This window comes from Nocardia higoensis, from assembly GCF_015477835.1.
Lineage (GTDB): Bacteria > Actinomycetota > Actinomycetes > Mycobacteriales > Mycobacteriaceae > Nocardia > Nocardia higoensis_A.
The window spans coordinates 803001-859668 of sequence record NZ_JADLQN010000002.1 but is presented as its reverse complement, the minus strand read 5'-3'; the positions used below and the strand labels follow the sequence as shown (position 1 = coordinate 859668).

The following is a 56668-nucleotide window of genomic DNA, read 5'->3' as shown; positions in this document are numbered from 1 at the left end:
GGTGACCAGGCCGCCCTGCAACGCGTCGAGCACCACGGTGGAGTCGTCGAAGGGGTTGTAGATGACGAACCAGCTCAGCCCCATCATGGCCATCACCCCCGCGGCGGTGACCTGACCGGCGAACTTGGTGAGCGCGTCCAGACCCCAGCGATCGTCGACGATGCCGACCACCACGATCAGTGTGGCCGCGACCAGCACCGCCGGGACGTCCGGGGCGTAGTCGAAACCTCGTCGCAGCGCGGGCAACTGGTGTGCGAACAGCACAGCCGCGACGACGCCGGTGTACATGCCGACGCCGCCCATCCGCGGGATCGGCTCCAGGTGCACATCGCGGGCGCGCGGAACGGCGATGGCGCCGAAGCCGATCGCCAGCACCCGCACGCCACCGGTGGCCAGGAAGGTCACGGTCGCGGAGACGAGCAGGACCAGGACGAGCTCGCGGAGCGGAACCACCGAGCCGGCGCCGGAGAACGCCAGGATCACGCCGGACACCGTCCGATCACGGGTGTGCTCACGCGCCTCACCGGGCCGCTGGGCTGGTCAGTTCGTCCGGTGACATGCCGAGCACTTCGGCGATCTCGGTGATCGCGACCGCGCCCTCGCGCAGCACTCTCGGCTGGTCGGCGGTCAGGTCGACGATGGTGGAGGCCACCGCGTGCGCGGCTGGTCCGCCGTCGAGGTAGACAGACACCAGACTGCCGAGCTGTTCACGCGCCTCGGCCACGGTGGTGGCGGGCGGCTGACCGGAGACATTGGCGCTGGAGACCGCGAGCGGGCCGACCTCGCGCAGCAGATCCAGCGCGACGGGATGCAACGGCATCCGCAGCATCACCGTGCCGCGGGTGTCACCGAGATCCCAGGCCAGCGAAGGTGCCTGTTGCACAACGAGACTCAGGCCGCCGGGCCAGAACGCCCGGATCAGTTCCCTGGCCTGCGGGCGCACCGAGAACACCAGCCCGTCGATCGTGTTCCACGACCCGACCAGCACCGGTACCGGCATGTCGCGACCGCGCCGCTTGGCGGCGAGCAGTTCGGCGACAGCGGTCGAGTCGAAAGCGTCCGCGGCCAGGCCGTACAGGGTGTCGGTGGGCATCACCACGAGTCGCCCGGACTTCAGGGCGCTGGTGGCCGCGGTCAGTCCGGCAGCGCGCGAATCGGGATCCGCGCAGTCGTAGACGGTACTCACGGCCCCCATCCTGTCACGCGGCGTGGTGAAGACCCGTATCAGGCCGCCCCTCACGAATGCCGAAAGTCCGGCGGCAGGTGCCGCACTTCCCGATCGCCGCCGACAGGCGCTGTGCTCTTGCCGCTGACGACAGGCTCATGCGGTGTGCCGTCATGACGGGACGGACACCGGCCCGCCGGTCAGGCCGGATCGCCCGGCGTCGTCCTGCGCGCCACGACGAAACGCGGCCTGCCCGCGAGGTCGGGGTGCTCGACGACGTCGGTGAACGCACCGCTGTCGCTCAGCAGCGCGGCCAGGGCCGAGCCGTTGGTGTCGTCGTGCTCGATGCCGGTGGCGCCGCCCGGCCGCAGCAGGCGGATCAGCGTCGGCAGCATCGCGCGGACCACGTCGAGGCCGTCCGAGCCGCCGAAGAGCGCGCGATGCGGGTCGTGATCGGCGACCTCGGGCTCGAGTTCGGCGCCGTCGGGGATGTAGGGCGGATTCGCGAGCACCAGGTCGACGCGGCCGTTCAGCTCGGTGAGCAGGTCCGGATCGGTGACATCGTCGGCGTGCAGGACGATCGGGGTGTCGCCGTCGGCGATCCGGGCGTCGGCATTGCGCCGGGCCCAGGTCAGGGCCTCGGGATCGATCTCGACGGCGTGTACCTCGGCGTCCGGCCTGGCGTGCGCGACGGCCAGGGCCAGCGCGCCCGAGCCGGTGCACAGGTCGACCACGATCGGCTGATGATCGTGCGGTAGCGACTCCAGGTGGGCCAGCGCCCACGCGAACAGCAGCTCGGTCTCCGGGCGCGGCACGAACACCCCCGGCCCGACGGCGAGCTCGATCTCCCCCATCACCGCGACGCCGGTCAGATGCTGCAACGGCTCGCGGCGCACCCGGCGGTCGACGAGTTCGTGGAAGCGCTCGAGCACGCTCGCCTCGACCATCGGCACCAACGCCAGGCGCGGACGCTCGACGCCCAGCAGATGCGCGGCCAGCAGTTCGGCGTCCGCGCGGGGGCTGGCCACCCCCGCCGAGCGCAGTTTCTCCGACGCGGATTCGATGACCGGGCGCAACGCTGTTCTGCTCACGCTCCCACTGTGCCCGAAGTCGGGCACGCACCGGCGCGGGACGACGGAAACGAGGTCACTCGGCGGCCATGCGCGCTTCGCGGTCGGCCTTGCCGAGCGCGTCGAGGAGGGCATCGAGGTCACCGTCGAGCACCGCGTCGAGGTTGTGCGACTTGTAGCCGATGCGGTGATCGGTGATCCGGTTCTCCGGGAAGTTGTAGGTGCGGATGCGCTCGGAGCGGTCCACGGTGCGTACCTGCACGGCGCGTCCGGCCGCGGCCTCCTGCTCGGCCTGCTCCTCGGCCAGCGCCTGCAACCGCGCCGCGAGGACCTGCATCGCACGGGCCTTGTTCTGCAGCTGGGAACGCTCGTTCTGGCAGGTCACCACGATGCCGGTGGGCAGATGGGTGATGCGCACCGCCGAATCGGTGGTGTTGACGCCCTGACCGCCCTTGCCGGAGGACCGGTAGACATCGATGCGCAGGTCCGTGTCGTCGATCTGCACCTGCGCCACCTCGTCGGGCTCGGGGTAGATCAGCACGCCCGCGGCCGAGGTATGGATGCGTCCCTGCGACTCGGTGACCGGCACGCGCTGCACCCGGTGCACGCCGCCCTCGAACTTGAATCGCGACCACACGCCGTCGCGCGCGGCATCGCGGCTCTTGATCGACAGCGTCGCTTCCTTGTATCCGCCCAGGTCGGAGATGGTGGCGTCGAGCACCTCGACCCGCCAGCCGCGCTGCTCGGCATAGCGGATGTACATCCGGGCCAGATCCGCGGCGAACAGCGCGGATTCCTCACCGCCCTCGCCGGACTTCACCTCGAGCACCACGTCGTCGCCGTCGTGCGGGTCGCGCGGGGCCAGCAGATCGGCCAGCGCCTGCTCGAATTCCTCGACCTGACGTTCCAGCTCGGGCACCTCGGCCGCGAAGGAGGGGTCGTCAACGGCGAGTTCCCTGGCCGCGCTCAGATCGTCCTTGGCGGACTCGAGCTTGCGGTAGGTGGCCATCACCGGCGCGAGTTCGGCGAATCGCTTACCGACCCGGCGGGCAGCCGACGGGTCGTTGTGCAGCGCCGGATCGGCCAGCTGGGTCTCCAGACCCGCGTGCTCGGCCAGGATGTCGTCGATCGCGGACGGCTGCGTCATGCTGCTTCCTCTTCCTCGGATTCGGGCCGTGCGGACAGGGGCCCTGATGGGGGTGGGAGAAAAACACCGACGCCCGGGCCTGCGAGGCAGGACCGGGCGTCGGCGAGGAAGCTACTTGGCGTCGTCGGCCTTCTTGCCGGCGCGCTTGCCGTAGCGGGCCTCGAAGCGGGCCACGCGACCGCCGGTGTCCAGGATCTTCTGCTTGCCGGTGTAGAACGGATGGCACTGCGAGCAGACCTCGACGGTGATCTGTCCGGACTGCTTGGTGCTGCGAGTCTGGAAGGTGTTGCCACAACCGCAGACGACAGTGGTGTCGACGTAGGTCGGGTGGATTCCGGCCTTCATGGGTGTCCTCTCGATATTGGCCGCCGGGTCGCCCATGATCGTGTTCGATCGGGACGTGAACCGGGACCGACTAGGCGGGATTGTCCGCGAAATGCGGCGGACGCACGGCGGTCCAGTATGCCAGAACCGTCGTCACCCTCCCAAAACACCCCTCGCAAGCACCTTGTTCCCGAGTTCGGGCGACTACCGCCCGTTCACCGGCGTCCGTTGAGAAACGCACGGATTGTCGGCTGCGGAGAGGGTCGACATGTCGCATATCGCACCGAACAGCATGAGCAGGGGTATCGAGCCGACTCCGAGGAGCGCGTACACGATGTTTCCGGTCGCGAGTCCTGTCGAGCCGCTGTACAAGCCGGTCGAACCCCCGTCGATCGTGGCCGAGCCGGTCGACGGTGCGGGCTCGAGGGTGCCGACCGACGTCAGGGCAGGCGGTTCAGCGGCCGCGATTCCGGTGGTGCCCGCCGTGGCGGAGATCAGGGTGGCGCCGGCGAGTGTGGCGACGGCGAGCCGGACGGTAGTACGCATGGTCGTTCTCCCGTAGTTCTGAAATGAATACGTTTCACACTCTAGGGTCGCGAACACCGCGGTTCGGCGTAACCGAAAAACGAGAGGGCCCCGAATTCTCGGGGCCCTCTCGGTTGTTGCCGGTCCGGCAGGACTACTCGTCCAGCGCGCCCGGCGCGGTCTTGCTGACCTGCATCAGGAACTCGAGGTTGTTCTTCGACTTCTTGAGGCGGTCGATCAGCAGGTCGATCGCCTGATGCGAGTCCAAGCCGGAGAGCACACGGCGCAGCTTGTGCAGCACCGCGGCTTCGTCGGGGTTGAGCAGCAGCTCGTCCTTGCGGGTGCCGGACGGGTTGACGTCCACCGCGGGGAACACGCGCCGTTCGGCGATCTTGCGGTCGAGCTTGAGCTCGGCGTTGCCGGTGCCCTTGAACTCCTCGAAGATCACCGTGTCACCGGTCGAACCGGTCTCCACCATCGCGGTGGCGATGATCGTCAGCGAGCCGCCGTTCTCGATATTGCGCGCCGCGCCGAGGAACCGCTTGGGCGGGTACAGCGCGGTCGAGTCGACACCACCGGAGAGGATGCGGCCGGAGGCGGGCGAGGAGTTGTTGTACGCGCGCCCCAGTCGGGTGATCGAGTCCAGCAGCACCACAACGTCTTTGCCCATTTCGACCAGGCGCTTGGCCCGCTCGATGGCCAGCTCGGCGACCGAGGTGTGATCGCTCGGCGGACGGTCGAAGGTGGAGGCGATGACCTCACCCTTCACCGAACGCTGCATATCGGTGACCTCTTCGGGACGTTCGTCGACCAGCACCACCATCAGGTAGCACTCGGGGTTGTTGGTCGCGATCGCGTTGGCGATGTCCTGCAGGATCGTGGTCTTACCGGCCTTCGGCGGAGACACGATCAGCGCGCGCTGCCCCTTGCCGATCGGCATGATCAGGTCGATCACGCGGGTGGTCAGCTTGTTGGGCTGGGTTTCCAGCCGCAGTCGCTGATTCGGGTACAGCGGGGTCAGCTTGCCGAACTCCGGACGGCGCTTGGCCGCCTCGACGTCGCCGCCGTTGACGGTGTCCAGCCGCACCAGCGGATCGAACTTCTGACGCTGGCTGCCCTGCTCGCCGTCGCGGGGGGCGCGCACCGCACCGGTGATCGCGTCACCGCGGCGCAGACCGTTCTTGCGGACCAGGTTCATCGACACGTAGACGTCGTTGGGCCCGGCCAGGTAGCCCGAGGTGCGCACGAAGGCGTAGTTGTCCAGCACGTCGAGGATGCCCGCGACCGGCTGCAGCACATCGTCCTCGCGGATCTCGAGCTCACGGCTCTCACCGCCGCCGCCTTCGCGTTCGCGCCCACGACGACGCTCGCGGAACCGGCGTCCACGCCGTCCACGACCACTTTCGTCGTCCTCTCCGCCACGCGCGTCGCTGCGACCGCCGCCCTGCTGACCGCGGTCACCTTGCTGGCGGTCACCTTGCTGGCGATCACCCTGCTGGCGATCACCCTGCTGACGGTCACTCTGCTGACGGTCACCTTGCTGGCGATCGCGCCTGCGCTCGCCGGAATCGCCGTCGGACTTCGACTCCTGCGCCTCGGCAGTGTCCGCGCCGGATCGGCCCTGTTCACGACCACGCCGCTGACGGCCACGACCACGCTGCCCCGGCTCTCGACCGGAGTCCTCGCCACCCTCGGTGGAGGTCTGGGCTTCTCCCGCGGCAGAGTCGGACTGCGCGGCGGGCGCCTGCGTCGAGGCGGCGGCCTGCGCGCTCGGCGCGGCGTCCTCGGCCTCGGCGGCGGCCTTCACCTCGGCGGCCTTCACCTCGGCGGTCTTCACCTCGGCAGCCTTGCGGTCGGCGGCCTTGTCCTCGGCGCCCTTCGTTTCGGCGGCGGGCTTGTCGGTGGACTTGCCCTTCGCCGGAGCCTGTACGTCGAGAGTGGTCTGCTCGGCCTTCGCCTCGGAGCGAGCCGGCTTGTCGGACTTGGCGGCCTTGCCTGCCTGATTCTCTTTGATGGCGGCGATCAGATCGCCCTTGCGCATCCCGGAGGTGCCTCGGATCCCGAGCTCTCCGGCGAGGGCGCGCAACTGCGGCAACAACATCCCAGTCAGCCCCGATCGTGCGACGTCGGTATGTTCGCTCATCTTCGAAATCTGTCCGGATTCACTTTCGCGGCCGCCCGAGGAACTTGGGTTGGAATCCACCCCGGGTGTCGCGAGCAGGTCCGTATCTGTCACGGAAATCCTTTCCTTCCCTCGAATGCCGTGTGCTGAGTCGAGGGGTTCGTCCGCAGTCCGGGCACTGTGCCGGACTCGGTGTTGCCGTATCGCCTGCTCCGCCGGACCGGAGGCTTCGCCACCGGTGGTGAAAGGTGGGAGAGATCATTCCAGTTGCACAGCTACGCAGTACCCCCATGGCCTGGAGGCTCGAGCCTGGAGCCTGCTGGAGCGATTGCCCTGATGAAGCACCGGCGTCTGATGCGCACGATGTACGGACCTGCCCAGGATAGCTGGATTCGGTGAAACTCGGCAAGACGGACTCGCCGTCAGCTCACCCGGACCCCGTCGGCCAGTCCCGGCTCGATCACCCGCAGCCCCTCGGCCACCGCGAGATCCCTGAGTTCGGCCGGAAAGTCGCTGGTCGCGAGGGCCAGGACGGTGGGTCCCGCACCCGAGACGGTGGCCGGGATCCCCGCCGCGCGCAGCCGCTCGATCCACCGGGTCGTCACCGGCAGCGCGGGGGCACGCTGGGACTGGTGCAGCCGGTCCACGGTGGCGGGCATCAGCAGTTCCGGCCGGGAGGTCAGGGCCACCACGGCCAGCGCGGCCCGGCTGACATTGAACGCGGCGTCGCCGTGCGGCACCGTGTCCGGCAGCAGGCCGCGGGTGTGCGCGGTGGAGGAACGCACCTCGGGAATGAGCACCACCGGACGCAGCGCCGGATGCGGGTCCAGCCGCACGGCCCGGTACACCCGGCCGTGGTCGGGCACCTCCACCCCCACCTCGGCCGAGGTCTCGGTCCAGGAGACGACGATGCCGCCGAGGACGCTGGCCGCCGCGTTGTCCGGGTGCCCCTCGAATTCCGAGGCCAGCTGCACCAGTTGGTCGGCGCCCGCGGCCAGATCGGGATCGAGGCGGGCGGCGAGCCCGGAGCCCGCGGCCAGTCCCCCGACCACTGCCGAGGCCGACGACCCCAGACCGCGCGAATGCGGAATCACGTTGCGGCACACCACGTCGAGACCGTCGGCCCAGACACCCGCGTGCTCGAGTCCGCGCTCGATGGCACGCACCACCAGATGCGTCGGCCCCCACGGCACGTCGTCGGCGCCCTCGCCCTCGACCCGGATGTTCAGCCCGGAATCGGTGGTGCGAACCTCGATTTCGTCGTAGATGCCCAAAGCCATTCCCAGCGAATCGAATCCGGGACCGAGGTTGGCGCTCGAGGCGGGCACCCGCGCGGTCACGGTGAGACCGGCGGGCAGCGTCCGTGTCATCGTCTGGGGTTCGCGCGATTTCAACTCAGGCCAGCTCGAGACGGGCGGCCACAGCCACCGGATCCACCGCGATCGCCTCGACCTGCGGCATGCCCAGCAGCGCGGTGTCGGGGTCCTTGAGACCGTTGCCGGTGACCGTACAGACCACGGTCAGGCCGGGCTCGAGCCAGCCCTCCTTGCGCGCGGCGAGCAGGCCGGCGACCGAAGCCGCCGAGGCGGGCTCGACGAACACGCCCTCCTTGGCCGCGACCAGGCGGTAGGCCTCGAGGATTTCCTCGTCGGTGGCCGCGCGGAACGCGCCGCCGGACTCCTCCTTGGCGGCGACCGCGCCGTTCCACGAGGCGGGCGCGCCGATGCGGATGGCCGTGGCGATCGTCTCGGGATCCTTGACCGGTGCGCCGTAGACCAGCGGCGCGGCCCCGGCGGCCTGCACACCGAGCATGCGCGGCAGCGAACCGGTGACGCCGTCGGCGTAGTACTCGCGGTAGCCGCGCCAGTACGCGGTGATGTTGCCCGCGTTGCCGACCGGCAGCGCGTGCACGTCGGGCGCCTTGCCGAGCACATCGCAGATCTCGAAGGACGCGGTTTTCTGTCCCTCGATGCGCGCCGGGTTCACCGAGTTCACCAGACCGATGGAGGGGAACTCCGAGGTGACCTTGCGGGCCAGCTCCAGACAGTCGTCGAAGTTGCCCTCGACCTGGATGATCTGCGCGCCGAGCATGACGGCCTGGGCCAGTTTGCCCATCGCGATCTTGCCCTGCGGGATCAGCACCGCGCAGGTCATGCCCGCCCGGGTGGCGTAGGCCGCGGCCGAGGCCGAGGTGTTGCCGGTGGACGCGCACAGCACCGCCTTCTGACCGCGGTACTTGGCGTCGGTCATGGCCATGGTCATGCCGCGGTCCTTGAACGACCCGGTCGGATTGGCGCCCTCGACCTTGAGGTAGACCTCGCACCCGGTCAGCTCGGACAGGTACGGCGCGGGCACCAACGGGGTGCCGCCCTCGAACAGGGTGACCGGCTCCCAGTCGGCCGCCCCCTCGAGCCGGTCACGGTAGGCGGCGATCAGACCCGGCCAGCGGGAATGCACGCCTGCCTGCGGGGCGACGCCTGCGGTACTCATTCTTCGGTGCCTTCCAGTCTCAGGACACTTGTCACGGATGTGACGGACTCCATCTCCGCGAGAGCGGCGACGGTGTCCGCGAGCGCCGATTCCACGGCGTGGTGGGTCACGACGACCAGCCGAGCGCCCTCGCCGTGTCCTTCCTGGCGGACCGTCGAGATGCTGACCTCGTGTTTGGCGAATTCCCCCGCCACCTTGGCCAGCACACCGGGACGGTCCTCGACCTGCAGGTTCACGTGATAGCGGGTGGGTGTGTCGCCGATCGGCGCGATCGGTAGCTCAGCATAAACCGATTCGCCCGGGGCGCGGCCACCGAAGAACTTGTTGCGGGCGGCCATCACCAGGTCGCCGAGGACCGCCGAGGCCGTCGGCGCGCCACCGGCGCCCTGACCGTAGAACATCAGCCTGCCCGCGTTCTCGGCCTCCACGACCACGGCATTGAAGGCGCCGGTCACCGCGGCCAGCGGATGCTTGCGCGGGATCAGCGCCGGGTAGACCCGCACCGATACACGCTCCTTGCCGCCTTCGGCGGGGGTGGGCTCGCCCGGTCCGGCGGGGACTCGCTCGCAGATTGCCAGCAGCTTGACCGTGCAGTTCAGCGCGGACGCGGTCTCGAGATCCTCCGCGCTGATCCTGGAGATGCCCTCGCGGTAGACGTCGGCGGCGGTGACGCGGGTGTGGAAGGCCAGCGAGGCCAGGATGGCGGCCTTGGCGGCGGCGTCGTATCCCTCGACATCGGCGGTCGGATCGGCTTCGGCGTATCCCAAGCGGGTGGCCTCGGCGAGGGTGGCGGAGTAGTCCGCGCCGGTCTCGTCCATCGCCGAGAGGATGAAGTTGGTGGTGCCGTTGACGATGCCGACCACCCGGTTGACCCGGTCGCCGGACAGCGACTGGATGAGCGGGCGCACCACCGGGATCGCGCCCGCCACCGCGGCCTCGAAGTACAGGTCGGCGCGGTTGCGTTCGGCGGCGGCGGCGAGTTCGCCGGTGTAGTCGGCCAGCAGCGCCTTGTTGGCGGTCACCACCGACTTGCCGGAGTTCAGCGCCGACAGGATCAGCGCGCGCGCCGGGTTGATCCCGCCGACGACCTCGACCACCAGGTCGACGTCGTCACGCGCGACCAGCGCCTCGGCGTCGGTGGTCAGTAGTTCGGCGGGGATGCCGCGGTCCTTGCCGAGATCGCGCACCGCGACCCCGCGCAGGATCACCGGGGCGCCGACACGGGCGCGCAGGTCATCGGCGTGCTCGCGCAGGATGCGCACGACCTCGGTGCCGACGTTGCCCATACCGAGCACCGCGACTCCGATCGGGCGATCGGTCCCCCAGGCGCCGTTGTTGGCCGCTTCGGTCATCACTCAACCTCCAGACTCAGCAGATCCGCCACCGTCTCCCGGCGCAGCACCAGCCGGGCCCTGCCGTCGCGCACGGCGACGACCGCCGGGCGCGTCAGCTGGTTGTACCGGCTGGACATGGAATAGCAGTACGCGCCGGTGGCTGCCACCGCGATCAGATCGCCGGGCCCCACGTCGGCGGGCATCCAGGTGTCACGGATGACGATATCGCCGCTCTCGCAGTGCTTTCCGACCACGCGCGCCACCACGGCGGGCGCGTCCGAGGCCCGCGAGACCAGCCGGCAGTCGTATTCGGCCTGGTAGAGCGCCGGACGGATGTTGTCGCTCATGCCGCCGTCGACGCTGATGTAGCGCCTGCGCACCCCGCCGTCGAGTGAGACGTCCTTGATGGTGCCGACCTCGTAGAGCGTGACCGTGCCCGGGCCCGCGATGGCGCGCCCCGGCTCCACCGCGATGGTGGGCTCGGGCAGCCCCGCGCGGGCGGCTTCCTCGGCGACGACCCGCCGCAGGTTGGCCGCGAACTCCGCCAGCGGCGGCGGATCGTCGTCGGGCAGGTAGGCGATGCCGAGGCCGCCGCCGAGGTCCAGGGTCGAGATCTGGGCGGTGCGCTCGGCGCCGAATTTGTCGACGGCCTCACGCAGCAGGCCCAGAATGCGCCGGGCGGCGATCTCGAAGCCGTCGATCTCGAAGATCTGCGAGCCGATGTGCGAGTGCAGGCCGACCAGACGCAGATTGTCCGCCTCGAAGACCCGGGCCAGTGCCTCCATCGCGTCGCCACCCGCGATGGAGAAGCCGAACTTCTGATCCTCGTGCGCGGTCGAGATGTATTCGTGGGTATGGGCTTCCACGCCGACCGTGATCCGCACCAGCACGTCCTGCACCACACCGGCGCGGCGCGCGACCGCGTCGAGGCGCTCGATCTCGATCATCGAATCGATGACGACATGCCCGACCCCGGCGGCCACCGCCGCTTCCAGCTCGGCGACGGACTTGTTGTTGCCGTGCAGAGTGATTCGCTCGGCGGGGAAACCGGCGTGCACGGCCACCGCCAGCTCGCCGCCGGAGGCCACATCCAGCGACAGTCCCTCTTCGTCGATCCAGCGCGCGATCGCACCGCACAGGAAGGCCTTGGAGGCGTAGTGCACTCGGGCGCTGGGGCCGAAGGCGCGGGCCATGTCGCGGCAGCGGGACCGGAAATCGTCCTCGTCGATCACGAACAGCGGCGTGCCGAACTCCTGGGCCAGCTCGCGGACCGGCACACCGGCCAGGCGCACTTCGTCGGTGTCGTCGCGCGCGGCGTTGCGCGGCCAGACGTTCGCGGGCAGGTCGATCAGCGCGCGCGGATCGGACGGCCGCATCGGCAGGGTCGGGGCGTGCGGAAGGCGGGTCGACTCGCTTGCCGCGCCACCGCTGAGTTCGGCGTGCCGGGGACCGGCGGGGTGCACGCCCATCACATCTGCTCCGGCGCGCTCACGCCGAGCAGGGCCAGGCCGTTGGCCAGCACCTGCCGGGTGGCGTTGACCAGCACCAGCCGGGCGGCGTTGAGCGGCGAGACCGGCTCGTCGCCCAGAGGCAGTACGCGCAGCTTGGAGTTGGTCTGGAACCGGTGGTAGGCACCCGCCAGTTCTTCCAGGTAGCGGGCCACCCGGTGGGGTTCGCGCAGGCTCGCCGCGCTCGACACCACCCGCGGGTACTCGCCGATCGTGCGGATCAGCTCGCCTTCCTCGTCGGCGGTGAGCTGGGACAGATCCGGGGCCACGCTCGCGTAGTCGAAGGCGGCGGCATTGCGACCGATCGAGGCGGTCCTGGCGTGCGCGTACTGCACGTAGTAGACCGGGTTCTCGTTCTTCTGGCTGGTCCACAGGTTCAGGTCGATGTCGACGCTGGAGTTCACCGACCAGCGCACCAGCGCGTAGCGCGCGGCGTCCACGCCGATGGCGTCGACCAGGTCGTCGAGGGTGACCACGGTGCCCGCGCGCTTGCTCATCCGCACGGCCTGGCCGTCGCGCACCAGGTTCACCATCTGGCCGATGAGCACCTCGACGGTGGCCGGGTCGTCGCCGAACGCGGCGGCGGCGGCCTTCAACCGGCCGATGTAGCCGTGGTGGTCGGCGCCGAGCATGTAGATGCACAGATCGAAACCGCGCTTGCGCTTGTTCTGGAAGTAGGCGATGTCACCGGCGATGTAGGCGGCGTTGCCGTCGCTCTTGATGACCACGCGGTCTTGGTCGTCGCCGTACTCGGAGCTGGCGATCCACCACGCGCCGTCCTTCTGGTACAGGTCGCCGGAGGACTTGAGCTGCTCGACGGCGGCCTCGACAGCGCCGGAGGCGAACAGCGAGGATTCGTTGAAATAGACGTCGAAGTCGGTGCCGAACTCGTGCAGCGTCTGCTTGATGTGGGTGAACATCAGCTCCACGCCCTCGGCGCGGAACAACTCGTGCCGGGCGGCCTCGGGCAGGTTCGGCGCGTCCGGATGCGCCGCCACGATCTGGTCGGCGATCTCGCCGATGTACGCGCCCGCGTAGCCGTTCTCGGGGGTCGGCTGCCCGGTGGCGGCGGCCACCAAGGAGGCGGCGAACCGGTCGATCTGCGCGCCGTGGTCGTTGAAGTAGTACTCCCTGGTGACCTCGGCGCCCTGGGCGAGCAGCACCCGGCCCAGCGCGTCGCCGACGGCGGCCCAGCGGGTGCCGCCCAGATGCACCGGACCGGTCGGGTTCGCCGAGACGAATTCCAGATTGATCTTGCGCCCGGACAGCGCTTCGGAGGTGCCGTAGGCCGCGCCCGCGCCCAGCACCCGCTCGAGCACGGTGCCTTGCGCCGCGGCCGCCAGGCGAATGTTGAGGAAGCCGGGGCCGGCGACTTCGGCGGAGGTCACGCCGTCGGCGGCGGTCAGCGCGTCGGCCAGCCAGCCGGCCAGGTCGCGCGGATTCGTTCCCGCCTTCTTCGCCACTTTCATCGCCAGATTCGTGGCATAGTCGCCGTGTTCGGGGTTACGCGGACGCTCCACAGTGACCTCGTCGGGCAGCACGGTGGGGTCGAGCCCACGTTCGACGAGCACCTTCGCCGCAGTGGCGTGAAGGAGATCTGCAAGGTCAGCTGGAGTCACGAGTCTCTATCCTATGGTCTGGGCAGGTGAACACCTTCGGGCGGGCACCGCCGCCGACCTTCCGGCCGAACCACACGGTTCATCACAGCGAGAGAGCACACGAGCGATGCCGAGTAGCAAGAGCGCCTCGAAGTCGGCCAAGGCCGTGCGAGCCGCGGGCAAGACTTCTTCGTCCCGTACTCCGGGCGGTGGTAAGGGCGGCCTTCCGGGGAACCGTCAGATCCCGTGGATGGCGGTCGGTGCGGCGGCGGTAATCATCGCATTGATCGGTGCGCTGGCCTACAGCCTGGTGCCCAAGTACCGCGAGCAGGCCGAGCTGGCGAAGTTCACACCCAGCACCGAGCAGCAGGATCCGTCGCTGGGGATCGACGGCGTGGTCACCGTCGACTACAGCAAGACGACCGGTAAGCATGTGCAGCCCACCGAGCGCGTGGGCTACGACCAGAAGCCGCCCTTCGGCGGGTCGCACGACTCCGAGTGGGCCGACTGCAGCGGCACGGTCTACAGCCAGGCCATGCGCAACGAGAACGCCGTGCACTCCCTCGAGCACGGCGCGGTGTGGATCGCCTACGACCCGGACAAGGTCGACAACGCCGCCATCGACACCCTGGAGAGCAAGGTCGACGGCAAGGCCTACACGTTCATGTCGCCGTACCCGGATCTGGATGCGCCGATCGTGCTGCAGTCCTGGGGCCATCAGCTGAAGCTGGACAGCGCCGACGATCCGCGTGTCAACCAGTTCATCACCGCGCTGCGACAGAACCCCTACACCCATCCCGAGGTCGGCGGTTCCTGCTCCAACCCGATGTTCGACCGCGACAACCCCACCCCGTTCGACCCGACCCCGCCGGGACCCGACGCCAAGGCTGTCGACGGCTCCGACGTCGCCACCGACCCGACCGCGGGCGCTCCCGGCGGCATGATCCCCGGCGTGCCGAGCCTGCCGGGCATGCCCGGTCTGCCCGCCGGGCAGCTGCCCGCCCAGCCGCTGCCCGGCGAATGAACGCCCGCGACGACATGAGCGATCCCGCCGCGGAGACGACCGACCCCACAACGCCCGGCACCGCAACGTCCGACTCCGGGCGGGAGGCTCCCGTCCGGGCCGGGGAAGGCAGCGGGCAGCGCCGACCCGGCACCGCGACGCTCGTCCTCGGGGCCGTCGCCGCGATTCTGCTCGGCGTGGTGATCGGCGTGGTGATCCGGCTGCCGCTCGACGGCCGTGCCGAGCCGGACCCGTCCGCCGTCGACATCGGCTTCCTGCAGGACATGTCCGCCCACCACAACCAAGCCGTGGAGATGGCGGGCATCGCGCTCACCCGCTCCACCGATACCGAGGTGCGCACCCTCGCCTACGACATCCTCACCACGCAGGCGAACCAGATCGGCCGCATGCAGGGCTGGCTGCAGATGTGGAACGAGCCCGCGCAGACCGTCGAGGGCCACATGGGCTGGATGACCGGCGGCGGCGGCCACCAGCACGGCGCGAGCGAGCCCACCGGCCCGGTCGACACCATGCCGGGCATGGCCTCGCGCGAGGACCTCGACGCCCTGCGCCGCGCCTCCTCCCCCGCACTCGACACCCTGTTCCTGAGCCTGATGCTGCGCCATCACCAGGGCGGCATCCCGATGCTCGAGTACGCGGGCGAGCACGCCGCCACCACCGCCGTGCGTACGTTCTCGGCGGGCATGGCCGCCAGTCAGGCCGCCGAATCCCGACTGCTCACCGACATGCTCACCGCACGCGGCGGCACGCCGCTTCCCCTCGGATAACTGCGCCTGCCCCTCAACTGGCCCGCCGGAGCATCGTTTTGGTGTCGCGGCGGGCCATGCGCTACGCTTGGCCCGCCCGATCGAGCGGTCTCACCGCCCGGATCGGTTTCTATCCCGCCCTCGTAGCTCAGGGGATAGAGCGTCTGCCTCCGGAGCAGAAGGCCGCAGGTTCGAATCCTGCCGAGGGCACAGACCATGAAAGAGCCCGATCGACGTCCGTCGATCGGGCTCTTTCATCTCGATGTGAGTGCGGAACCACCGACAGAGCCCGATCGGGGAGGAATCCTCGATCGGGCTCTGCCGAGGGCGCACCGGCAGCGTTGAGCGAGCGGCGGGAATCGAACCCGCGTAGACGGCTTTGCAGACCGTTGCCTGAACCTCTCAGCCACGCCCGCACGGCCTGTACAGACTGCCCGGCGGCGGGGCGGCGGGGCGAGAGTTACGGTCACCCTGATTCCAATGCTCGACGGCGATTCGTGCGAATCGGGCATACCGAGTACCGCGGAATCGCCGCCGGCGGCGGCCGACGTGCGATGATCGAACGCATGTCTGCGCCACGTCCGCTTCCGCTCGATCCGATCGAGGAGGCCCGCCGTCAGTGGGTCGACCACGGCTGGGGCGAAGCCGCCGACGGAATGGCTGTGGTGACCTCGCTGGTGCGCGCGCAGCAGATCGTGATGGCCCGGGTCGACGAGGCGCTCAAGCCCACCGGGCTGACCTTCTCGCGCTACGAGCTGTTGCGGCTGTTGAGCTTCACCAGGACGGGGGCGCTGCCGATGGCCAAGGCCAGCGCGCGGTTGCAGGTACATCCCACCAGCGTCACCAACACCGTGGACCGGCTGGAGGCGGCCGGATTGGTCACGCGCGTCCCGCATCCCAGCGACCGCCGGGCCACCCTCATCGAAATCACCGACGCCGGAAGGAAATCCGTGGCGGTCGCGACGGAGGAACTCAACGCCAAGGTCTTCGCGCACCCCGGGCTGGCGCCGGACCGGCTGGGCACGCTGCTGCAACTGCTGGCCGAATTCCGGCACGCCGCCGGTGACTTCGACACCGACGGTTCCCCGGTGCGCTGGGCGGGCGCTTCGACGCCGGACGCCGGCTGATCGACGGGCTGATCGGGCACCCGGACGTTCGTCTTGGCACTCGGCCGGAAAAGGGCCACCATTGACGCCATGGTGCTGGTCTTGGGGGTTTCCGCGGGCGCGGGTGGCGCGCGGGCGATCCTCACCCATTCCGACCAGCCGCACCTGCCGCCGATCGATTCCTGCGCGGTCGATCGCCGTCCCGGCGCCGAGGTCGACGAGGCGGTCTTCGAGGTCATCCGGCTGATGAGTGTGTCGGCGCACAACCGCGACGAGCTGATCGCCAGCACCGCGGTGACCTGTCGTTGCGCCGAGCACGCCGAAGCCATCCGGCGCGCGGCGGGCAGGCGCAGGCTCACCATCGTCGACGAACCGCTGGCCCAGGTGCGCTACCTGCGCTTCACCGGGCGGCTGCCGGAATCGGGTTCGGTCGTCATCTACGACCTGGGCAGTTCGGGCCTGACCCTCACCCAGGTCGACACCCGTGTCGAAGCCGTCCTGGCCGTCGATCACAGCAGCACCCCCGGCGGCGACGACTACGACGCCCTGCTGCGCAACCGGCTCGCCCACGCCGGGGTGCGTGCCGACCGTGCCGCCGCCCGCCGCCACCGCGAAGAACTCAGCACCGCCCGGGTGGTCACCGCCATCGATCCCGGATCCGGCGAGCGCGCCGTGCTCACCCACAGCGATCTCGCCGAACTGCTCGCCGACGGGGTGCGCCGGTCGGCGACCGCGGTCGAGCGGCTGATCGAGCGGACCGGCACACGACCGGAAGCGCTGGTGCTGGTCGGCGGCTGCGCGCGCAGTCCGATCGTGTGCGAGGAACTCGCGGAAGTGATCGATCTGCCGATCGTCTACAGCCCTGAGCCCGAGCACGTCTCGGCGCGGGGGGCGGTGCTGCTGGCCGCCGAACGCCCGTCCGGCGACGTGCACATGCCGCGCCTGCGCACCGATCCGGCGACCCCCGCGGGCGCAGGCTCCGGCAGCGCGCGCGGAGTCCGACGCTGGAAGCTGATCACCGCCGCCGTGGTGACCCTCGTGCTCGGCGCGACGGTCGCCGGGCTGCTGGCGTTCGGCCGGGACACCCACCGCACCCCGGACACCGGCTCGACCCCGACTCTGATCATTCCGCTGACGGTCGAGTCAGCACCCGCGAATCCCTCGGCGGCCAACTGAGTCGGGCGTGCGCGTGGCTAGCATGGGCGGCGGACCGATCGACCGCTCGACCCCGGGGGAACCTCACGTGTCGTACACGACCGCGCGAACGATGTACACCACCGCCAGTGCCGTATTGCGCGCGCATCGCGGACTGCGTTCGTTTCCGGTCACCTCGGCGTCGGTCGGGCTCGGCTTCACCGGCGTGGCCTTCGCCGCCCTGTTCTTCACCGGCCTCGGCGTCGCCTCCCCCATCCCGTACCCGACGGTCTTCGTGGTGTACCTGCTGTGCGTGACGATGACGGTCGTGGGCAACGCGGGCCTGATCACCCAGGCCGACAATGTGCTGCGCGGCAGTTGGGCCGACCCGAAGGCCGGTCGGCGCGCGGGCCGGTCCCGCTTCTTCGCGCTGCTGCCCTGGGCACTGGCGGTCGCGACCGTGCTGCCGGTGTTGCGGTTGTTCGAGCGCACCGCCCGCGAGCCCGGTGTGCCGGGGCCGAACCGGGCCACCCCGTGGTCGGATGTCGTCTACCTGGTGCTGCCGATGATCGTGCTGGAACGTCGTGGTCCGATCGACGCGGTACGCGCCGCCAGGGAGTGCCACACGCGGGTCTGGGGTCCCGGCGTCGCGGGCACCACCCGCCTGGGCACTCTCGGCTACATCCTGGTCCTGGTGGGCGGCCTGCTGAGCATGCTGATCGGCACCGTCCTCGGCGCACTGGCCGACGAGCTCGTCGGCGGCGTGCTGCTCTCGACGGTCGGATGCTGGCTGGGTCTCGGCGTCTTCATCACCGTGCTGGCCTTCTACTCCGCCGCCAACACCGTCTACTCGGCCGCGCTGTACCGCTACGCCGTGGACGGCCGCACTCCCCCGGCGTTCGCGGGCACGGACCTCGCCCGCGCATTCCACAACGGGGACTTTCCCGCCGACCATTACGACGGCTACCGGTAGTCCGGGCAGCGGCGCGTGTGCCCGGCCCGTGCCTGGCCGCCCGCGCCATGCGGGATCGCCGTGCGGGTCGTCAGCGCGCGTGCCTGGCCACTCCGCATCCGCGAGCCGGCCGGTGGTTCCCGCGCGGTGGCCCGCACCACGGCACCGGGTACACCGACCGGAAAGGGCAACGGCCCACGCGCTGGGGAGCGCGTGGGCCGTTGCGGTGGAGCGGCAGGTCAGCGGTTGCCGAACTGGGCGGGCCGCTTCTCCACGAAGGCCGCCATGCCTTCCTTCTGGTCCTCGATCGCGAACAGCGAGTGGAAGACCCGGCGCTCGAAACGCAGTCCCTCGGACAGAGTGGTCTCGAAGGAGCGGTTGACCGCCTCCTTGGCGATCATGGTCACCGGCACCGACATCGAGGCGATGGTCTCGGCGACCTGCTGGGCGGTGTCGAGCAATTCGGCGGCGGGCACGATGCGCGAGACCAGCCCGGCCCGCTCGGCTTCCTCGGCGTCCATATTGCGGCCGGTCAGCACCAGGTCCATGGCCTTGGCCTTGCCGACAGCCCTGGTCAGGCGCTGCGAGCCGCCGATGCCGGGGATGACGCCGAGCTTGATCTCGGGCTGGCCGAACTTGGCGGTGTCGGCGGCCAGCAGGATGTCGCAGATCATCGCCAGCTCACAGCCACCGCCGAGGGCGTAGCCCGCCACGGCCGCGATGGTGGGCTTGCGGAAGTTCGCCAGCCGCTCCCAGCGCGCGAAGTAGTCGTCCATGAACATGTCCATGTACGTCTTGGGCTGCATTTCCTTGATGTCGGCGCCCGCGGCGAAGGCCCGCTCGGAACCGGTGATGACGACCGCGCCGATCTCGTCGTCACGCTCGAGTTCGTCGAGGGCGGCGATGATGTCGTCGAGCACCTGCGCGTTGAGGGCGTTGAGCGCCTTGGGACGGTTCAGCGTGATCCAGCCGACCGCGCCCTTGCCTGCGCTGTTGGGCCTGCGCTCCAGCAGAATCGTCTCGAAGTCGGTCACTTGTCACCCTCTTGCTCGGAACGGTTGCGGACATCGGTGACGATAGCCGAGAAGTCACGATGGCCATCGGTCTGGTTGAACCGGGCGTAGATCTCGGCGGCGAGCGCGCCGAGCTGTCCGTCGACGCCGTTGTCGCGCAACGCGTTGGCGGCCAGACCCAGGTCCTTGGTCATCAGGGCGGTGGCGAAGCCGGGCTTGTAGTCGTTGTTGGCCGGGCTGGCCGGAACCGGACCGGGCACCGGGCAGTAGCTGGTCAGCGCCCAGCTCTGGCCCGAGGCGGTGGAGACCACGTCGAAGAAGGACTGGTGGCTCAGACCCAGCTTCTCGCCCAGCACCAGTGCCTCCGACAGCGCCACCATCGAGATGCCCAGCAGCATGTTGTTGCAGATCTTGGCGGCCTGGCCGACGCCCGCGCCACCGCAGTGCACGACCTTGCCGCCCATCACCTCGAGCACCGGCAGCGCGGCCGCGAAGTCCGCTTCCTGCCCGCCGACCATGAAGGTGAGCGTGCCCGCGGCCGCACCGGCGACACCGCCGGAGACCGGGGCGTCGACCGCACGGTGACCGGCCGCGACGGCCTGCTCCGCGGCGGCCTTGGCGTCGGCGACGTCGATGGTCGAGCAGTCGATGAACAGCGTGCCCGGGTCGGCGGCGGGCAGCAGGTCGGCGTAGACGTCGAGCACCAGCTTGCCGTTGGGCAGCATGGTGATGACGATCTCCCGGCCCGCGGCGGCCTCGGGTGCGGTGGCCACGACCGTCGCGCCGTCGGTGCGGGCCTGTTCCTGCGCGGCCGGGCTCGGGTCGAAGGCGACCACGTCGTAGCCCGCCTTCACCAGGTTGGCGGCCATCGGCCCGCCCATGTTCCCCAGGCCGAGGAATCCGATCTTGTTGCTCACTGCTGTGCCTCCGGGGTCACCAGACCCAGTTCCTTGTCACCGAGTTCGACGAAGTAGGCCGCGACCTGCGCGTCGCTGACATCGGCCAGGGTCGCCGGGTTCCATTGCGGGTTGCGGTCCTTGTCGATCACCTGCGCGCGGATGCCCTCGACCAGATCGTGGGAGCCGAGCGAGGCGATGGACACGCGGTATTCCTCGTTCAGCACCGCCTCCAGGCTGGTCAGCTCGCGCGCGGCGCGCAGCGAACGCAGCGTGACCTTCAGCGCGACCGGCGATTTCGCCAGGATCTCGGCCGCCGCCGCCCTGGCCTCCGGCGCGTCGGCGGTCTCCAGGCGGGACACGATCTCCTCGACGGTGCTCGCGCCGTAGCAGGCGTCGATCCAGTCGCGCCCGGCGGCCAGGCCGGATTCCGGTGCGGCCGTGGCGAACTTGGCGATCGCGATGTCGGCGGGCTCGGCGCGCAGGGTGTCCAGCAGCGGCGGGATGTTCTCCGAGCTGACGAAGTAGTCGGCGAAGCCGGTGGCGATGGCGTCGCCCGCGGTCATCCGGGCGGTGGTCAGCGCCACGTGCGTGCCGATCTCCCCCGGTGCGCGCGAGAGCAGGTAGGTGCCGCCCACGTCGGGGACGAAACCGATGCCGACCTCGGGCATACCGATCTTGGAGCGCTCGGTGACGATGCGGTGGCTGCCGTGCCCGGACAGGCCGACGCCGCCGCCCATCACGATGCCGTCCATGACCACGACATACGGCTTGGGGTAGCTGCCGATGAGCGCGTTGAGGATGTACTCGTCGCGCCAGAACACGCCGGTCGGCGAGTCGGCGTTCGCGCCGCCGGACTTCGCGTCGGCGTGGATGGCGACGATGTCGCCGCCCGCGCACAGGCCGCGCTCGCCCGCGCCGGTGACGACGACGGTGCGCACCTCCTCGTCGTCGGCCCAGGACCGCAGCGCGTCGGTGATGGCCAGGGCCATCGGATGATTGAGCGCGTTGATGGCCTTGGGCCGGTTGAGCGTGATCGAGCCGACGCCGTCACGCTTGTCGATGAGAACTTCAGGTTCGGTGGTCATGCTGCTCCTACGACCGAGCGGGCGACGACCACCCGCATGATCTCGTTGGTGCCCTCGAGGATCTGGTGCACGCGCAGATCCCGGACGATCTTCTCCAAGCCGTATTCGGCCAAGTAACCGTAACCGCCGTGCATTTGCAGGGCCTTGTTGGCGACCTCGAAGCCCACGTCGGTGGCGAAGCGCTTCGCCATCGCGCACAGCTCCACCTTGTCGGGGGCGTCGGCGTCCAGGGCGGCCGCGGCCCGCCACAGCAGGGTCCTGGCCGCTTCCAGCTCGGTGCGCATATCCGCCAGTTCGAACTGCAGGGCCTGGTTGCGCACCAGCGGCTTGCCGAACGCCTGCCGCTCGGTGAGGTACGGAACGGTCTTGTCCAGCGCGGCTTGCGCGCCACCCATCGAGCAGGCGGCGATGTTCAGCCGTCCGCCGTTGAGCCCGTTCATCGCGATGCGGAAGCCGTCGCCTTCTTCGCCGAGGCGATTGGCGACCGGCACCCGCGCGTCCTCCAGGATGACCTGCCGGGTCGGCTGGGCGTTCCAGCCCATCTTCTTCTCGTTGGGCCCGACCGACAGCCCGGGGGTGTCGGCCGGGATGATCAGCGCCGAGATGCCGCGCGCGCCGTCTTCGCCGGTGCGCACCATCATCACGTACACGTCGTTGGCGCCCGCGCCGGAGATGAACTGCTTGGCGCCGTTGAGGATGTAGTCCGCACCGTCGCGCACGGCCTTGGTGCTCAGCGCCGCCGCGTCCGAGCCGACCCCCGGCTCGGTCAGCGCGTAGCTGCCGAGCAGTTCCATCGAGGTCAGCCCGGGCAGCCAGTGGGCGCGCTGCTCCCGCGTGCCGTAGGCGTCGATCATCCACGTCGCCATGTTGTGGATGGAGATGTAGGCGGCGACCGCCGGGCAGCCGGTGGACAGCTGCTCGAAGATGCGGACCGCGTCGAGCCTGCGCAGGCCCGAGCCGCCGAACTCCTCACCGACGTAGATGCCGCCGAGCCCGAGCGGCCCGGCCTTGCGCAGCACGTCGACCGGGAAGTGCTTCTTCTCGTCCCATTCCAGCGCGTTCGGCGCAAGGAACTCGTCGGCGAATTCGCGCGCGGTGTCGCGGATCGCCCGTTCGTCCTCGTCGAGTGTGAACATCGCGGCTGTCAGTCCATCGTCGGGATGACGAAGGCGTTGCTCTCCTTGAGCCCGGAGGGCCAGCGCTGCGTCACCGTCTTGGTCTTGGTGTAGAAGCGGATCGAGTCGGGACCGTGCTGGTTCAGGTCGCCGAAGCCCGAGCGCTTCCAGCCGCCGAAGGTGTAGTACGCGATCGGGACCGGAATCGGGACGTTGATGCCGACCATGCCGACCTGCACGCGGGCGGCGAAATCGCGGGCGGTGTCGCCGTCGCGGGTGAAGATGGCCACGCCGTTGCCGTACTCGTGTTCGTTGGCCAGGCGCAGGCCTTCTTCGTAGTCCGCGGCGCGCACGACCGCCACCACGGGGCCGAAGATCTCTTCCTTGTAGATACGCATCTCCGGGGTGACCTTGTCGAACAGGGTGGCGCCGACGAAGTAGCCGTTCTCGCCGCCCTCGACGGTCAGGCCGCGGCCGTCGACGACGAGCTCGGCGCCCTCGTCGATGCCGATCTGGACGTAGTTGTTCACCCGGTCCACGCCGTCCTTGCCGACCAGCGGGCCGAAGTCGGCGCCGAGGTCGTCGGAGCGGCCGACATTGAGCTTGTGCACGCGCTCGGTCAGCTTGGCGACCAGGCGATCGGCGGTCTCCTCACCGACCGGGACGGCCACCGAGATGGCCATGCAGCGCTCACCGGCCGAGCCGTAGCCCGCGCCGATCAGCTGGTCGGCGACATCGTCGAGGTCGGCGTCGGGCATGACGATGGCGTGGTTCTTGGCGCCGCCGAAGCACTGCGCGCGCTTGCCGTTGGCGGTGGCGGTCTCGTAGATGTACTGCGCGATCGGGGTGGAGCCGACGAAGCCGACGGCCTTGATCCGCGGGTCGTGCAGCAGCGTGTCGACGGCTTCCTTGTCACCGTTGACCACGTTGAACACCCCCGGCGGCAGACCGGCCTCGAGGAACAGCTCGGCCAGGCGCAGCGGCACCGAGGGGTCGCGCTCGGAGGGCTTGAGCACGAACGCGTTGCCGGTGGCCAGCGCCGGACCGGCCTTCCACAGCGGGATCATGGCCGGGAAGTTGAACGGGGTGATGCCCGCGACGACGCCGAGCGGCTGACGCATCGAGTAGACGTCGATGCCGGTGCCCGCGCTCTCGCTGTATTCGCCCTTGAGCAGGTGCGGGATGCCGACGGCGAACTCGATGACCTCGAGGCCGCGCTGGATGTCGCCCTTGGCGTCGGGGATGGTCTTGCCGTGCTCGCTGGACAGCAGCGCCGCGAGGCTGTCCATCTCGTCCTGCACCAGGGTCAGGAACTTCATCAGGACGCGGGCGCGCTTCTGTGGATTGAACGCGGCCCAGACCTTTTGCGCCTCTTCGGCGTTGGCGATGACGGCCTCGACCTCGGACTTGCTCGCCAGCGGCACCCGAGCCTGCACCTCGCCGATGTTCGGGTCGTAGACGTCACCGAACTTGCCCGAGGTGCCGGCGACGTGCTGTCCGCCGATGAAATGCGTGAGTTCCCGAACCATGACAGTCCTTCTTGTTTGTCGTCGCAGACGCGCGCAGAGGATGCGCGATCTCGGTCATCCTATAGTTGGACATCCAAGTAAATTATCGGATGTGATCCATCCCACCGGACGACCTCGGATGTCAAGCCCGTCATGTCGATCGAACTCCCATAGCGATGTGATCGGCATCACCGTAGTATTCCTATGACGTCCTAGTATTCGGGCGCCCCAGGACTCGCCGGAGGACATTCGTGGCCGACAGCAGCACGCTCCACCAACCCGTCAACCCGGTCCGCTTCGTGACCTCGGCCGCGCTGTTCGACGGCCACGACGCCGCGATCAACATCATGCGCCGCATCCTGCAGGCCCAAGGGGCGGAGGTGATCCACCTCGGCCACAACCGCGCGGTCCACGAAGTGGTCGCCGCCGCGATCGAAGAAGACGTCCAGGGCGTCGCGGTCAGCTCCTACCAGGGCGGACACGTCGAGTACTTCGAGTATCTGGCGACGGCGCTGCGGGAGGCGGGTGCCGGACACGTGCGGATCTTCGGCGGTGGGGGCGGCGTGATCGTGCCCGAGGAGATCGAGCGGCTCGCCGAATCCGGCGTGCGGATCTTCTCCCCCGAGGACGGTCAGCGGCTGGGTCTGCCCGGCATGATCAACCAACTGATCGCCGACTGCGATGTCGACCTGTCCGAGCGGCCGCCCGCGGTGGACGCGGTCCTGGCCGGTGACCGGACGGCCCTGGCGCGCGCCATCACCTGCCTGCAACAGGACGCGCTGCCCGCGGCCGATCGGCAGGCACTGCTGGCGGCCGCCGCGGGCAGGACCGTCCCCGTGCTCGGCATCACCGGCACCGGCGGGTCCGGAAAGTCCTCGCTGACCGACGAATTGGTGCGCAGGCTGTGCACCGACCAGCAGGACAAGCTGCGGGTGGCGATCCTGGCCGTCGACCCGACCCGCCGTCGCGGCGGCGGGGCGCTGCTCGGCGACCGCATCAGGATGAACTCCCTCGACGGCGACCACCTGTTCTTCCGCTCGCTGGCCACCCGCGGCGGGCACGAACTCCCGCACGACATCGACAGCATCATCGCGGTGTGCAAGGCCGCCGGATACGACCTGATCGTGCTGGAGACCCCCGGGATCGGCCAAGGAGACGCGGCCATCGTCGATCACGTGGACGTGCCGATGTATGTCATGACGCCGGAATTCGGCGCGGCTTCCCAGCTCGAGAAGATCGACATGCTCGATTTCGCCGAAGTGGTGGCGATCAACAAGTTCGAGCGCCGCGGTGGCGCCGACGCGGTGCGCGATGTCTCCCGCCAGCTGGTGCGCAACCGGGAGGCCTTCGGTTCCTCGCCCGAGGACATGCCGGTGTTCGGCACCAGTGCGGCCACGTTCAACGACGACGGCGTGACCGCGCTGTACCAGCACCTGATCGGGTTGCTCGCCGCGCGTGGGCTGCCGGTGGCCGAGGGCGTGCTGCCGCGGGTGGACACCCGGGTGTCCACCCGCTTCGCTCAGATCATCCCCACCTCGCGGGTGCGCTACCTGGCCGAGATCGCCGACACCGTGCGCGGCTACCACGCCCGCACCGCCGAACAGGTGAGCGCGGCGCAGCGGGTGCAGCGCCTGGAACTGGTCGCCGCCGAGCTGCCCGAGGACACCTCGGTCGCCGAACTGCTCGACTCCGCGCGGGCGAACCTCGATGCCGACAACGCCGCCCTGCTCGCCGAGTGGCCCGCCCTGGCCGAGAGCTACCGCGGCGAGGAACAGGTGGTGCGGGTGCGCGATCGCGAGATCCACACCACCCTGCGCCGTACCTCGTTGTCGGGCAGCAGCATTCCCCGCGTCGCGCTGCCGCGCTTCACCGATCAGGGTGAGCTGCTGAGATTCTTGCGCGCGGAGAACCTGCCCGGCCACTTTCCGTTCACCGCCGGGGTGTTCCCGTTCAAGCGCGACAACGAGGACCCCGCCCGCATGTTCGCCGGTGAAGGCGACCCGTTCCGCACCAACCGCCGGTTCAAGGTGCTCTCCGAGCATTCCGACGCCAAGCGCCTGTCGACCGCCTTCGACTCGGTCACTCTGTACGGCCGCGACCCCGACGAGCGCCCCGACATCTACGGCAAGGTCGGCACCTCCGGCGTCTCCATCGCCACCATCGAGGACATGAAGGCGCTCTACGACGGTTTCGACCTCACCGCGCCGACCACCTCGGTGTCGATGACCATCAACGGCCCCGCACCCACCATCCTGGCCTTCTTCCTCAACACCGCCATCGACCAGGCGCTGGACCGGTTCTGCGCCGACGCGGGCCGCGAGCCCACCGAGCAGGAGGCCGCCGAGATCAGGGCGCGCACGCTGTCGACCGTGCGCGGCACGGTGCAGGCCGACATCCTCAAGGAGGATCAGGGGCAGAACACCTGCATCTTCTCCACCGAGTTCAGCTTGCGCATGATGGCCGACATCCAGGAATGGTTCGTGCGCAACAAGGTCCGCAACTTCTACTCGGTGTCGATCTCGGGCTATCACATCGCCGAGGCGGGTGCGAACCCCATCAGCCAGCTGGCCTTCACCCTCGCCAACGGCTTCACCTACGTCGAGTCCTATCTCGCGCGCGGAATGCACATCGACGATTTCGCACCGAACCTGTCGTTCTTCTTCTCCAACGGCATGGACCCGGAGTACTCGGTGATCGGGCGAGTGGCCCGCCGCATCTGGGCGATCGCGCTGCGCGACAAATACGGCGCGGCCGAGCGCTCGCAGAAACTCAAGTACCACGTGCAGACCTCGGGTCGCTCGCTGCACGCCCAGGAGATGAACTTCAACGACATCCGCACCACCCTGCAAGCACTGATCGCCATCTACGACAACTGCAACAGCCTGCACACCAACGCCTACGACGAGGCCGTCACCACCCCCACCGAGGATTCGGTGCGCCGCGCGCTGGCCATCCAGCTGATCATCAACTCCGAATGGGGCCTGGCGATGAACGAGAACCCGCTGCAAGGCGCGTTCATCATCGATGAGCTCACCGACCTGGTCGAGGAGGCCGTGCTGGTCGAGTTCGAGCGGATCAGCGAACGCGGCGGCGTGCTCGGCGCGATGGAGACCGGCTACCAGCGCGGCAAGATCCAGGACGAGTCCATGCTCTACGAGCACCGCAAGCACGACGGCTCGCTGCCGATCATCGGTGTGAACACCTTCCGCAACGAGCGCGCCGAGCCCGAGCGCACCATCGAACTGGCCCGCGCCACCGAGCAGGAGAAGAAGTCCCAACTCGACCGGGTGCGCGGGTTCCAGGACAGCCATCGCGAGCAGGCGCGCGACGCGCTGGCCCGGCTCGAGGCCGTCGCCCGCACCGACGAGAACATCTTCGAGGTCCTCATGGATGCCGCCCGGGTGTGCTCGCTCGAGCAGGTCACCGACGCGTTCTTCACCGTCGGCGGGCAGTATCGGCGCAATGTGTGAGCCTGTCCGGCGACCGGGTACCCGGCGATGGACCCGACGGAGGCGATGGGAGGACCGGCGATGAACCCCGGCGATCTGCGTGTCATCGACGCACACATCCACCAGTGGGATCCGCTGGGGACCCCGCGGGGCTTCAGCACCACCGCCCGGCTGCTGAAGTACGTGCCGCTGCCGATCTCGCTGGCCGTGCGCTTGGCGAGCGTGCGGGACCGGGAGTTCGTCGGCGACCCGACCGCGTACCTGAACCCCTATCTGCCCGCCGACTATCGCGCCGACGCCACCGGTGTGCCGGTCGAGGGCGTCGTGCACATCGAGGTGGAGTGGCACGGCAAGGGGGTGACCGGCAAGGCCGAGGAGACCCGATGGGTGGCCGGCCTGCCTTTCGGTGTCGACACCCCGCCGCTGGCCGGGATCGTCGGTTCCGCCGATCCGGCCGCTCCCGGTTTCGCCGACCTGCTCGACGCCCACCAGAGCGCCTCGCCGCTGCTGCGGGGCATCCGCACGATGGTCGCCCACCATCCCGACCCGGATGTGCGCGTCTACACCCACGACCCGAGCGCACTGACCTCTCGGGCGTTCCTTCACGGTTTCGGTGAACTCGCCGAGCGGGGACTGGTCTTCGAGGCATGGGTCTACTCGCATCAGTTGCCGCAGGTCACCGCTCTGGCCGCGCGCTATCCCGAGGTCACCATCGTGCTGAACCATCTGGCCACACCGGCGGGCGCATTCGGCGGAGTCGGCCGGGAGACCGGACACACCCCCGAGCGGCGCCACGAGCTGCTGCAACGCTGGCGCGACGACATCGCCGAGCTGGCCGCCCACCCGCAGGTGGTCGCGAAGGTGAGCGGACTGGCGATGCCGATCCTCGGGCATCCGGTGCCTCGGCGCGGACACACCACCACCGCCCCGGTACTGGTGGACCGGATCCGCCCGCTGGTCACCCACGCCCTCGACTGCTTCGGCCCCGACCGGCTGATCTGGGGATCGAACTTCCCGGTGGACAAGGCGATCACCACGATCGCCGACAGCGTCGCCGCCGTGTCCACCGCGATCACCGAGCACGGCGGCGACGGCGGCGTTCTCGCCAAGACGTTCCACGACAACGCCGCACGCGTCTACCGCATCGAGCCACCGTCCTGAGGGCTCCGCGGCACGCGCGCGAACAGACCGACGGCACCGAGGTCGTCACCGCACGGAGGAGATCCACCATGCCGACGCCATCACCTGACGCCTACGACCACGAGATCATCGTCGTCGGCGCGGGGTTCTCCGGTATCGGCGCCGCGATCAAGTTGCGGCAGGCCGGATTCGAGGACTTCCTCGTCGTCGACGACGCGGACGGCGTCGGCGGCACCTGGCACTGGAACACCTATCCCGGCGTGGCGGTGGACATCCCGTCGTTCAGCTACCAGTTCTCCTTCGCCCAGCGCGACGACTGGTCGCGGGTGTATGCGCCGGGACGCGAACTGAAGGCCTATGCCGAATGGTGCGTCGACACCTACCGGTTGCGGCCCAACATCCGTTTCTCCACCACTGTCACCGCCGCCGAGTTCGATGAACAGCGCCACGTCTGGGTGCTGCACACCGCCGACGGCTCCCCGCTGCGCGCGCGTTTCGTCATCAGCGGCACCGGCGCGCTCACCCGCCCCAAGCTGCCCGACATTCCCGGCGTCGCCGATTTCGGCGGCGCGACCATGCACACCGCGCGCTGGGACCATCGTCAGGATCTGCGCGGCAAGCGCGTCGCCGTCATCGGCACCGGCGCCTCGGCGGTTCAGGTCATCCCCGAGATCGCCCCGAAGGTCGCGCATCTGACCGTCTTCCAGCGCACCCCCATCTGGTGTCTGCCCCGCCCCGACCTCCCGCTGCCCGCTCCCCTTCGGCTGGCCCTGCGGATGCCCGGCGGCAAAGCGCTGACCCGCCTGGCCAGCCAGACCTACGTCGAACTGACGTTCCCCATCTCCGCGCACTACCACGACACCGTTCCCACCACCGCCGTCGCCGAACGGCTCGCCCGCGCCCACCTGCGCCGCCAGGTCCACGACCCGGTGGTACGCGACAAGCTCACCCCGCGCTACACCCTCGGCTGCAAACGCCCGAGCTTCTCCAACGACTATCTGGCCACGTACAACCGCCCGAACGTCACCCTCGACACCGATCCGATCGCCGAGATCACCCCCACCGGCATCCGCACCCACACAGGCACCGATCACCCCGCCGACGTCCTCATCCTGGCCACCGGCTTCAAGGTGATGGAGGCAGGTGAGATGCCCACCTACCGGCTGCGCGGCGTCGGCGGCCGTGACCTCGAACAATGGTGGAACGAGAACCGTCTGCAAGCGTATGAAGGCGTCAGCGTGCCCGGCTTCCCCAACTTCTTCACCGTCATCGGCCCCTACGGCTACAACGGCTCGTCCTACTTCGCCCTCATCGAGAACCAGGTCCGCCACATCCTGCGCTGCCTGCGCCACGCCCGCGACCACGACGCCACCTCGATCGAGGTCACCGCCGAGGCCAACGACCGCTTCTTCCGAGAGATGCTCGCCCGGCGCGGCGGGCAGGTGTTCTGGCAAGAGGGGTGCGCCACGGCCAACAGTTATTACTTCGACAAGCACGGTGATGTGCCGCTGCGGCCGTCGACGACGATCGAAGCGGCGTGGCGCAGCGGGCATTTCGACCTGAACGACTACCGGCTCGCGTGGGCCGGATGAGGGCTGCCTAGGCCCGGCGAGTCGTCGCGGCGGCCAGCTGCCGGGTGAGGTCGGCGCGCGCGGTCGCCAGGGACGGCCCGTACCAGGTCAGCGCGCGGCCTTCGACCAAGGCGACGGGGATGCCGGGGAAGGCGTCGGGACCGTCGTGCGCGGTGAACACATAGGGCTCGTCGGGCAGGACGGCCAGCTCGACGCCGCTGGTCAGCTCGGCGTCGGTGACCCTCGGGTAGCGATCGGGGCGATCGGCGTGAACCAGGTGCAGGCCGAGGCGAGTGGCCAGGTCACCGGCGAAGGTGTCGCGGCCGACGACCATCCACGGGTTGCGCCAGATCGGGATGACGGCCGGGCACGATGGTTCAGGAGGCGGTGCGGCCCAATTCTCCTGCGCGGTGGTGAGCCAGCCGGGGGCGGGCCGGGCGAATGCGGTCGTGAACAGCCTGATCAAGGAGGTGAACGCCGCGTCGAGGGTTTCGATCTTCGTCACCCACACGGCGATACCGGCGGCGCGCAGGCGGTCGACATCTAGGCGGCGGTTCTCCTCCTGGTTGCACAGCACCACGTCAGGGGCCAATTCGATGATGCGGCGCACGTCGGGGTTCTTGGTGCCGCGCACCCGCTCGACGTCCAGATCGGCCGGGTGTGTGCACCACTGTGTCGCCGCGATCAGCGTTTCGGAGCAGGTGTGGGCGACGGCCTCGGTGAGTGAGGGCACCAGGGAGACCACCCGGCGGACGGGCGCGGTGAGCGCGACGGCAGTGCCGAGGTCGTCGCGCGTCGCGCCGTCACGCCGGGAATCCGGTGAGCACGCACCCGCCATGCCGGCCAGCCTAGGCGAATCCGCCCACCACATCGACAGCTCTCTGCAGACGGAGGGGATCGTTCAACCGCTGATCGGCCGATGTTCAGGACATACAGTGGATGCGGATATCCGATAGGGGAGGCGCACTGTGACTGTCACGCGGATCGACTCGGACGACGAGCGCTCGGCGAGGCGATGCGGCTGATGGGGGGCAACTGACGAGCAGGACACTGTCGACGCTGCGCTTCGTGACGATGTCGAGCGTGTCCGGCGGGTGGAAGCCGCGCAGCGGCTTTTCGATCGTGGGCAGCGGGGCGATTTCGATCATGCCACGGCAGCACATGAGGCAGCGAAAGCGGCTCGCAAGCAAGCCTTCTCGAAGTGACCGGATTCTCCCCGGAACGCGGCAATCTGACGTCCGCCGTAGATGAGGGCCGGTGGGCGCGACAGCAGTACTGCCCGAGCGGCAATCGGGCAGCGGCAGGGCAGTGCTCGGACATTTCCCGGCACCGTGGCCTGGCCGCACACTGAGTGAGGCACCCGGCGCCGAGAAGTTCCGACACCGCGTTCCGGACGGGACCGCCCGAACGAAGTCCGGTCACGCGATCGGCCTCGCTGCCGGGTGCCAACCAAGCCGCCGACCGTACACCGGGCGGCCGGGTGCTCAGGACCGCTCGAGCGCTGCGTAGAGAGTCCGCAACTCCTTCAGCGCCGTCGTCGCGTTCGTCTCGTCTTCGGACACCATCCGCAACGCCTTACGCAACAGCACGGGATCGAGATCGTCTATGGCCGAACGGAACTCGATGCGGGGCGGGGCAGGCAATTCGCGCTGGTCACCGTAAGGGTCGGTCAGGTCGGCGGTGTCGTCCTCGCCGGGATCGGGGGTGCGTTCGAGCCGGGCGATGAGAGCGTCGAGATCCAGGCCGCGCAACGTGAGTATTTCCCGCGGCGCTTCGTCGAGGCGTTCGGCGAGCAGGTAGCAGACGGCGGCGGCGTGCTTGCACGGCCAGCCGGGGTCGGGGCAGGTGCAGGAGAAGTCCAGGTCGGCGGCAGTGGTGGGGAGCAGGTGCGGGCCGAGGGCGGCGGGCAGGACGCCGGAGGCGATATCGGCGAGCGTGCCCGGTGCCGCGCGGATGGTCTCGACGAGTAGTTCGATCTCTTCCTCACGCAGGCGGCGGACGGTGAATTCGGCGGTGAACGGACGCGGCTGGCTGCCCTGCACTTCGGCGACGACGATGCCGATGTCGATGCGGTAGTCGATCACATTGCCCGCGCGGGCGTAGCTGCGACCGCGAGCGAGCCTGCCCGGTTCGGACATGGCCTCGACCGCGTCGATGAACGCCTTGCCCCACCAGGTGCGCCCGAATCCGCCGCGCTTGGTGCGCGCGCTGACGCCGCGGCTCACTCCCGACCCCTCTCTGCCGGGCGCGCCGCACCGCCCGCGCCGGGCACGTAATCACCGCCCGCGCCGGGCACATACTTCCTGGCCGCGCCGATCATTCGCCCACCGCCTCCGCTCCCAGCGTGAACAATTCCCGTAGCTCGTCGGTGCCCAGTTCGGTGATCCAGTTCTCCCCCGCGCCGACGGCGAGATCGGCCAGTCTGCTCTTGCCGGTGATCATCTCGTCGATCCGCTCCTCGATGGTGTCGACGCACACCAGCTTGCGGACCTGCACGTCACGGCGCTGGCCGATGCGGTAGGCGCGGTCGGTGGCCTGGTTCTCGACTGCCGGATTCCACCAACGGTCCAGATGCACCACATGATTGGCCGCGGTCAGATTCAGGCCGGTGCCGCCGGCCTTGAGCGACAACAGCATCAGCGGCGGGCCGCTCTCGGATTGGAAGCGCTCCACCATCGCGTCGCGGTTGTTCTTGTCGACCCCGCCGTGCAGGAACGGGATGGCGGTGCCGAACCGCTCGGTGAGGTAGGGGACGAGCAGCTCGCCGAACTCGCGGAACTGGGTGAACAGCAGGGCTTTCTCGCCCTCGGCGATCACCGTGTCCAGCACGTCCTCGACCAGCGCGAGCTTGCCGGAGCGGTGCCTGCCGCGCCGCAGCACCGGCGAATGGTCGCGCAGATAGTGCGCGGGATGGTTGCACACCTGTTTGAGATTGGTGAGCGCCGCGAGCACCGCGCCCTTGCGCGCCATCCCCTTGGCATTCCTGATCTTGTCGAGCATATCGTCGACGACCGCCTGATACAGCGCCGCCTGCTCGACGGTCAGGTTGGCGCGCACCGTCATCTCCAGCTTGTCGGGCAGGTCGCCGATGACGGCCGGGTCGGTCTTGAGCCTGCGCAGCACGAACGGGCCGGTCACCAGACGCAGCCGCGACAGCGCGTTCTGATCCTGTTCGCGTTCGATCGGCACCGCGAACCTGGCGCGGAAGGTCTGCGGGGTGCCCAGCAGCTTCGGCATCGCGAAATCCATGATCGAGCGCAACTCCTCGAGCCGGTTCTCGACCGGGGTGCCGGTGAGCGCCAGGCGATGCCGGGCGGGCACGGCGCGGGCGGCGCGCGCCTGGGCGGTTGCCGCGTTCTTGATGTGCTGAGCCTCGTCGAGGACCACACGATCCCACTTCAGAGCGGACAGTTCGAGCACATCCCTGGCCAGGATCGCGTAGGTGATGAGCACCAGATCGGCGTCGGCGACGGCTTCCTCCAGATCGAGGCCGTGCCTGCGGTCCTTGCCGTGATGGACGAGCACCCGCAGACCGGGGGTGAAGCGCGCGGCCTCACGCTGCCAGTTCCCGACCACCGACATCGGGCACACCAGCAGGGTGGGACCCCCCGCCTCGCCGGTCTCGCGTTCGTGCGCGAGCAGGGCCAGCACCTGGACGGTCTTGCCCAGGCCCATGTCGTCGGCCAGGACAGCGCCGCAGTTCAACCGGCTCATGGCCACCAGCCAGGTCAGGCCGCGCTGCTGATAGGGGCGCAGCCGCGCTTTCAGCCCGGCGGGCGGCGGAACCGGTTCACGGTCGCCTTCCCGCTCGAACAGTTCTCCGGCCCATCCGGTGGCGGTGACCTCGGTGAGCGGCACTTTGTCCACGCGGGTGGCGGCGATATGGCCGAGCATGTCGGCCAGGGTGACCGGCGAATCGTCCAGGTGTGCGGCCACATAGCGGGCCGCGGCGGCGAGCGCCTTGTGGTCGGCCTGCACCCATTCACCGCGCAACTGGACCAGATCGGATTTCGCCCGGATCAGCTTCCCCATCTCCGCGCGAGTGAGCACCTTGTCGCCGACGGCCAGCTCCCAGCGGAACGACAGCAGTCCGCGCATACCGACGGTGCTCTCGGCGGCCGGCGCGCCGCTGGTCACGCGCAGACGCATGCTCGGCTCGGCGATGTTCCACGCACGCGGAAGCAACAGCCGCACCCCCGCCTCGCGCAGCGCGATCGCGCCATGGGCGACCAGGTCGGCGACGACTTCGGTGGGCAGCAACAGGTCCAGCGAGTACGGGTCGGACGGCAGATCGCGCAGGCGCGGATAGACGCGCTGCGCCTCGCCGAGTTTCTCCAGCGCGGTACGCAGCAGCCGAGGTTCGGCATCGATCGGCACCGGCGCGGGCGCGGACTCCTCGGTGCGCAGGCAGACTTCGAGCCGCCACAGCGCGATGTCGTCCTCCCCGGACGAGACGGAAGCGTCCTGCGCCTCGGAGTCCTCGTCGGTTCCGCTGCCCAGGCCGTCCGGTTCGAGCAGCCGCAGGACCAGTTCCGGTTCGTCGACGGTCAGCGACGCACGCCAGCGCCGCAGCACCTCCGCGAGCTGATGACTACCGGAGTCGAGCGGCTCGTCGGCGATCAGCCCCCGCACCAGCGGATGGGTGACCGGGATGTCGGCGAGGTACCGCCGGGCGATGGGGTCGGTCAGCTCGCGAACAAGATCGTCGAGCACCTCGGCGGGCCTGCCCGCGACCCGGAGAGCGGCGGGCATCGTCACCGCGAGCTCGGCCAGCCACGCCCGCTGGCGTTCCCCGCCGACCAGCCGCCAGCGCACCCACCACTGGCCGTCGGCCCGATCCAGATCCGGTACGACGCGTCCGGCCCGCACCCAACGGTCCAGGCCGTCGGTGACCCGCGCGAGGAACCGCAGGTCGCCCGACACCAGTCCGACCGGCAAACGCTGCCGCAATGCCGCCGCCGCCGCGTGTGGCACGAGCGCGTGCGCCCGCACCCGACCGGCTACCGGCCCGTCCGGTCCGGGCACGAGGGCGGGCGCGCGATGCCGCCACCGCGACCCGCGCAGCAGCGAACCCAGCGGCTCGGGCAACTCCGCGGGCACGTCCCCCTCGGTCCACAGCACCAGGCCCGACCCCGGTGACCACAGTCCGTGCAGCATCCACCCATCCAATCAGGCGCCTGCGACACCACCCGGACTACGGTGGGTGGACGTGGACCTACGCATCTTCACCGAACCCCAGCAAGGCGCGAGCTACGACGACCTGCTGCGCGTCGCCAAGACCACCGAAGACGCCGGTTTCGACGCCTTCTTCCGCTCCGACCACTTCCTGAAGATGGGCGACGTCTCGGGTCTGCCCGGCCCGACCGACGCCTGGATCACGCTGGCGGGCCTGGCCCGCGAGACCTCCCGCATCCGGCTCGGCACCTTGGTGACCTCGGCCACCTTCCGGCATCCGTCGGTGCTGGCGATCTCGGTGGCGCAGGTGGACCAGATGTCGGGCGGACGCGTCGAGTTCGGTTTCGGCGCGGGCTGGTTCGACGCTGAGCACACCGCTTACGGCATCCCCCTGCCTGAGGTGCGCGAACGCTTCGACCGCTTCACCGAGCAACTGGAGATCATCACCGGCCTGTGGGAGACGCCGGTCGGCAGCACCTTCGACTACCGAGGCAAGCACTACGAACTGAACGGCAGCCCGGCACTGCCCAAGCCGGCGCAGTCACCGCGCCCGCCGCTGATCATCGGCGGCAGCGGCAAGAAGCGCACCCCGGCGCTGGCCGCCCGGTTCGCGCAAGAATTCAACCTGCCGTTCACCGACGCGGCCACGGCCGCGACCCAGTTCGAACGGGTCGCGGCTGCGGCCGAGGCGATCGGCCGCAGCCCTGCCGAGATCACCCGTTCGGCCGCTCAGGTGCTGTGCCTCGGCCGGGACGACGCCGAGGTCGCCCGCCGCGCCGCCGCCATCGGCCGCGAGGTCGAGGAGTTGAAGCGCAACGGCCTGGCGGGAACCCCCGCCGAGGTCGTCGACGCCATCGGCCGCTACCGCGCCGAGACCGGCATCACCCGCCTCTACCTGCAGATGCTGGATCTGTCGGATCTCGATCACCTCGAATTGTTCGCCGCCGAGGTCACCCCACAGCTGGGCTGAAGGTCAGCCCGCTCGACCGGGACAGGCGGCCGGTCGAGCGGGCGAGTGCGGTGACGGGTGCCGGTGTGGGACGCCCGCCCGTCGCGGGCCGATCCGGCGGCCGTCACTCACGCTCGGCGCCGTTCGTCGATCGTTCCTCGCTTTCGCGATCCTCGCTATCGGTCCCGGGCGGCTGAAACCACACCACGGTCATCGCCGCCAGTGCCACCACCAGCACGATCAACACGACCTCGCTCACTTTCACAGCCTCTCCTCTCGTCAGGAGACGGCGGTGCCGAAAATCACTCGGTGTCAACGCCATCGGCGTCGCCGCACCGCCGAATCCGTCGATCACCGCGTAACCGGATCGGCGTGATCGAAACTCGGCACGCCCGTGATCGAGACCTCCGACAATCGAGACCTCCGACAGACGCCACCCTCACTCGTCCCGCTCGGCCACGTCCTGCTCGTCCCCGCGCTCCCCGATCTGCGACCGGGACGGTCGCAGCCACAGCAACGTCAGTCCGGTCAAACCCAGCACCAGCACCGCGAGCACCACATCACAGCTCTTCACGAACCCTCCTCCTCGCTGTCCGGCGGGATCCACCGGAACCCCTTCGGATACACCGCCATCGGCGTCACCAGCGCCGCCACATCGGTCACCACGTGACGCACCGGATCGGCGTGCTCGAACCCCGGCACCACCACAGCTACCGCCTCGAATTCCGCCACATGCCGCGCCACCGCCATCGCCACCACCAACGGCGAAGCGTCGACCGATACCGTGAAGGCCAGCCGCATACCGTGCCTGGCCGCCAACGACTCGAGGTCGACCTCCGCTCCGCACACCAGATTCCGCTGGATCAGGCCGATCGCCCTCGGCCGTTCGTCCACCATCCGCTCTCCGTCCCCTTCGCCGCATCGAAACAACTGGTCGAAAGGCCACCCGCCGAGATCTGGCGGTGGCCGGGCCTTGCGCTAGTAGCGTGGACGAGGAACGGCTTCGGTGGCGGCGAGAAGTGTTCACAGCTGTGTTGACAGCTGTTCCGAAAATGCGGTGTCGACTCTTCGGGGGTGCGGGTGTACGACGGTGAGCACTTGCGAGCCGCGCGGGTGGCGGCGGGAATCAGCCTGCGCTATATGGCTTCTCGCGTACATTTCGCACCCTCCTATCTCAGTTTGGTGGAGACCGGCAAACGCCCGGTCACCCCGCGACTGGTCCTCGGCTACGAAGACGTGCTCGGGCCGGAGGCGCTGCGGCGGGACGCTTCCGACGACGATCCTTCGGTCGAGGCGTGGATCGAACGGGTGAACGCGACCGACATCCCGGACGGGGTGCTCGGATACCTGGACTACTCGGTCGACGACCTGGCCCGCGCCTATCCGGTGACCACCCCCTCGGCCGTGCTGGAGTGGGCCTTGACCAGCATGCGGGTCGGCCGGGCGATGCTCGAGCGCAAGAAGACGCTGGGCGAGCATCGCCGTCTGATGCTGACCCTCGGCTGGTTCTCGCTGATCGCGGCGGCCTGTCACGTCGATCTCGGTGATGCGCTCGCCGCGCGACAGCGACTGCGGGTCGCCCGTGACATCTCGCTGGAGGCCGAGCATCCGGAGATCACCGCCTGGGCGATGGAGACCATGGCCTGGCAGCAACTCACCGACGGCGACTTCACCGTCGCGGCGACGGCCTCGCAGGTCGCCCAGCACGTCGCCCCGCGCGACAGTTCGGTGTTCATCCAGGCCACCGCCCAGGAGGGCAGAGCGCTGGCGCGCATGGGCGACCGCGACGGGGCCTACACCGCGTTACGCAGTCTCGCCCGGTTGGTTTCCGGGCGACACGATCCGAAGCAGGTGGAGCACCACTTCTTCTTCGACCTGACCAAGTCCAACTCCTACATGGCCGCCATTCTGGCCTGGATCGGTGATCCGGCGGCCGAATCGTTCGCGCGGCAGGTCGTCTCCGATCTCGAGAGCGCACCGCATCCGCGCCCACGCCGGCTGGTGGCGGCGCGCCTGGACCTCGGGCTCGCCCTGCTCGCCGCGGGCAAGGCCGACGAGGCGGCCGAGACCGCGCTCGCGGCGGTCACGTCCGGGCGATTGGCCCCCTCGACGTTCTGGCGGCTCGACGAAGTGGTCGCGGGCATCGAGCGCGTCGATACCCACGCCGCCGCACGGGTCCGCGAGGCATGCCGGGACCACTACCCGGCGCGAGCCCACGGCTGAGTCATGGTCGACCGGTCTCCGGGCGGCCCACGCGGTGCCGTGCCGAGTGCTGGATTCCCCCATGCCGCAGCCGGTTCCCGCTCGCGTGGTGCCGATTGCCGCCCCTGCCGTATGTCGGCCGTACGGAGGCCCCGCGCTCGGTCGTCCCGCGCCTCGGGGACGAAAGGCGACAATGTCATTGTGGAGAACGGGAAATCCACAATCGCGCGACCTCCTCGCACGTCGCATGTCGGCGGTGGCGAGTAGGAGTGGTGGGGTGCGAGGAAACGGGGTGAGCGTGGGGCGGTTCGGGTGGTGGGCGGTGCTGCTCGCCGCCGTTCTCGTGGTGGCCGGGTGCGGTGGGCCGGGGATCGGTGGTGTGCGGCCCGCGCCGGGCAGTCCGACGCGAGCGCAGGTGCTGGGCTTGCTCGGGCAGGTGCGGGTGGTGGCCGAGCGGGTGCGGCCCGGCGGATACGAACGGGGGTGCGGGAAGGGCGAGGCGTGCGTATTCGGGCCCGCGTGGAGTGATGATCACGACGGCCCGCAGGGGCGCGACGGGTGCGACACCCGCAACGACGTGTTGGCAGTCCAGTTGGCACAGGTGCGATTCCGGGCGGGGACCCGCGATTGCGTGGTGGTGTCGGGCGTGCTGGTCGATCCCTACATCGGTGACCGGGTCGAGTTCAGCAAGGAGGACGCGCGGGAGGTCCAGATCGATCACGTCTATCCGCTGGCGGCGGCATGGGACCTGGGGGCCTCGGGTTGGCCGATGGACAAGCGGGTGCGCTTCGCCAACGACACCGTACGCAACCTGCTGGCCACCACGGCCGGGGCCAACCAGGCGAAAGGCGATGACACGCCCGCGGACTGGTTACCGCCGCGAGCCGAGAACCACTGCTTCTACGCGGGTAAGTACCTGACCGCGGCGGTGGCCTACGACCTGCCGGTCACCGCCGCCGACAACGCGGTGCTCCACGACATCGCCCGCGACTGCCCCTGAGTTCGGCCCTGGCGAACATCCAGGAGGTCAGGCGCCGGTGGCCACCGGACGCTTGGCATCGTGGGACCACTGTGACCACGAGCCCGGGTAGAGCGCGGCGTCCATACCGGCGACGGCCAGGGCGGCGATCTGGTGGGTGGCGGTGACGCCGGAGCCACAGTAGACCGCTATCGGGCCCGAACCCAGCCCGGAGAAACGGTCCCGCAGCCACGACGGGTCGCGGAAGCGGCCTGTCTCGTCCAGGTTGTCGATGGTGGGGGCGCTCACCGCGCCGGGAATGTGACCGGCGCGCGGGTCGAGCGGTTCGACCTCGCCGCGGAAGTGGTCGGCGGGCCGGGCGTCGAGGAGGGTGCCGCGCCAGCGGGCCACGCCGTGCGCGTCGATCACCGGCAGCAGGCCGCCGGTGAAGTTCACATCACCGGGGACGGGATCCGGTTCGACCCCGGTCGACAGCTCCCAGCCCGCCGCGGTCCACGCGGTCAGGCCACCGTCGAGCAGCCGCACGTCGGCGATGCCCGCCCAGCGCAGCAACCACCAGGCGCGGGCCGCCGCGGTGCCGCCACTGGCGTCGTAGACGACCACCGGATCGCCCTGACACACGCCCCAGCTGCGGGCGCACCGCTGCAGCGCCGCCACTTTCGGCAGCGGGTGCCGCCCCGCCGCCGGGGTGGGCACGGCGGCCAGTTCGGTCTCCAGATCCACGAAGACCGCGCCGGGGATGTGACCGTCCAGATAGTGCTGCGGACCGTCCGGGTCACCGAGCGCCCAGCGGACGTCGAGTAGTCGAACGCGATTGTCCGACATCGCATCCCGCAGTTCGTCCACACCCACCAGTACCGCGCTCACCATGTGCTCCCGTCGCCTGTGCGCGCCCGACCCGAACACCATACGCACCGCCGGGGGAGCACGGGCGGTGAACGGGGACGCGTCGCGCCGCTCAGATCATCGGCTGAGCAGCGCGAGCGGGTCGGTCAGCAGTTCGCCGACGGTGGCCAGAAAGCGTGCGGCGAGTTCGCCGTCGACGAGCCGATGGTCGAAGCTCAACGCCAGCGTGGTGACCCAGCGGATCGCCAGTCGCTCCTCGTGGACCCACGGCCGCCGGGTGATGGCTCCGAGGCAGAGGATCGCCGCCTCTCCCGGGTTGACCAGCGGAATTCCCGCATCGACGCCGAAGACGCCGACATTGGTGACAGTGAAGGTGCCGCCGGTGAGATCGGCGGGGGTGGCGGCGCCCTCACGCGCCGCCTGGACGCAGCGGCCGATCGCCTCGCACAGCGAGCGCAGGCTCATCGCCTGCGCCTGTTTGACATTGGGGACGAGCAGTCCGCGTTCGGTGGCGGCGGCGATACCCAGGTTGACGTACTTCTTGGTGACGATCTGCTGCGCCCGCTCGTCCCAGTGCGCGTTCACGGCGGGATACTCGGCGAGCGCGGCGATCACGGCCTTGGCGACCAGGGTCAGCGGGGTCAGTGGAAGGCCGGTGAACGAGGCCGTGGCGCGCAGGTGCTCGATCACCTCCATGGCGGCGGTGCAGTCGACGGTGAGGAAGGTGCCCGCCTGCGGGATGGTCGTCGCGCTGGCGACCATCGCGGCGGCGGTCCGTTTGCGCACACCGGTGACCGGAGTGCGGATTTCGCGATCTTCGAGATCGCGCTCCCGCTCGTCCTGCGCCGCGGTTGTCCGCCCGGCCCGGGTGGTGGATGTGGTCGCGGCTGCACGAACGTCCGCGACGGTCACCGCGCCGCCCGGACCCGAACCGGCGGTCCGGCCGAGGTCCACGCCCAACTCCTTCGCGAGCAACCGCGCGGCCGGAACTGCGGGTACCCGCCCGCCACTGCGCGGCTCCCCCGGTACCTCCCCCACGCCGCCCGGTTCGGTCACCCGGTCCACGCTTCCCGGCTCAGCCACCTGCCCGGCGCTCCCCGATTCAGCCGCCGGGCCGGCACTGCCCGGCTCCGCGACCTGCCCGGCCCGGCCCGACTCGGCGCCCCGGCCTGCGCTACCCGATTCCGCCGATACTCGCGCCGCGAGGCCCGAGTCGACCGCCGCGCCTCCATCGGCTGCGGATTCGGCGTCCGTCCGACTGCCCGAAGCCCCTTCCTCGACGGCCCCGGGGCGGGCGGGAGCGCGCCGACGTGAACGGAACTCGCCCTGCGGTCCGTAGCCGACGAGCACCGATGCACGGCTGTCGGCGGATCCGTCGCCGGGTGCCGGACCCCCGTTCGCGGGGGCCGATCCGTCGCCGTCGGCGGGCGCCGTATCAGGAGCACCGCCGGCCTTCCCGGCGTCACGGCCGGTGTCCCCCCGACCACCGGTGGCGGAGCCGCCGCGTCCGGCGAGGGGTTCCTCGGCGGGCGCGCCGCCCGCCGAGGCGATCGCGGTAAAGGCGTGTTCGTTCGCGCCCTCGTCGCGGACCCGGATCAAGGCCGCGCCCACCGGCACCGTCTCCCCCGGCTCGGCCAGCAGTTCGGCCACTGTGCCCGCATACGGGCAGGGCAGGGCGACAACGGCTTTGGCGGTCTCCACCTCGGCGATGATCTGATTGAGGTCCACGTGGTCGCCGACGCCGACCGACCAGGAGATCAGTTCCGCGTCGGCGAGGCCCTCCCCCAGGTCGGGCAGCCGGAATTCCAGGATGGCGCCGTGGTCGTGCACAGATCACCTCTTCCTCGATGGGTGCACAGGGCTGGATGCACCGGATGGGTGGGCCGGGACGGGCGATCAGGTCAGGCGGCGAGCGAGCGGTCGACCGCGTCGAGGATGCGGTCCGGGTCGGGCAGGTGGTATTTCTCCAGTTTGGCGGGCGGATAAGGGATGTCGTAGCCGCCGACACGCTGGACGGGGGCCTCCAGGTGATAGAAGCAGCGCTCGGTGACGCGGGCGGCGATCTCGGCGCCGAGGCCACCGAAGACCGGCGCTTCGTGGGTGATCACCAGACGGCCGGTGCGGCACACGGATTCGGCGACGGTGTCGATATCCAGCGGGGCGAGGCTGCGCAGGTCGACGACCTCGACGGAGCGGCCTTCCCCTGCGGCGATGTCGGCGGCGGCCAGCGCGGTGGCGACGGTGCCGCCGTAGGCCAGGACGGTGATGTCGGTGCCGCGACGGCAGACGCGAGCCGTGTGCAGCGGCAGGTCGGGGTCGGCGTCGAAGTCGACCTCGGCCTTGTCCCAGTAGCGCCGTTTGGGTTCGAAGAAGATCACCGGATCCGGGGCGGCGATGGCCTGGCGCAGCATCTGATAGGCGTCGGCGGGGGTACTCGGCGAGACCACCCGCAGGCCCGCGGTGTGGGCGAAGTAGGCCTCCGGTGACTCGGAATGATGTTCGACCGAGCCGATGCCGCCACCGAACGGGATGCGGATCGTCAACGGAGCGCTGACCTTTCCCCCGGTCCGGTAATGGATCTTGGCGACCTGGGAGATGATCTGATCGAAGGCCGGGTAGACGAAGCCGTCGAACTGGATCTCGCACACCGGCCGGTAGCCGCGCAGCGCCATACCGAAGGCCGTGCCCACGATTCCGGATTCGGCCAGCGGGGTGTCGATCACCCGGTGTTGCCCGAAATCCTTCTGCAGCGTGTCGGTCACCCGGAACACGCCGCCGAGCCTGCCGATGTCCTCGCCCATCAGCACGACCTTCGGATCGTCTTCCAGCGCCCGGCGCATCGCCGCGTTGAGGGCGCCCGCGAAGGTGGTGGCGGTCATGGCAGGGTTCCTTCGGATCGGGCGAACTCGCGCCGCTGCTCGTCGATCAGCGGGTGCGGATCGGCGTAGACGTGCTCGAACAGGGCCGAGGGGTCCGGGTCCGGCATGGTCAGGGTGGCGCGGCGCAGTTCCGCGGCGGCCGCGTCGGCGCGTGCGGTGACCTCGGTGTCGAACCCCTGGTCCCACAGCGACTCCCGTTCCAGCAGCCTGCGCAGCCGGTCGACGGGATCGCGGCGGCTCCACTGTTCGGTCTCGGCGGCGGCGCGGTATCGGGTCGGGTCGTCGGCGGTGGTGTGCGGGCCCATCCGGTAGGTCAGGGCCTCGATGAACGACGGACCGCCGCCCGCCCTGGCGCGGGCTACCGCCTGCCGGGTGACGGCCAGGACGGCGAGCACGTCGTTGCCGTCCACCTGGACGCCGGGCATGCCGTAGCCGTAGGCGCGGCGCGCGATCGGGGTGGCGCTCTGCACCCGGACCGGGGCGCTGATCGCCCAGTGGTTGTTCTGGCAGAAGAACACCACCGGCGCGGTCCAGCTCGCGGCGAAACCGAGCGCCTCGGCGATGTCGCCCTGGCTGCTCGCGCCGTCGCCGAAGTAGGCGATGGTGGCGATCTCGGCGCCGTCGAGCTGAGCGGCGTAGGCGTATCCGGTGGCGTGCAGGCCCTGCGAACCGACGATGATGTTCGGATTGGTCATGCCGACCGCCCGCGGATCCCAGCAGTGATGGGCGACGCCGCGCCACATCCGGGTGATCTCGGCGGGTCGTACTCCCCGGCACAGGGCGACGGCGGCTTCCCGGTAGCTGCAGAAAACGTAGTCGTCGGGGTGCAGCGCGCGCGCCGAGCCGACCTGGGCGGCTTCCTGACCGAGCAGCGGCGGCCACAGGCCGAGCTGGCCCTGGCGTTGCAGCGCGGTGGCTTCCAGGTCGATCCGGCGGGCGATCACCATGTCGGCGTACAGGTCGCGCAGCTGGGCAGGTCCGATGTCGGCGACCAGGGCCGCGTGTTCGCGATCGAGCACCCGGGCGCCGTCGGGCTGGATCAGTTGCACCGGATACTCGGGTTTACCGGACCGATGCGGTTCGGGCAGTTGGGGCATGGGTATCGCCTCCTGCGTTCGCGGCCTCGTGGGCCTGCCACTGCTCGGAGATAGAGTTGTGCTATACCTCGTTGTGCTATACCTCACAGCATCCACCTTTTGGCGGGCTGCGCAAGTGATCGACACGCGATTGTGCACAATGCGCAACAGAGACGGTCCCGGTGGTGTCATACTGCGTCGCATGACCAGTTCGGACGAGGTCGAGACCACCATCGATGCCACCGATGCCCGCATGCTGCTCGCCTTGATCGAGACCCCGCGCGCCACCGGGGTCGAACTGGCCACCCGCCTCGGGCTGTCCCGCAACACTGTGCAGGCCCGGCTGGCGCGCTGGGAGGCCACCGGTGTCCTGGCGGGCATCGAACGCCGGGTACGGCCGCGCACGCTGGGCTACCCGCTGGCGGCGTTCGTCTCCGTCGTGCTCGACCAGCATCGGCTGGAACCGATCGTGGCCGCGCTGGCCGAGATCCCCGAAGTCACCGAGGTGTGCGGGATGACAGGGCGCATCGATCTCACGGTGCGGATCGTGGCGCGCGACGCCGAGGACCTCTACCGGCTCGCCGAGGAGATCCTGCAGATTCCCGGCGTGGAGCGCACCGACATGGCGCTGGTCATGCGTGAACTCGTCGGCCCGCGCACCGCACCGCTGCTGGAACGCCTCGGCGGGACGACCTGAGCCGTACGCAGCTACCCTGCGGTAATGGATATTGCGGGCAAGGTGGCCATCGTGACGGGCGCGGGCGGGGGAATCGGGGCGGCACTCGCGCACCGGCTCGCCGAGGGAGGGGCGAAAGTCGTCGTCGCCGATCTCGACGGGGCGAGTGCGGTGCACGTCGCGGAATCGATCGGCGCCGCCGCGATCGCCATGGCGGGCGACGTGGCCGACGAGCAGCTGATCCGGGCACTGATCGAACGGGCGAACACCGAATTCGGGCCGGTGGACCTGTATTTCGCCAATGCGGGCATCGGCGGTGGGCCCGGCCTCGACAGCACCGACGAGCAGTGGTCGGCCGCGCTCGAGGTCAATGTGCTCGCGCATGTGCGGGCGGCGCGGCTGCTGGTGCCGGGCTGGGTCGAGCGCGGCGAGGGCTACTTCGTTTCGACGGCCTCGGCCGCGGGACTGCTCACCCAGCTCGGGTCGGCGCCGTATTCGGTGACCAAGCACGCCGCGGTCGGGTTCGCGGAGTGGCTGTCGGTGGCCTATGGCGACCAGGGCGTGCGGGTCAGCTGCGTGTGCCCGATGGGCGTGGATACCCGGCTGCTGCAGGGCGAGCTGGTGCCCGGCGACGAGGCGGCGGCCGCGCTGGCGATCAAGGCGGTCACCAGCGCCGGGACCGTGCTCACGCCGGAGGAGGTCGCCGAGGTGATCGTCGCGGGCGTCGACGCCGAACAGTTCCTGATCCTGCCGCATCCGGAGGTGCTGGAGATGTACCGGCGCAAGGGCGCCGACTACGACCGCTGGCTGGCGGGGATGCGCCGCTTCCAGTCCGCGCTGCTCGGTGAGGTCGGCACGGTCACCGCATGACGATCTCGGCGGCCGCGGCCCGGATGACCTCGGGGATCTCGATCGGCCTGCGGGTCTCGGCGTCGACATAGACGTGCACGAAAGTGCCGGTGGCCGACAGCTCCAGTTCCTCGCCGACTTCCTTGTAGAGCCCCAGGTCGTAGGTGATGCTGGAACGCCCGAGCCGGGAGACCCGTAGGCCGACCCGCAACTGGTCGGGGAAGCTGACCGAACCGGTGAACTGGCAGGACGTCTGCACCACCACTCCGAGAGCGGGCAACTCCCGGATGTCGGTGCCGGTGGCATGCATGAGCCAGGCGTTCACCGCGGTGTCGAAGTACGAGTAGTAGGTCACGTTGTTCACGTGTCCGTAGTGGTCGTTGTCGGCCCAGCGGGTCGGCATCGGCCAGAGCACGGGATACGGCGGCTGTGTCACCCGGCCGACGATAGCCGAGCGCCGGAGGGCCGAGCGGCTACCCCGTCGACCGTGGGCGTCGCCCTCGGTACCGTCGATGAGATGCGGGGAGTCTTCGGGGAGACAGCACAGCAGGACACCGGATTGCGATTCGCGCGCGCCGCCGTGTTCACCGTCTTCGGCGTGAACGGATTTCTGCTGGCGATGTGGGTGGTGCACATTCCCGCCGTCACCGACCGCACCGGCGTCTCCCACTCCGCGCTCGGCATGTTCATTCTGCTGATGGCCGGCGCGGGCATCGTCGGGATGCGGGTGGCCGGACCGCTGGCCGACCGGTTCGGCAGTCGCGCGCTCGTGGGAGCCGCCGCCGCAGTCGCCGCGCTCGCCGTGGTCGGCCCCGGTCTGGCAACGGGTCCGCTCGGGCTGGGAATCGCGCTCGCCTGCTTCGGCTTCGGCAACGGCGCGCTGGACGTGTCGATGAACGCGCAGGCGGTGCACCTGGAACGGGCCTACCGGCGGCCCATCATGTCGGCCTTCCACGCGCTGTTCTCCGGCGGCGGGCTGCTCGGATCGCTGCTGGGCGCGGCGGCGCTGCGCGCCGGTATGGATCTTCGGGTGACCCTGGTGCTGGCCTGCGTCGCCGGTCTGGCGCTGGTGGGGCTGTGCGTGCCACGACTGCTCGCCGACTCCGACACCACGGCGACACCCCCAGCGACCCCAGCCGGTGCAGGCTCGACGGTCGCGGTGGTCCCCGCGACACTGCTCGATCCGCCCGCGAGCGCCGCAACACCGAGCACCACCGAATCCGCAAGCCACGCCACCCCGCCACAGCCGCACCCGGCCGCGAACGCCTCGACCCCGCACCGCAGTGCGCACGTGGGCGATGACCGCGCGGCGCAACAGCACCCGGTCACGCCCGCGAACGAGGGCACGCTTGCCGGGCCGCCCGCGGTGGATCCGTTCGAGGCCCCCGGCACGCAGCGAGCGCGGCAGCGGCACGGGCGAAAAGTGCTGGCGCTCGGCGTGATCGCCTTCGCGGTACTGCTCACCGAAGGTGTGGCCGCCGACTGGAGCACGCTGCAGATGCGCGAACGCCTCGGTGTGGACGATGCCACCGCCGCGTTGGCCTTCGCCGCGTTCTCGGTGACCATGACCGGCGGGCGGCTGGTCGCCGATCGGGTGAGCGGCTCATTCGGTCCGGTAGCGGTGGTCCGCTACGGCATGCTGCTGGCCGCCCTCGGCACGGCCACGATCATGATCTCGCCGTGGACGCCGCTGACGCTGACCGGCTGGGCGCTGTGCGGGCTGGGATTGTCCGGCAGCGTTCCGCAGATCTTCACCGCCGCCGGGAATCTGGGGTCGGGCACGGCGGCCACGGACATGTCGCGGGTCTTCGCCCTCGGCTACGTCGGGCTACTGGCAGGGCCCGCGTCGATCGGTGGACTGACCGAACTGGTTCCGCTGTCCGTCGCGATGGTGGTGCCGCTGATCGCGGTGCTGATCTGCGCGCTGTCGGCCGATGTGGTGGACACGCGCCGGTCATCGACGCCGTAGGTGTCCGCGCCGAGGTTTCGGCACCGCAGTTACCCGCAGGCAGAACAGCCGACGCGAGTCTGTCGGAGGCCGTGGACGTCATCGAGGAGCGCAAGCGCGCTCTGGGCGGATGAGCCCGGACAGCCGAAACCCCGGCCCGCCCCGATGATCGGGACGAACCGGGGTTCGCGGAACGGGATTTCTAGAGCGCCTTCAACTCCTCGGTGACCGCACTGACGGACTTCTTGGCGTCGCCGAACAGCATCGAGGTGTGGTCGGCGTAGAACAGCGGGTTGTCGATACCGGCGAAACCGGAGTTCATCGAGCGCTTGAGCACGATGACGCTCTTGGCCTGGTCGACATTGAGCACCGGCATGCCGTAGATCGGGCTGGACGCGTCCTCGCGAGCCGCGGGATTGGTGACGTCGTTGGCGCCGATCACCAAGGCGACGTCGGTGCGCGAGAACTCGCCGTTGACGTCGTCCATCTCCTTCATCGCGTCATAGGACACCTCGGCCTCGGCCAGCAGCACGTTCATGTGGCCGGGCATACGGCCGGCGACCGGGTGGATCGCGTACTTGACCTCCACGCCCTTGGCCTCCAGCAGCGCCGCCATCTCCTTGACCGCGTGCTGGGCCTGCGCCACCGCCATGCCGTAGCCGGGAACCACGATGACCTGGTTGGCGTAGGCCATCTGGATCGCGGCGTCGGCGGCCGAGGTGGCCTTGGCCTGCTTCTGCTCGCCGGAGCCGCCGCCGGCCGCGACCGCGCCGCCGCCGCCGAAGCCGCCCGCGACGATCGCCGGGATGGACCGGTTCATGGCCTTGGCCATCAGGTTGGTCAGGATGGTGCCGGACGCGCCGACGATCATGCCCGCCACGATCATGGCGGTGTTGTTCAGCGCCAGACCCGCCGCGGCCGCCGACAGACCGGTCAACGCGTTGAGTAGCGAGATGACCACGGGCATGTCCGCGCCGCCGATCGGCAGCACGACCATCAGGCCGAGCACGCCGGCGACCACCAGCAGCAGCACCATCCACCACCAGGCCGCGCCGCCGTCGCCGGCTTGGACGCCGATGACGACCGCGGCCGCGACGGAACCGACCGCCAGCAGCAGGTTCAGCGGCTGCTGCAGCTTGCCGACGCCGAGCGGGCGGCCGGGCAGGATCTCTTGCAGCTTGCCGAAGGCGATCAGCGAGCCCCAGAACGAGATCGAGCCGATGATCGCGGCGAACAGCGAGCCCACGATGATGTGGACGGTCGGCTCCTCGCCGTGCTTGAAGTTCGAGAAGCCGGTGGTGTCGAGGAATTCGGCCCACGCGATGAGCGCGACGGTGCCGCCGCCGACACCGTTGAACGCCGCGACCAACTGCGGCATCTCGGTCATCTTGGTGAACTTGGCGGGCGGCACACCCAGTGCGACACCGACCACCAGGCCCGCGATGATCAGGATCCAGTTGCCGGTGTCCCGGATGGAGATGAGGGTGGCCACGACGGCCAGACCCATACCGGCGGCGGCGATCCAGTTGCCGCGCACGGCGGTCTTCGGGCCGGTCAGGCCCATCAGACCGTAGATGAACATCGCGAAGGCGACGATATAGAGAATGTTGACCAGGTTGTCCATGGGTTTACTCGCCTGCCTTCTGGACGACCGGCTTCTTGCCCTTGAACATGCCGAGCATGCGGTCGGTCACGACGAAGCCGCCGACCACGTTCAGGGTGCCGAACACCAGGGCGACGAAAAGGATGATCTGGATGCCGATGGACGGGTCTTCCATCTTGCCCAGCACCACCAGCGCGCCGAGCACGACGATGCCGTGGATGGCGTTGGTGCCCGACATGAGCGGGGTGTGCAGGGTGTTGGGCACCTTCGAGATGACGGCGAAACCGACGAACCCGGACAGCACCAGGATCGCGATATTGGCCAGCAGTTCGGTATACATCAGGCGTCCACCTCACGTGTGACACAGGAATCGGCGAGCACCTGGTCGCCGAAATCCGGGGCGAGCTCGCCGTCGGACAGCATCAACTCCAGCAGGGCCGCGATGTTCTTCGAGTACAGCTCGCTGGCGTGCTCGGGCATGGTGGCGGGCAGGTTCAGCGGCGAGGCGATGGTGACGTCGTGCTTGACGACGGTCTTCCCCGGCTCGGTGAGCTCGCAGTTGCCGCCGGTCTCGCCCGCCAGGTCGACGATCACGCTGCCGGGCTTCATTCCCTCGACGGCGGCGGCGGTGACCAGACGCGGCGCGGGCCTGCCGGGTACCAGCGCGGTCGTGATGACCACGTCGAAACCCTTGATGGCGTTTTCGAGAGCTTGCTGCTGCTGGGCTTTCTCGTCCTCGGTGAGCTCGCGGGCGTAGCCGCCCTCACCGGCGGCGTCGATGCCGAGATCGAGCCACTGCGCACCGACCGAGCGGACCTGATCGGCGACCTCGGGACGCACGTCGTAGCCGGTGGTGCGCCCACCGAGACGCTTGGCCGTGGCCAGTGCCTGCAGACCCGCCACACCGACGCCGAGCACCAGCACGGTCGCCGGCTTCACGGTGCCCGCGGCGGTGGTCAGCATCGGGAAGAAGCGCGTCGACTCCGAGGCCGCCAGCAGCACGGCCTTGTATCCGGCCACGTTCGCCTGCGAGGACAGCGCGTCCATCACCTGCGCGCGCGAGATGCGCGGGATCGCTTCGACGGCGAAGGCTTGCACGCCCGCCGCTTTCAGCGCCTCGATCTGATTGTCGGCGTTGCGCGGGGCGAGGAAGCCGATCAGGGTCTGGCCCTTCGACAGTTTCGCCACCTCGGCGTCGCCCGGCGGTGCGACCTTCACCACGACATCGGCCGACCACGGGTCACCGATGACCGCGCCTGCGGCGACGAAAGCCTCGTCCGGAATGAGCGCTCCGTGTCCGGCGCCGGCCTCCACGATCACCTCCACCCCCTGCTTCACCAGGGAGGGAATGATCTTGGGCACCAATGCGACACGTCGTTCGCCCGCGTTGGTTTCGCGAACGACTCCGACACGCGCTCCGCGCGGGGACGAATCTCCCACGTTTTGCGTTGTCTCCACTTGTCAGACTTCCTGCTCGTGGTGGCCGGAACCACCTGATGACGGCCAGGCGAAGTTACCCACGAGTAACTTCGCCTGAAATCCTCGCAACCATACCCGGCCTGCGGTGAGCCTAGCTGAGATGCCCGTCACAGGGCGCTCCGAAGTCGCCCCGCCCCCACAGCGTTCACCGTCCGTTTCCTTGCGGCGGGACTGTCCCGGCGGGGCGGCACACCGTAGGGTCGCGGGTGTGAACGACTGCGTTTTCTGCGGCATCGTGGCCGGGACCGCGCCTGCCACCAAGGTCTACGAGGACCAGACCTTGGTCGCCTTCCTCGACATCCGGCCCATCACGCGCGGGCACACCCTTGTGGTCCCCAAACGACACGCCGCCGAACTGCCCGATCTCGATCCGGATCTGGGGGCGACGATGTTCCGCGCGGGCCATCGCCTGGCGCAGGCCGTGCGCCGCGGTGGACTGGCCGCCGACGGCGCGAATCTGGTGGTCAACGACGGCCGCGCCGCTTTCCAGACCGTCGATCACGTGCACCTGCACGTGATTCCGCGCCGCCGGGGCGACAAACTCGGCCTCGTCAAAGGACTGCTGCTGCGCAGACCGCACGATCCGGAATCCACCGCCGCCGCGATCCGGACGGGACTGGCAGCACTAGAGGAAGGAACCCAGCGTTGAGCGACTCCGCGAAAACGAGCGAGAACACGAACTCCACGATCGCCGATCCCACCCTGGACAAGGGCGAACTGACCGCACTGCTGTCCCAGCAGTGGCAGGCCATCGACGATCTGGTCGCCGGTCTCGACGAGTCCGCTTGGCGGACACCGTCGATCCTGCCGGGTTGGACGGTGTTCGACATCGTCGCCCATGTGGTCGGCACCGAGTCCTGGCTGCTGGGTGAGAAGCCGCCCCCGCACGATCCGGAGCGCCCGAAGACCGATGTGCACGACCTGCCCCACGTGCGCAACGAGACCGCCGTGCTCAACGAGATCTGGATCGACCGGCTGCGCTCGCTGTCCGGCACCCGCCTGCTCGCGCTCTACCGCGAGGTCACCGACCGTCGCCGGGCGGCACTGGCCGCCATGACCGACGCCGAATGGGCCGCCCCGACTATCTCGCCGATCGGCCAGGTCCCCTACGCCCGCTTCATGCGCGTGCGGTTGTTCGACTGCTGGTTGCACGAACTCGATATCGCCGATTCGCTCGGCGTGCGGGTCGCCGTGGGGGGTACGCGCGGCGAGCGGGCCTTCGTGGAGTTCGCGGGCTCGATCCCCCGCGTGGTCGCCAAGCTGGGCAAGGCACCCGCCGGGTCGCGGGTGGAGTTCGTGCTGACCGGCGAACTCGCGCGGGCCCTGCGGATAGAGGTCGCCGAGCGCGCCGGCTTCGTCGAGAGCTTCGCCGAGCCGCCCACGGTGCAGATCACCCTGGACTCCGGGCTTTTCGTGCGCCTGGGCGGTGGCCGGGTGGCTCTCGAGGATCATCTCGGCGAGATCGACTTCGCGGGCGAGGAGAAGCTCGGTTTGCAACTGGTCCGCAATCTGGCCTTCACGATCTGATCGGGCGGTCGTGCGCCTGTTCCTGGCTTCCTATCGGTTCGGCAGGCACGCCGACCGGCTGGCCCGGCTCGTCGGAGAGCCGGGCCGGGTGGCGGTGATCCCGAACGCCTGCGATGCCTGGCCCGCCGCCTGGCAGGCAGCGGTCACCAGCGACCTGGTCCCGCTGCGCCGCCACGGCTACGCGCCCGAGGTGCTGGATCTGCGCGACTACGCCGGGCGTCCGGAGGAGCTGGACGCGGCACTGCGCGGATTCCCGATGGTGTGGGTGCGCGGGGGCAATACCTTCGTGCTGCGGGCGCAATTCGCTCGCAGCGGCGCGGATCGGGTGCTGCCCGCACTGCTCGCCGAGGACGCCCTGGTCTACGCCGGGTACAGCGCGGGGGCCTGTCTGCTGACCCCGGATCTGCACGGCATCGAGTCGATCGACGATCCTGCCGAGGTGTCGCCGGCCTGTGGGGTGGAGCCGCAGTGGGACGGGCTCGGGCTCGTCGATCGGCGGATCGTGCCGCACGTGGATTCGCCGACCGATCCGGACGGCGCGAGCACCCGGCTGGCGGAGGAGTATCGAGCGGCCGGTGTCGCGCACTGGGCGTTGAACGACGACGAGGTCGTGGTGGTCGACGGGCCGTCGGTCGAGCTGTTGCGCTGAGCACCGTGCCGGATTCGGCCGCCCTCGGCTGGTTCGGCCACCCGCCTGCTCGCCGTTTCCGCTCGCGGTGGTCGATCTCGCGGTGGTCGACGCCGATGCGGATCAGCCGATCCGGCTCAGTGGCTCCGGGCGATCCAGCCCCGACCACGCCATCGACCAGCGGCGGCGGGTCACGTCGTCGGCGTCGGCGAGGAGCGCGCCGATCAGCGATTCCGGGTTCTCGCGCCAGCGCGCCACGATCCGCTCCAGGGCCTGCTTGTCGAACAGCCCGGATCCTTCCAGCGCCGCCGACCACCGGGTGAAATCTCCGCTGTGGATGCGCCGCAGAACTTCCAGATCGACTGCGGTGTCGTCGAATTCGTCGGCGAATGCCGCGGCCACGAGATCGTGGGCGTCCTGTCCTTCGGTGCGCATGGTCGAGCCCTCCCTCGGTGTTGTCTGCCATCAGCCCCGACCGCGAGCGGCCTCGCCGGTGAACGACCCTGCCTGCGACGCCCGCACCCGAACAGATTGTTGCCCGGACGCGAGGGAAAAACCACTCCGGGCGGCGAAATTCACGCTGCCGAAATCCACCCGGGATACCGCTCCGACCGGGGTAGCGTGACGGAGTGGATCTGCACGAGCTCGCGGCCGCGCTGTCCGAAGGCGCCCTGCACACCGATCGCGATCTGCTGGCAGCCTACCGGCAGGACTGGGCGAAGGACCCGGCTGCCGGGCAACCGCTGGCCCTGGTGCGCGCGCACGGCACCGCCGACGTGGTCGCCACCTTGCGCTGGGCGCACGAACACCGGGTTCCGGTGGTGCCGCGCGGTGCCGGCTCGGGCCTGTCCGGCGGGGCCACCGCGCTCGACGGCGGGCTGGTGCTGAGCACCGAGCGGATGCGCGAGATCACCGTCGACCCGGTGACCCGGACCGCCGTCGTGCAGCCCGGACTGCTCAATGCCGAGGTCAAGCGCGCGGTCGCCGACCACGGCCTGTGGTATCCGCCCGACCCGTCGTCCTTCGAGATCTGCTCGATCGGCGGCAACGCGGCCACCAACGCGGGTGGTCTGTGCTGCGTGAAGTACGGCGTCACCACCGACTACGTCCTCGGCATGGAGGTGGTGCTCGCCGACGGCACCCCGGTCCGGCTCGGCGGTCCGCGCCTGAAGGACTCCGCGGGCCTGTCGCTGACCAAGCTGTTCGTCGGCAGCGAGGGAACCCTCGGCGTCATCACGGAACTCACCTTGCGGCTGCTGCCCGCACAGCCTCGTCAGACCACCGTGGTCGCGAGCTTCGCCACGCTGGACTCGGCCACCGAAGCCATTCTCGCCATCACCGGCGAACTGCGACCGTCGATGCTGGAATTCATGGACCGGGTCGCCATCAACGCCGTCGAGGACGAATTGCGTATGGGCCTGGACCGCGCCGCCGCCGCGTTGCTGGTGGCCCGCTCCGACGCTCCCGGTGAATTCGCCGCCAGGGAAGCCGAGATCATGGCGCGGGCGTGCGAGAAAGCCGGCGCCTCGGAGGTTTTCCACACCGACGACCCGGCCGAAGGAGAGGCCTTCACCGCCGCCCGCCGCTACGCGATTCCGGCGGTGGAGAAGATCGGCCCGCTGCTGCTCGAAGACGTCGGCGTGCCCCTGCCCCGCCTCGGCGCGCTGGTCTCCGGCATCGCCGCCATCGCCGCCCGCAACGACGTCACCGTCTCGGTCATCGCCCACGCCGGTGACGGCAACACCCACCCCCTGATCGTTCACGATCCCGCCGACCCGGCGAACACAGCCCGCGCGCACCAGGCTTTCGGCGAGATCATGGACCTGGCCATCGCTCTCGGCGGCACGATCACCGGCGAACACGGCGTGGGCCGCCTGAAGAAGGCGTGGCTGCCCGACCAGGTCGGCCCCGAGGTCATCGCCCTGACCGCACGCATCAAGAACGCCCTCGACCCCCACGGCATCCTGAACCCCGGCGCCATCCTCTGATCACTCGCCCGCCGCCCGCCCCGGGGAACATCGTGCTCCGGCACGCGGTTGAATCCGACTATGACGACCAGGCTCGAGCACAACCCCGCCGACACGCGCTACGAGATCTACGTCGACGACACCCTCGCCGGGTACGCCGACTACGCCGAGCGTGAGGACACCAAGGTCCGCGACTTCAACCACACGGTCACCTTCCCCGAGTTCCGCGGCCAGGGCATCGCGGGCAAGGTCGTGGAGTTCGCCCTCGACGAGACCCGCACCGCCGGGTACACCGTGCTGCCGACCTGCTGGTACGTGGACAAGTACATCGCCGAGCACCAGGAATACGCCGATCTCCTGGCCAGGTGATCCCGGTCGGAGCAAGATCTGGGACGCGAATCGCCGACGTGCCCCCGCATTTCGTCGCTACCGGATCGGCACGGCAGGATGGCGGGCATGACGAACCCATCCACCACGGACATCTCGACCGACGCGGAAGATCAGATACGCGCCGGTGAGGAGTTGCTCAGCAACGGCGAAACCGAGCAATTGATCGAGTTCGCGGTGGAGACGATCGCCTTGGCGCGCATGCAGGGACGCCTCGACATCGCCGAGCAGGCGGGGGCGATCCTGCAGGAGCTGTCCGAACAGCATGCGGCAATCCAGCGGGCGCACGCGGATCTGGTGGGCGAGAACGAGAATCTGAAGGCCGCTCAGGAGATGCTCCGGGCAGCGGAGGCCGAGTATCGAGCCACTATGGAAGCGCTCGGCAAGAACGGATAGCGGCCAAGGACCATACGCCGCCCCTTGGCGTCGGCGAAGCCGGAGAACTACCCTTGCAGGGCGCGCGACATCACGACCCGCTGGATCTGGTTGGTGCCCTCGTAGATCTGGGTGATCTATCGGCCGGTTCCGACTGAACTGTGATGATGACAGAAATACTGCCCCTGAGCTGCTGGAATGCCTCTCAGGGGGGTTCTCATGCGTTCTGCGTGGTTTCTGGCACCTGACGGCCTGGAGACGGCCTGACTCGTGCGCTCGGCCGTCTGCTCCGGAGGCAGGTAAGCCCCTGTCCCGGCTGTATCGGGCTGGTCGGTGAGCTGTGACGACTCGATGATCCGGTCCGCCTCGAGCCGGGTCCGTCCGCCGCTGTTGTGTCACTTCTGTGTCATCGGTGCGGCGGACTGGACCGCGGCCTGGCCCTGCTGGGTGGTGGCTTGCGCCTGACGGCGGGCTGGCTGTGCCTGCCTGCCCCTCACAGGGCCCGCCCTTCTCGGGTAGAGGCTCCGGGGTCAAGAGTGGGCGCTGCCCATCCCGTCGGGACGCGCAGCGCTCTTGAGGCCGGAGGGGAGCGGGAACACAATGCAGGCCACCACTCAGCGGGGCTACGCGGCCGGAGGCCGTGCAGCAGTGCAACGTCGGAGTAACCTTAGTTGAGCCTTCTACGCGTCGAAGAGCCCGTCCTCAGTTCAGATGACATCAAAGTTGGCTGAACTAATGTATTATCCGTCCCATGATTCGGCGACCAACTCAGAGCAAATTCAAAGTGGCGCACTTAATTAACGATTACTTGCCGTGGGCTCGTCCGACGAAGCAGGACAGTAGTGCATACTTCCGCGAAGCTCTGATCGTTTTTGACGCCAATGCCCTCCTGGATCTATATCGAGTTTCCGACTCAACGCGTGACGAGATTCTTAATAATCTAGAAAAAATCCACACCGACCTATGGATACCGCATCAGGTCGCCTTGGAGTTCAACAGGAACAGAAGAGAGGCCGTGTACGGCCGCAAGGCGGTATATTCCCAACATAGGAGTGCGCTTAAAAAGGCCGAGTCGGACGCGATCGCGACACTTGATCG

At 69.5% G+C, this 56668-nt stretch carries 54 protein-coding genes, 2 tRNA genes and 1 pseudogene (2 of these 57 only partly in view); 22 read left to right on the top strand and 35 right to left on the bottom strand.

Annotated elements, in window-relative coordinates:
* The 12 genes from IU449_RS17855 to argS form a co-directional block, all read right to left on the bottom strand.
* Positions 1-483, bottom strand: the beginning of a protein-coding gene (locus tag IU449_RS17855; protein ID WP_416382188.1) for an MraY family glycosyltransferase. It extends 684 nt beyond the left edge of the window; only the first 483 of its 1167 coding nucleotides appear in the window; its start codon is at positions 481-483; its stop codon lies off the left edge, out of view.
* Positions 484-520: 37 nt separating this feature from the next.
* Positions 521-1186, bottom strand: a complete 666-nt coding sequence (locus tag IU449_RS17850; protein WP_195003168.1) for an L-threonylcarbamoyladenylate synthase — start codon at positions 1184-1186, stop codon at positions 521-523.
* 179 nt (positions 1187-1365) lie between these two features.
* A complete protein-coding gene (gene prmC / locus IU449_RS17845) occupies positions 1366-2256 on the bottom strand; it encodes a peptide chain release factor N(5)-glutamine methyltransferase (RefSeq protein ID WP_195003167.1) in 891 nt (296 codons plus the stop codon).
* Positions 2257-2311: 55 nt separating this feature from the next.
* Positions 2312-3382: a peptide chain release factor 1 gene (gene prfA, locus IU449_RS17840; protein WP_195003166.1), complete on the bottom strand. Its 1071-nt coding sequence runs from the start codon at positions 3380-3382 to the stop codon at positions 2312-2314.
* Between the two features lie 111 nt (positions 3383-3493).
* Positions 3494-3727 carry a 50S ribosomal protein L31 gene (gene rpmE, locus IU449_RS17835; RefSeq protein WP_195003165.1) on the bottom strand — a complete coding sequence of 78 codons (234 nt, stop codon included), beginning with the start codon at positions 3725-3727 and terminating at the stop codon, positions 3494-3496.
* Positions 3728-3910: 183 nt separating this feature from the next.
* On the bottom strand, positions 3911-4252 hold the full coding sequence (locus IU449_RS17830) for a hypothetical protein (protein WP_195003164.1): 342 nt from the start codon (positions 4250-4252) through the stop codon (positions 3911-3913).
* Between the two features lie 133 nt (positions 4253-4385).
* The gene (gene rho / locus IU449_RS17825) at positions 4386-6374 is read right to left on the bottom strand and encodes a transcription termination factor Rho (protein ID WP_228804808.1); all 1989 of its coding nucleotides are present in this window, start codon (positions 6372-6374) and stop codon (positions 4386-4388) included.
* A gap of 401 nt (positions 6375-6775) precedes the next feature.
* The gene (thrB, locus tag IU449_RS17820; RefSeq protein ID WP_195003162.1) at positions 6776-7723 is read right to left on the bottom strand and encodes a homoserine kinase; all 948 of its coding nucleotides are present in this window, start codon (positions 7721-7723) and stop codon (positions 6776-6778) included.
* A gap of 25 nt (positions 7724-7748) precedes the next feature.
* Entirely contained in the window at positions 7749-8843 is a 1095-nt protein-coding gene (gene thrC, locus IU449_RS17815) for a threonine synthase (RefSeq protein WP_195003161.1), read from the bottom strand.
* Positions 8840-10195: a homoserine dehydrogenase gene (locus tag IU449_RS17810; RefSeq protein WP_195003160.1), complete on the bottom strand. Its 1356-nt coding sequence runs from the start codon at positions 10193-10195 to the stop codon at positions 8840-8842. Before IU449_RS17810 ends, thrC begins: the two co-directional genes overlap by 4 nt.
* The gene (gene lysA, locus IU449_RS17805; protein ID WP_195003159.1) at positions 10195-11646 is read right to left on the bottom strand and encodes a diaminopimelate decarboxylase; all 1452 of its coding nucleotides are present in this window, start codon (positions 11644-11646) and stop codon (positions 10195-10197) included. Before lysA ends, IU449_RS17810 begins: the two co-directional genes overlap by 1 nt.
* Complete coding sequence (gene argS / locus IU449_RS17800) at positions 11646-13304, bottom strand: arginine--tRNA ligase (RefSeq protein WP_195003158.1); 1659 nt, start codon at positions 13302-13304, stop codon at positions 11646-11648. Before argS ends, lysA begins: the two co-directional genes overlap by 1 nt.
* Before the next feature lie 106 nt (positions 13305-13410).
* Here argS and IU449_RS17795 point away from each other — a divergent pair, with 106 nt between their 5' ends.
* The 3 genes from IU449_RS17795 to IU449_RS17785 all read left to right on the top strand — a co-directional run bounded on the left by IU449_RS17795 (position 13411) and on the right by IU449_RS17785 (position 15263).
* Entirely contained in the window at positions 13411-14307 is an 897-nt protein-coding gene (locus IU449_RS17795; RefSeq protein WP_195003157.1) for a DUF3105 domain-containing protein, read from the top strand.
* A gap of 14 nt (positions 14308-14321) precedes the next feature.
* Entirely contained in the window at positions 14322-15074 is a 753-nt protein-coding gene (locus IU449_RS17790) for a DUF305 domain-containing protein (protein ID WP_195003156.1), read from the top strand.
* A gap of 116 nt (positions 15075-15190) precedes the next feature.
* Positions 15191-15263, top strand: a tRNA-Arg gene (locus IU449_RS17785).
* A gap of 134 nt (positions 15264-15397) precedes the next feature.
* Here IU449_RS17785 and IU449_RS17780 read toward each other — a convergent pair.
* Positions 15398-15469 (bottom strand) — tRNA-Cys (locus IU449_RS17780).
* Positions 15470-15619: 150 nt separating this feature from the next.
* Here IU449_RS17780 and IU449_RS17775 point away from each other — a divergent pair.
* The 3 genes from IU449_RS17775 (at position 15620) to IU449_RS17765 (ending at position 18266) form a co-directional block, all read left to right on the top strand.
* A complete protein-coding gene (locus tag IU449_RS17775) occupies positions 15620-16180 on the top strand; it encodes a MarR family winged helix-turn-helix transcriptional regulator (protein ID WP_195003155.1) in 561 nt (186 codons plus the stop codon).
* A gap of 69 nt (positions 16181-16249) precedes the next feature.
* Entirely contained in the window at positions 16250-17335 is a 1086-nt protein-coding gene (locus IU449_RS17770) for an Hsp70 family protein (protein ID WP_195003154.1), read from the top strand.
* 67 nt (positions 17336-17402) lie between these two features.
* Entirely contained in the window at positions 17403-18266 is an 864-nt protein-coding gene (locus tag IU449_RS17765; RefSeq protein ID WP_195003153.1) for a DUF6159 family protein, read from the top strand.
* A 218-nt stretch (positions 18267-18484) separates the two neighbouring features.
* On the opposite strand, the gene IU449_RS17760 is transcribed toward IU449_RS17765, so the two are convergent.
* Genes IU449_RS17760 through IU449_RS17740 form a run of 5 tightly spaced genes read right to left on the bottom strand, consistent with a single transcriptional unit; the run spans position 18485 to position 23886 of the window.
* Positions 18485-19279: an enoyl-CoA hydratase gene (locus IU449_RS17760; protein ID WP_067860455.1), complete on the bottom strand. Its 795-nt coding sequence runs from the start codon at positions 19277-19279 to the stop codon at positions 18485-18487.
* Positions 19276-20175, bottom strand: a complete 900-nt coding sequence (mmsB, locus tag IU449_RS17755; RefSeq protein ID WP_195003152.1) for a 3-hydroxyisobutyrate dehydrogenase — start codon at positions 20173-20175, stop codon at positions 19276-19278. Before mmsB ends, IU449_RS17760 begins: the two co-directional genes overlap by 4 nt.
* Positions 20172-21242: an enoyl-CoA hydratase/isomerase family protein gene (locus IU449_RS17750; RefSeq protein ID WP_195003151.1), complete on the bottom strand. Its 1071-nt coding sequence runs from the start codon at positions 21240-21242 to the stop codon at positions 20172-20174. Before IU449_RS17750 ends, mmsB begins: the two co-directional genes overlap by 4 nt.
* Positions 21239-22378, bottom strand: coding sequence for an acyl-CoA dehydrogenase family protein (locus IU449_RS17745; RefSeq protein WP_195003150.1), 1140 nt, complete (start codon positions 22376-22378; stop codon positions 21239-21241). Before IU449_RS17745 ends, IU449_RS17750 begins: the two co-directional genes overlap by 4 nt.
* A gap of 8 nt (positions 22379-22386) precedes the next feature.
* Positions 22387-23886: a CoA-acylating methylmalonate-semialdehyde dehydrogenase gene (locus tag IU449_RS17740; protein ID WP_195003149.1), complete on the bottom strand. Its 1500-nt coding sequence runs from the start codon at positions 23884-23886 to the stop codon at positions 22387-22389.
* A gap of 230 nt (positions 23887-24116) precedes the next feature.
* Here IU449_RS17740 and icmF point away from each other — a divergent pair, with 230 nt between their 5' ends.
* The 3 genes from icmF to IU449_RS17725 all read left to right on the top strand — a co-directional run bounded on the left by icmF (position 24117) and on the right by IU449_RS17725 (position 30046).
* Complete coding sequence (icmF, locus tag IU449_RS17735) at positions 24117-27335, top strand: fused isobutyryl-CoA mutase/GTPase IcmF (protein ID WP_195003148.1); 3219 nt, start codon at positions 24117-24119, stop codon at positions 27333-27335.
* Between the two features lie 60 nt (positions 27336-27395).
* Positions 27396-28475 (top strand): amidohydrolase family protein, encoded by a 1080-nt coding sequence (locus tag IU449_RS17730; protein WP_195003147.1) that lies wholly within the window; start codon positions 27396-27398, stop codon positions 28473-28475.
* 68 nt (positions 28476-28543) lie between these two features.
* Positions 28544-30046 carry a flavin-containing monooxygenase gene (locus tag IU449_RS17725; RefSeq protein WP_195003146.1) on the top strand — a complete coding sequence of 501 codons (1503 nt, stop codon included), beginning with the start codon at positions 28544-28546 and terminating at the stop codon, positions 30044-30046.
* Between the two features lie 7 nt (positions 30047-30053).
* Here IU449_RS17725 and IU449_RS17720 read toward each other — a convergent pair whose 3' ends face one another.
* The 4 genes from IU449_RS17720 to IU449_RS17705 form a co-directional block, all read right to left on the bottom strand.
* The gene (locus IU449_RS17720) at positions 30054-30863 is read right to left on the bottom strand and encodes a helical backbone metal receptor (RefSeq protein WP_195003145.1); all 810 of its coding nucleotides are present in this window, start codon (positions 30861-30863) and stop codon (positions 30054-30056) included.
* A gap of 85 nt (positions 30864-30948) precedes the next feature.
* Positions 30949-31173, bottom strand: coding sequence for a hypothetical protein (locus IU449_RS17715; RefSeq protein ID WP_195003144.1), 225 nt, complete (start codon positions 31171-31173; stop codon positions 30949-30951).
* 336 nt (positions 31174-31509) lie between these two features.
* Entirely contained in the window at positions 31510-32250 is a 741-nt protein-coding gene (locus tag IU449_RS17710; RefSeq protein WP_195003143.1) for an SWIM zinc finger family protein, read from the bottom strand.
* Between the two features lie 91 nt (positions 32251-32341).
* Complete coding sequence (locus IU449_RS17705; protein ID WP_195003142.1) at positions 32342-35182, bottom strand: DEAD/DEAH box helicase; 2841 nt, start codon at positions 35180-35182, stop codon at positions 32342-32344.
* Positions 35183-35234: 52 nt separating this feature from the next.
* On the opposite strand from IU449_RS17705, the gene IU449_RS17700 reads away from it, so the two are divergent.
* Positions 35235-36170 carry an LLM class F420-dependent oxidoreductase gene (locus IU449_RS17700; protein WP_195003141.1) on the top strand — a complete coding sequence of 312 codons (936 nt, stop codon included), beginning with the start codon at positions 35235-35237 and terminating at the stop codon, positions 36168-36170.
* A gap of 103 nt (positions 36171-36273) precedes the next feature.
* On the opposite strand, the gene IU449_RS17695 is transcribed toward IU449_RS17700, so the two are convergent.
* From IU449_RS17695 to IU449_RS17690, 3 genes are all read right to left on the bottom strand, one after another.
* Positions 36274-36504, bottom strand: a complete 231-nt coding sequence (locus IU449_RS17695; protein ID WP_195003140.1) for a hypothetical protein — start codon at positions 36502-36504, stop codon at positions 36274-36276.
* Between the two features lie 84 nt (positions 36505-36588).
* Positions 36589-36723: a hypothetical protein gene (locus IU449_RS29505; protein WP_267468344.1), complete on the bottom strand. Its 135-nt coding sequence runs from the start codon at positions 36721-36723 to the stop codon at positions 36589-36591.
* On the bottom strand, positions 36720-37046 hold the full coding sequence (locus IU449_RS17690) for a hypothetical protein (protein WP_228804806.1): 327 nt from the start codon (positions 37044-37046) through the stop codon (positions 36720-36722). The genes IU449_RS29505 and IU449_RS17690 overlap by 4 nt, the downstream gene beginning before the upstream one ends.
* A gap of 177 nt (positions 37047-37223) precedes the next feature.
* On the opposite strand from IU449_RS17690, the gene IU449_RS17685 reads away from it, so the two are divergent.
* Positions 37224-38372, top strand: coding sequence for a helix-turn-helix transcriptional regulator (locus IU449_RS17685; RefSeq protein WP_324188298.1), 1149 nt, complete (start codon positions 37224-37226; stop codon positions 38370-38372).
* A gap of 277 nt (positions 38373-38649) precedes the next feature.
* On the top strand, positions 38650-39351 hold the full coding sequence (locus tag IU449_RS17680) for an HNH endonuclease family protein (RefSeq protein ID WP_416382187.1): 702 nt from the start codon (positions 38650-38652) through the stop codon (positions 39349-39351).
* 27 nt (positions 39352-39378) lie between these two features.
* Here IU449_RS17680 and IU449_RS17675 read toward each other — a convergent pair whose 3' ends face one another.
* The 4 genes from IU449_RS17675 to pdhA form a co-directional block, all read right to left on the bottom strand.
* Positions 39379-40200, bottom strand: coding sequence for a sulfurtransferase (locus IU449_RS17675; RefSeq protein ID WP_195003138.1), 822 nt, complete (start codon positions 40198-40200; stop codon positions 39379-39381).
* A 93-nt stretch (positions 40201-40293) separates the two neighbouring features.
* Positions 40294-42006 carry a 2-oxo acid dehydrogenase subunit E2 gene (locus IU449_RS17670; RefSeq protein WP_195003137.1) on the bottom strand — a complete coding sequence of 571 codons (1713 nt, stop codon included), beginning with the start codon at positions 42004-42006 and terminating at the stop codon, positions 40294-40296.
* A gap of 71 nt (positions 42007-42077) precedes the next feature.
* Positions 42078-43055, bottom strand: a complete 978-nt coding sequence (locus IU449_RS17665; protein WP_195003136.1) for an alpha-ketoacid dehydrogenase subunit beta — start codon at positions 43053-43055, stop codon at positions 42078-42080.
* Positions 43052-44152 (bottom strand): pyruvate dehydrogenase (acetyl-transferring) E1 component subunit alpha, encoded by a 1101-nt coding sequence (gene pdhA, locus IU449_RS17660; protein WP_195003135.1) that lies wholly within the window; start codon positions 44150-44152, stop codon positions 43052-43054. Before pdhA ends, IU449_RS17665 begins: the two co-directional genes overlap by 4 nt.
* A 181-nt stretch (positions 44153-44333) precedes the next feature.
* On the opposite strand from pdhA, the gene IU449_RS17655 reads away from it, so the two are divergent.
* Together IU449_RS17655 and IU449_RS17650 are read left to right on the top strand one after the other, a co-directional pair.
* A complete protein-coding gene (locus IU449_RS17655; RefSeq protein ID WP_195003134.1) occupies positions 44334-44828 on the top strand; it encodes an Lrp/AsnC family transcriptional regulator in 495 nt (164 codons plus the stop codon).
* Positions 44829-44852: 24 nt separating this feature from the next.
* Positions 44853-45677 (top strand): SDR family oxidoreductase, encoded by an 825-nt coding sequence (locus tag IU449_RS17650; RefSeq protein ID WP_195003133.1) that lies wholly within the window; start codon positions 44853-44855, stop codon positions 45675-45677.
* Here the strand turns inward: IU449_RS17650 and IU449_RS17645 are convergent.
* On the bottom strand, positions 45667-46059 hold the full coding sequence (locus IU449_RS17645; RefSeq protein WP_195003274.1) for an acyl-CoA thioesterase: 393 nt from the start codon (positions 46057-46059) through the stop codon (positions 45667-45669). The two genes, IU449_RS17650 and IU449_RS17645, sit on opposite strands and share 11 nt — an antisense overlap.
* 114 nt (positions 46060-46173) lie before the next feature.
* Here IU449_RS17645 and IU449_RS17640 point away from each other — a divergent pair, with 114 nt between their 5' ends.
* Positions 46174-47625, top strand: a complete 1452-nt coding sequence (locus tag IU449_RS17640) for an MFS transporter (protein ID WP_195003132.1) — start codon at positions 46174-46176, stop codon at positions 47623-47625.
* Between the two features lie 181 nt (positions 47626-47806).
* Here IU449_RS17640 and IU449_RS17635 read toward each other — a convergent pair whose 3' ends face one another.
* Genes IU449_RS17635 through IU449_RS17625 form a run of 3 tightly spaced genes read right to left on the bottom strand, consistent with a single transcriptional unit; the run spans position 47807 to position 50665 of the window.
* On the bottom strand, positions 47807-49228 hold the full coding sequence (locus IU449_RS17635) for an NAD(P)(+) transhydrogenase (Re/Si-specific) subunit beta (protein WP_195003131.1): 1422 nt from the start codon (positions 49226-49228) through the stop codon (positions 47807-47809).
* Positions 49229-49232: 4 nt separating this feature from the next.
* Positions 49233-49547, bottom strand: a complete 315-nt coding sequence (locus IU449_RS17630) for an NAD(P) transhydrogenase subunit alpha (RefSeq protein ID WP_195003130.1) — start codon at positions 49545-49547, stop codon at positions 49233-49235.
* On the bottom strand, positions 49547-50665 hold the full coding sequence (locus tag IU449_RS17625) for a Re/Si-specific NAD(P)(+) transhydrogenase subunit alpha (protein ID WP_195003129.1): 1119 nt from the start codon (positions 50663-50665) through the stop codon (positions 49547-49549). Before IU449_RS17625 ends, IU449_RS17630 begins: the two co-directional genes overlap by 1 nt.
* 229 nt (positions 50666-50894) lie before the next feature.
* Here IU449_RS17625 and IU449_RS17620 point away from each other — a divergent pair, with 229 nt between their 5' ends.
* The 3 genes from IU449_RS17620 to IU449_RS17610 are packed head-to-tail and all read left to right on the top strand — an operon-like array spanning position 50895 to position 52862.
* Positions 50895-51335, top strand: coding sequence for an HIT family protein (locus IU449_RS17620; RefSeq protein ID WP_195003128.1), 441 nt, complete (start codon positions 50895-50897; stop codon positions 51333-51335).
* Entirely contained in the window at positions 51332-52213 is an 882-nt protein-coding gene (locus IU449_RS17615; RefSeq protein WP_228804803.1) for a maleylpyruvate isomerase family mycothiol-dependent enzyme, read from the top strand. Before IU449_RS17620 ends, IU449_RS17615 begins: the two co-directional genes overlap by 4 nt.
* Before the next feature lie 10 nt (positions 52214-52223).
* Entirely contained in the window at positions 52224-52862 is a 639-nt protein-coding gene (locus IU449_RS17610; protein WP_195003127.1) for a Type 1 glutamine amidotransferase-like domain-containing protein, read from the top strand.
* A 102-nt stretch (positions 52863-52964) separates the two neighbouring features.
* On the opposite strand, the gene IU449_RS17605 is transcribed toward IU449_RS17610, so the two are convergent.
* Complete coding sequence (locus tag IU449_RS17605; RefSeq protein ID WP_195003126.1) at positions 52965-53276, bottom strand: hypothetical protein; 312 nt, start codon at positions 53274-53276, stop codon at positions 52965-52967.
* A gap of 194 nt (positions 53277-53470) precedes the next feature.
* Here IU449_RS17605 and IU449_RS17600 point away from each other — a divergent pair, with 194 nt between their 5' ends.
* The 3 genes from IU449_RS17600 to IU449_RS17590 all read left to right on the top strand — a co-directional run bounded on the left by IU449_RS17600 (position 53471) and on the right by IU449_RS17590 (position 55591).
* On the top strand, positions 53471-54829 hold the full coding sequence (locus tag IU449_RS17600; protein ID WP_195003125.1) for an FAD-binding oxidoreductase: 1359 nt from the start codon (positions 53471-53473) through the stop codon (positions 54827-54829).
* Between the two features lie 60 nt (positions 54830-54889).
* Positions 54890-55177, top strand: coding sequence for a GNAT family N-acetyltransferase (locus tag IU449_RS17595; protein WP_195003124.1), 288 nt, complete (start codon positions 54890-54892; stop codon positions 55175-55177).
* 87 nt (positions 55178-55264) lie between these two features.
* Entirely contained in the window at positions 55265-55591 is a 327-nt protein-coding gene (locus tag IU449_RS17590) for a hypothetical protein (protein ID WP_195003123.1), read from the top strand.
* Positions 55592-55638: 47 nt separating this feature from the next.
* Here the strand turns inward: IU449_RS17590 and IU449_RS29120 are convergent.
* Positions 55639-55707: pseudogene (locus IU449_RS29120) on the bottom strand (hypothetical protein); the annotation flags it as partial.
* Positions 55708-56321: 614 nt separating this feature from the next.
* Between IU449_RS29120 and IU449_RS17585 the strand changes: the two are divergent.
* Positions 56322-56668: the 5' end (the start) of a PIN-like domain-containing protein gene (locus IU449_RS17585; RefSeq protein WP_195003122.1), read on the top strand. It continues 1054 nt past the right edge of the window; only the first 347 of its 1401 coding nucleotides appear in the window; it begins with the start codon at positions 56322-56324; its stop codon lies off the right edge, out of view.

What these genes read in the sequence shown, in the direction of transcription:
- prfA (WP_195003166.1), bottom strand. Translation starts at nt 3,382, where the DNA reads ATGACGCAGCCGTCCGCGATCGACGACATCCTGGCCGAGCACGCGGGT.
- rpmE (WP_195003165.1), bottom strand. Translation starts at nt 3,727, where the DNA reads ATGAAGGCCGGAATCCACCCGACCTACGTCGACACCACTGTCGTCTGC.
- IU449_RS17830 (WP_195003164.1), bottom strand. Translation starts at nt 4,252, where the DNA reads ATGCGTACTACCGTCCGGCTCGCCGTCGCCACACTCGCCGGCGCCACC.
- rho (WP_228804808.1), bottom strand. Translation starts at nt 6,374, where the DNA reads ATGAGCGAACATACCGACGTCGCACGATCGGGGCTGACTGGGATGTTG.
- thrB (WP_195003162.1), bottom strand. Translation starts at nt 7,723, where the DNA reads ATGACACGGACGCTGCCCGCCGGTCTCACCGTGACCGCGCGGGTGCCC.
- thrC (WP_195003161.1), bottom strand. Translation starts at nt 8,843, where the DNA reads ATGAGTACCGCAGGCGTCGCCCCGCAGGCAGGCGTGCATTCCCGCTGG.
- IU449_RS17810 (WP_195003160.1), bottom strand. Translation starts at nt 10,195, where the DNA reads ATGACCGAAGCGGCCAACAACGGCGCCTGGGGGACCGATCGCCCGATC.
- lysA (WP_195003159.1), bottom strand. Translation starts at nt 11,646, where the DNA reads ATGGGCGTGCACCCCGCCGGTCCCCGGCACGCCGAACTCAGCGGTGGC.
- IU449_RS17795 (WP_195003157.1), top strand. Translation starts at nt 13,411, where the DNA reads ATGCCGAGTAGCAAGAGCGCCTCGAAGTCGGCCAAGGCCGTGCGAGCC.
- IU449_RS17790 (WP_195003156.1), top strand. Translation starts at nt 14,322, where the DNA reads ATGAGCGATCCCGCCGCGGAGACGACCGACCCCACAACGCCCGGCACC.
- IU449_RS17775 (WP_195003155.1), top strand. Translation starts at nt 15,620, where the DNA reads ATGTCTGCGCCACGTCCGCTTCCGCTCGATCCGATCGAGGAGGCCCGC.
- IU449_RS17770 (WP_195003154.1), top strand. Translation starts at nt 16,250, where the DNA reads ATGGTGCTGGTCTTGGGGGTTTCCGCGGGCGCGGGTGGCGCGCGGGCG.
- IU449_RS17750 (WP_195003151.1), bottom strand. Translation starts at nt 21,242, where the DNA reads ATGACCACCGAACCTGAAGTTCTCATCGACAAGCGTGACGGCGTCGGC.
- IU449_RS17745 (WP_195003150.1), bottom strand. Translation starts at nt 22,378, where the DNA reads ATGTTCACACTCGACGAGGACGAACGGGCGATCCGCGACACCGCGCGC.
- IU449_RS17740 (WP_195003149.1), bottom strand. Translation starts at nt 23,886, where the DNA reads ATGGTTCGGGAACTCACGCATTTCATCGGCGGACAGCACGTCGCCGGC.
- IU449_RS17730 (WP_195003147.1), top strand. Translation starts at nt 27,396, where the DNA reads ATGAACCCCGGCGATCTGCGTGTCATCGACGCACACATCCACCAGTGG.
- IU449_RS17725 (WP_195003146.1), top strand. Translation starts at nt 28,544, where the DNA reads ATGCCGACGCCATCACCTGACGCCTACGACCACGAGATCATCGTCGTC.
- IU449_RS17720 (WP_195003145.1), bottom strand. Translation starts at nt 30,863, where the DNA reads ATGGCGGGTGCGTGCTCACCGGATTCCCGGCGTGACGGCGCGACGCGC.
- IU449_RS17715 (WP_195003144.1), bottom strand. Translation starts at nt 31,173, where the DNA reads ATGATCGAAATCGCCCCGCTGCCCACGATCGAAAAGCCGCTGCGCGGC.
- IU449_RS17705 (WP_195003142.1), bottom strand. Translation starts at nt 35,182, where the DNA reads ATGCTGCACGGACTGTGGTCACCGGGGTCGGGCCTGGTGCTGTGGACC.
- IU449_RS17690 (WP_228804806.1), bottom strand. Translation starts at nt 37,046, where the DNA reads ATGGTGGACGAACGGCCGAGGGCGATCGGCCTGATCCAGCGGAATCTG.
- IU449_RS17675 (WP_195003138.1), bottom strand. Translation starts at nt 40,200, where the DNA reads ATGGTGAGCGCGGTACTGGTGGGTGTGGACGAACTGCGGGATGCGATG.
- IU449_RS17665 (WP_195003136.1), bottom strand. Translation starts at nt 43,055, where the DNA reads ATGACCGCCACCACCTTCGCGGGCGCCCTCAACGCGGCGATGCGCCGG.
- pdhA (WP_195003135.1), bottom strand. Translation starts at nt 44,152, where the DNA reads ATGCCCCAACTGCCCGAACCGCATCGGTCCGGTAAACCCGAGTATCCG.
- IU449_RS17655 (WP_195003134.1), top strand. Translation starts at nt 44,334, where the DNA reads ATGACCAGTTCGGACGAGGTCGAGACCACCATCGATGCCACCGATGCC.
- IU449_RS17650 (WP_195003133.1), top strand. Translation starts at nt 44,853, where the DNA reads ATGGATATTGCGGGCAAGGTGGCCATCGTGACGGGCGCGGGCGGGGGA.
- IU449_RS17645 (WP_195003274.1), bottom strand. Translation starts at nt 46,059, where the DNA reads ATGCCGACCCGCTGGGCCGACAACGACCACTACGGACACGTGAACAAC.
- IU449_RS17640 (WP_195003132.1), top strand. Translation starts at nt 46,174, where the DNA reads ATGCGGGGAGTCTTCGGGGAGACAGCACAGCAGGACACCGGATTGCGA.
- IU449_RS17635 (WP_195003131.1), bottom strand. Translation starts at nt 49,228, where the DNA reads ATGGACAACCTGGTCAACATTCTCTATATCGTCGCCTTCGCGATGTTC.
- IU449_RS17630 (WP_195003130.1), bottom strand. Translation starts at nt 49,547, where the DNA reads ATGTATACCGAACTGCTGGCCAATATCGCGATCCTGGTGCTGTCCGGG.
- IU449_RS17605 (WP_195003126.1), bottom strand. Translation starts at nt 53,276, where the DNA reads ATGCGCACCGAAGGACAGGACGCCCACGATCTCGTGGCCGCGGCATTC.
- IU449_RS17595 (WP_195003124.1), top strand. Translation starts at nt 54,890, where the DNA reads ATGACGACCAGGCTCGAGCACAACCCCGCCGACACGCGCTACGAGATC.
- IU449_RS17590 (WP_195003123.1), top strand. Translation starts at nt 55,265, where the DNA reads ATGACGAACCCATCCACCACGGACATCTCGACCGACGCGGAAGATCAG.